Genomic DNA, 55,416 nt, shown 5'->3' with positions numbered 1-55,416 from the left:
GCTCGGCGCGCTGGTCGAACGGCTGCGCGGCGAGCCCTGGGGCGAGGTGCTGCGGCGCGAGGTCCTGGCGCCGCTCGGCATGGACCGCACCACCGTGCTGCCCGGGCACCCGCACGCCGGAGGCTTCGCCGTCCACCCGTGGGCCGACGTCATGCTGCCGGAGCCGCTCACCGACACCGGGCTGATGGGACCGGCCGGCCAACTCTGGTCCACCGTCGCCGACCTCGCCCGCTGGGCGGCCTTCCTCGCCGCCGGGGACGACAAGGTGCTCGCCGCCGACACGCTCGCCGAGATGCGCCGGCCCGCCACCGGCCCCGAGGACGCGAACTGGACCGCCGCCTACGGCCTCGGCCTGCAACTGCGCCGCCACGAGGGCCGGGTGCTGTACGGCCACACCGGCTCGCTGCCCGGCTTCACCGCCGGACTGTGGGTCAGCGAGCAGGACGGGCTGGCCGCGGTCGCCCTCTCCAACGCCACCAGCGGCGCCAACACCCCGCTGCTGGCAGCCGAGTTGATCGCCCTGACCGCCGAGCACGAACCCCGGCTGCCCGAGCCCTGGCGCCCGCTGCCCGAGGTCGACGAGGAGCTGCTGGCACTCACCGGCCCCTGGTACTGGGGCACTTCGGCGCAGGCCCTGCGGCTGCGCGCCGACCGCGCCCTGGAACTGACCCCACTCTCCGGCGGCGCCCGCAGCTCCCGCTTCCGCGCCGAGCCGGACGGCACCTGGACCGGGCTGGACAACTACTACGCGGGCGAGACCCTGCGGGTGGTCCGGGCCGCCGACGGCACGGTCAGCCACCTGGACCTCGGTTCCTTCGTCCTCACCCGCGAACCGTACGGCCCGGCGGCCGCCGTCCCGGGCGGCGTCGACCCGGACGGCTGGCAGGCGTTCTAGGGCCAACCCTCCGGCCCGTTCGAGGGCTAACCCTCCGGCCCGTTCGAGGGCTAACCCTCCGGCCCGTTCGAGGGCGTGAGAAGCAGCCCGGGGGCGCGTGGGCTCCCGGGTTGTCCGCCCTCTTGTCCACCCTCCGTGGGCGAGCGCCCGGTGCCCGGCAGATGACCGGGAGGCAACGGGTGGTCCCATTCAGCAGTTGCACATCTGCGCTCCGCCGCGCCGCAACATAAACGCCAACCGGCTCGGAGAGACATACGGAGACCGGTTCGCGTGCATGCTCAACGCCCGCGGGCCGGGCCGGTGCCCTGGCGATCCTGGGCACCGCCGATCGTGCTGCCCTGGAGGGTCCGCCATGACCACCGTCCCCACGTACGCTCCGACCGCAGTCGCCCCCACCCACGATGTCCCGACCGTTCCCGCCCCCCGCCAGCAGCAGACCCCGGCCGCCGGGTACACCGTCTCGCTCGCCCGCGACGGCGACGACGTGCGCGCCGCCCAGCGGCTGCGCCACCAGGTGTTCGCCACCGAGCTCGGCGCCGTCCTGCGCAGCCCGGTCGCCGGTCTGGACGTCGACCCCTTCGACGAGTACTGCGACCACCTCCTGGTCCGCGAGGGCGAGCACGGCGCCGTCGTCGGCACCTACCGGCTGCTGCGTCCCGAAGCCGCCCGACGGGCCGGCCGGCTCTACTCCGACGGCGAGTTCGAGCTCTCCGCCCTCGCCCCCGTCCGCCCGGGCCTGGTCGAACTCGGCCGCTCCTGCATCCACCCCGACCACCGGGGCAACGGCGCCGTCATCAACCTGATGTGGGGCGGCATCGCCCGCTACCTCGCCGACACCGGCAACACCTGGGTCGGCGGCTGCTGCTCGATCGCCCTGGACGACGGCGGCGCCACCGCGGCCCGGGTCTGGGACACCGTCAGCGCCAAGTACCTGGCCCCCGAGCGGTACCGGGTCACCCCGCGCCGCCGCTGGGACGCCACCGGGGTACCGCGCGCCGAGCGGGGCGCGCTGCCCGCCCTGCTCCGCGGCTACCTGCGGCTCGGCGCCTGGGTCTGCGGCGAGCCCGCGTACGACCCGGACTTCGACTGCGTCGACCTGTACGTGCTGCTGTCGCTGGAGCGCACCGACCCGCGCTACCTGCGGCACTTCCTGTCCGGACTGCCCGCCCAACCCCTCGGCGCCACCTCATGAGCGTCTGGCTGCCGACGGCCCCCTGCCGGCCCGAGACCTGCCTGGCCGACCCGGCGCCCGCCGTCTCGCACCCCCGACGGGCGCTGCGGCTGGCGGCCTGCCTGGCGGCCGTGGTGGCGGGCGTGCTGCTCAGCCTGCCGCTCCGCCTCCTCCCGTACGGCACCCGGGAGCAGCTGATCCGGCTCTGGGCGCGCGTCCTGCTGCGCGCCCTCGGGGTCACCGTCCACCTCGGAACGCCCGGCGGCGGGGTCGGCGGCGGGACGCTCGTGGTGGCCAACCACGTGTCCTGGCTGGACATCCCGCTGATCGCGGCGGGCCGCCCGGGCCGCTCGCTGGCCAAGACCGAGGTCCGGCACTGGCCGGTGGTCGGGCCGCTGATCGCCTGGGGCGGCACCGTGTTCCTGGACCGCGACCGGCTGCGCGCGCTGCCGGGCACCGTGGCGGCGGTGGCCGAGGTGCTGCGCGCCGGCCACCCGGTGATCGTCTTCCCGGAGGGGTCGACCTGGTGCGGGCGGGAGAGCGGCCGGTTCCGGCCCGCGCTGTTCCAGGCCGCGGTGGAGGCGGGTGCCTTCGTCCAGCCGGTGACGATCCGTTACCGACTGTCGGACGGTCGCCCGACGAGTGTGCCCGCCTTCGTCGGCGACGACGGGCTGCTCACCTCGCTCGCCCGGGTGGTCGCGGTGCGCGGGCTGGTCGCCGAGGTGACGTTCCTGCCACCGATTCCGCCGCCCGCGCCGCAGGCCACCCGGGCGGGGGCGCGGCGGGAACTGGCCCGCACGGCGCAGGCGGCGGTCGAGGGCATCCGCTGACGCGCTGTCACCGGGCTCACCGGGCAAACAAGGCGCACCGGGTCAGGCCGGCCGGGCCTCGGCCAGCGGCTCGGGCTCCTGGCTCGACTCCGGGTCCTGGCTCACCTCCGGATGCGCGTTCGTCTCAGGGAGCTCGGTGCCGCCGAGCCCGACCGGGCGGGCCCGGCCCAGCAGGACGGCGACCACGACGGCGGTGACGGCGAGCGCGGCCGCACCGCAGCGCGTCGCGAGGTGGATGCCGTCGATGAAGGCGCCGTCGACCGCCTCCCGGACCGGGCCGGGCAGCACGGCGGCCGCACCGCCACCGCCGTGCCCCGCCCCGGCGGGCGCGTCCGCGATCGGGCCGACGGCGCCCGGTGACACGCCGAGCCGGTGCAGGGCGGCGGTCAGGGTGCCGGTCATCCGGTTCGTCAGCACGGCGCCGAGGACCGCGATCCCGAGAACACCGCCCAGTTCGCGCAGGGTGTTGATGGTCGCCGAGGCCATCCCGGTCTGCGCCGGGGCGACCCGCTGGAGCACCGCGATCGACATCGGGGTGAAGGTCATCCCCATCCCGAGGCCCATCGCGAACAGGGTCCACAGGTATTCGACGTAGTGGGCGTGCTCGCCGTAGAGGGACAGCCCGCCGAGGCCCGCCGCGCACAGGGCGAGGCCGAGCACCAACGGAAGCCGGGGGCCGTACCGCGAGGTCAGCCGGCCGGAGAGCGGGGCGGCGATGACGATCATCCCGGTCATCGGCAGCCCGCCGTAGCCGGCGTCGGACGGGGACCAGCCGAGCGGGCCCTGCATCAGCAGCGGCAGGAAGAACAGCGCGCCGAAGATCCCGAAGCTGACCATGAAGCCACTGAGCAGCGCGCCCCCGAGGGCGCCGTCGCGGAACAGCCTCAGCTCCAGCATCGGTTCGGCGAGGCGCAGTTCGAGCACCAGGAAGGCGGCCAGCAGCGCGATCGCCGCGACGCCGCAGAGCAGCACCCGGGTGTCCGTCCAGCCGCGGGACGGCCCCTCGATCAGCGTGTAGACCAGCAGGCCGAGACCCGCGGCGGAGAGGGTGAGGCCGCCGAGGTCGATCCGCCGGGCGCGCGGCGGGATGTCCGGGAGGACGCGGGCGGCGAGCACCAGGCCGGCCACGCCGATCGGCACGTTGATCCAGAACACGCTGGCCCAGCCGAGATGTTCGACCATCGGCCCGCCGACCACCGGGCCGATGGACAGCCCCAGCGCGGAGACCCCGGACCACAGGCCGATGGCCTTGGCGCGCTCGCGCTCGTCGGTGAAGACGTGGCGCAGCAGGGCGAGGCTGCCCGGGGTGAGCAGTGCGGCCCCGACGCCCTGGAGCATCCGGGCGCCGACCAGCAGGCCGATCGTGCCGGCGAGCGCGGCCAGCGCGGAGCCGACCGTGAACAGCGCGAGGCCGAGCCGGAACATCCGGGTGCGGCCGTGGCGGTCGCCGAGCGCACCACCGGTCAGCACGAGCGCGGCGTAGACGAGGCTGTAGCCCTCGGCGACCCATTGGAGGCCGCTGATCCCGGTGTCCAGGTCCTGCCCGATGCGGGGCAGGGCGTTGTTGACGATGACGTTGTCCAGCATGGACATGAACATGGTGACGCAGAGAGTCAGTAGCGCGAGCCGTTTGCGCCGGGCGCTCGACTCCTGCATGGGGAACCCTCCCGATCCGTGGCCCCTAACAGCGTTAGGGAGTGATGCGGCACGCGCAGAGTGCCCCTAACGGTGTTAGATTGCAAGCGGGATCCGCGAGACCACGGGAGGCGTCCGCACAGCCATGCCGGAGAACGACGACACGACACCTCCGCTGACCAGGGAGGCACTGACCCAGGCCGCGCTGCGGGTCCTGGAACGGGACGGCCTCGCCGGGCTGTCGATGCGCAAGGTCGCCGCCGAGGTCGGCGTCAAGGCGGCCTCGCTGTACTGGCACGTCCGCAACAAACAGGAACTGCTGGACCTGCTCACCGACGCGGTGATGGCCTCGGCCGAACCCCCGCCGCGCGAGGGCGGCTGGCGCGAGCAGTTCCACGCCTACTGCTCGCGCTACCGCCGGCTGCTGCTCGACAACCGCGACGCCGCCAAGGTCGTCTCGGGCCGTCTCGCCCCCGGGCCCCACCTGCTCGCCGTGATGGAGGACCAACTCGACCGCCTCCGCGCGGCCGGCTTCTCCGACGCCGACGCCGCCATGGCCACCTACCTGCTGGGCGCCTTCGTCCAGGGATTCGTCCTCCAGGAGCAGTCGCCGATCTCGGCCGCCGAAGTCCTCGGCACCAGCCGCCGGGACATCGCCGACGCCGCCGGCGACCGCTTCCGCTCCCTGCCGGCGGACACCTTCCCCAACCTCGTCGCCCTGGCCGGCGACCTCACCGAACCCGACATGGACGCCCGCTTCGAGTTCTGCGTGCAGCGCATCCTCGACGGGCTCGCGGCCCTGCTGCCGGTCGACCGGCGGTGACCCGACCCGTGGCACGTACGACGGCCGGCCGCCTTCCGCGTCGGGCGGGCCGAGTCCGGGGGCTCCGATAATCTGCGGCCCGGCCTCCGAGCACCGGCTAGGGTCGTCGTGACCGGCCCTGGTCCCACCGGGCGATCCGACCGCACGTCCACGGAGGAGTTCCGCGATGCCCGAGCTGTACCCCCACTACGAGCCGTACGCCCAAGGCCTGCTGGACGTCGGCGACGGGCAGCGGATCCACTGGAACGCCTCCGGCAACCCGGCGGGCAAACCCGCCGCTGTCGTGCACGGCGGGCCCGGGTCCGGCCACCGGCCGGGCGCCCGCCGGTACTTCGACCCCGAGCGGTACCAGGTGGTCCAGTTCGACCAGCGCGGCTGCGGGCAGAGCCTGCCGCACGCCGCCGACCCGACGACCGGGCTGGAGCACAACACCACCGACCGGCTGATCGCGGACATGGAGCGGCTGCGCGAACACCTCGGCATCGAGAAGTGGCTGCTGTACGGCGGCTCCTGGGGCTCCACGCTGATCCTCGCCTACGCCCAGGCCCACCCCGAGCGGGTCTCCGGGATCGTGATCTGCGGGGTCACCACGACCCGCCCCGAGGAGACCGACTGGCTCTACCGGGGCGTCGCCCGCTTCCTGCCCGGCCCGTGGGAGGAGTTCCGGGACTTCCTGCCGGCCGCCGACCGGGACGGCGACCTGGTGGCCGCCTACAGCCGACTGCTCAACAGCCCGGACGAGACCGTCCGGCGGGCCGCCGCGAACGCCTGGGCCCGCTGGGAGGACGCCGTCATCGCGCACGAGGTGCTGGGCAAGCCGAACGCGTACAGCGACCGCCCCGCCGACGCGCTGATGGCGTTCACCCGGATCACCGCGCACTACTTCGCGCACCGCGCCTTCCTGGCGGACGACCAACTGCTGCGCGATGCCGGGCGACTGGCCGGCATCCCGGGCGAACTGATCCACGGCCGGCTGGACCTCGGCTCGCCACTCGACACCGCATGGCGGCTGGCCCGGGCCTGGCCGGAGGCCCGACTGACCGTCATCGACGAGTCCGGGCACACCGGGAGCCCGACGATGACGGAGGCGGTCCTCGCGGCGATCGAGCGGTTCGCCTGAGCGACGCGTCCGCGAGGTGCGCCCGCGAGGTGCGCCCGCGCGGTGTGTCTGAGCGGTGTGTCTGAGCGGTGTGTCTGAGCGGTTCGCCTGAGGGACCGGCTCCGGGGGCGGACGGCCGATTCGCACGAACGGCCTACGCCTACGATACGAGGCATGATCGTCTATGCCCCAGCCGCCCTGTTCTTCCTGTTGTTCGGAATAGGGGTACTACGGGACCGCCGCCAGTTCAGCAACGCCGTCCTGCTCGGCATCTCCGTCTCCCTGCTGGCCCTCGCCCTGCTCGCCGAACTCCGCAAGGCGCCCACGCTGGTGGCGGAGCTCGTGGCGGTCGCGATCATCCTGCTGCCGGCCGTGGGCACGATGGCCCTGGTCTGGTTCCTGATCTCCAACGGCCTGACCATGATCCGAAAGGAGGGCAGACGGCCCGCCAACCTGCTGTCGCTGCTCGCCGGACTGGGCATTCTCGCCGTCATCGCGCTGCTGTTCGTCGCCCTGGCCACCCGCTCGCGCCAACTCGGCATCCTCGCGGGCACCGCCGTCCTGGTGGTCGGTTACATCTCCTTCCTGTTCGTCTGCTTCGTCGGCTACGCGTTCCTGTACGGCCGCCACCGGCCCCGCCGGGACGTGGACTTCGTGGTCGTCCTCGGCTCCGGGTTGATCGGCGGCGAGCGCGTCCCGCCGCTGCTCGCCAGCCGGCTCGACCGGGGCCGGGAGGTGTACGACCGGCAGGCCGCCCGCGGCAACCCGCCGATGCTGATCACCTCGGGCGGCCAGGGCCCCGACGAGAAGCTGCCGGAGTCCCACGCGATGGCCGACTACCTGACCGGGCGCGGCTTCCCGGCCGAACACATCGAGCGCGAGGACCGCTCGCGCACCACCGAGGAGAACCTGCTCTTCAGCAAGGCCATCATGGAGCAGGCCAAGCCCGACTACCGCTGCGTCGTGGTCACCAACAACTTCCACGCCTTCCGGGCGGCGCTCACCGCCCGCCGGACCGGCGTCAACGGGCACGTGTTCGGCTCCCCGACCGCCGCCTACTACTGGCCGAGCGCAACGATCCGCGAGTTCACCGCCGTGTTCCTCTCGCACAAGCTGATCAACTTCGGGATCTGCGGCCTCCTCGCGCTCTGCGGCCTGCTCGCGGCCCTCTGACCCCCGCCGGCCCCGGCACTTCGAGCACGCCCCGGTCGCCACTGCGGCCGGGGTCCGCTCGTTCACGGTCAGAGTTCCCCGGCAGGGCCGCACCAAGGCCCGCGCCAAGGCCGCTGCTTGGGCCGCCGGTCAGGCCGCCGGGCGGGGCGCCAGGATCGCGCAGGTGGTGGTGGCGTGCGCGTAGAGCTTGCCGTTCTCCACCCCTACCACCCTGGCCTCGGCCGTCGCCATCGTCCGCCCGAGGTGCAGCACCAGGCCCTCGCAACGCAGCAGCCCCGAGTCGGCGAACAGCGGGCGCAGCATGTGGACGTTCAACTGCGTGGTGGTGTAACCGATCCCGGCGGGCAGCCAGCTCAGCACGGCACAGCCGAGCGCCGAGTCGGCCGGCACGGCGCTCCGCAGTACCGGGCCATGGCGGTCCGAGCCATGGCGGGACGGTGGACCGCGGGTGACCGCCACATGGCACCTGGGCGTGGCGCGCGCCACGCTGCTCGGCAGCCGCCCCCACTCCTCCCCCACCCAGGAGCTCCCATGCCCCTCCGCCCTGCCGTCGCCGCGCTGCTGACGGCGGCTGCCCTCACGATCGGCACCGCCACGCCCACCCCGGCGGTGGCCGACACCGCGAGCGGGACCTTCCAGCAGGTCGCCGGGTTCGGCGCCAACCCGGGCAACCTCGCGATGTACTCCTACACCCCCGCCGGACTGCCTGCCGGCGCGCCGCTGGTGGTCGCGCTGCACGGCTGCCTGCAGAGCGCCAACGACTACTACCGCAACTCCGGTTGGACCACCTTCGCCGACCGGTACGGCTTCGCGGTGGTCTTCCCCCAGACCAGCAGTGCCAACAACAGCCTCTCCTGCTTCAGCTGGTTCGACGCGGCCAAGGACGCCCGGGGCGCCGGCGAGGCGGAGTCGGTGGTCGAGATGGTCGCCAAGGCCAAGGCCCTGTACGGCTCGGACGGCCACCGGGTGTTCGTCACCGGGCTGTCGGCCGGCGGCGGGATGGCGGCCGACCTGCTGGCCGACTACCCGGACGTGTTCGCCGGCGGGGCGATCGACTCCGGCCTCCCGGCCCACTGCGCCACCACCCAGGGCGCCGCCTCCGGCTGCCAGAACGCCGATCAGGGGCTCACTCCGGCGCAGTGGGGCGACAAGGTCCGGGCCGCGTACCCGGGTTACGCCGGACCCTGGCCCCGGGTGGCGATCTGGCAGGGCAGCGCGGACACCGTGGTCGAGCCGGTGAACGCGACGGAGCTGCGCGACCAGTGGACGAACGTCCAGGGCGTCGGCCAGCGCCCGACCGGTACCCGGACCCTGCCGGGCGGCACCACCGAGGAGGACTACGCCGACGCAGGCGGGCAGCCCGTCGTGGCGCTGTTCACCGTCTCCGGGATGGGCCACGGGCTGGCGGTCAACCCCGGCACCGGGACCGACCAGTGCGGGGCCACCGGCAGCTACTTCCTCAACACGATCTGCTCCAGCTACTACACCGCGCTGTTCTGGGGCCTGGACAGCGGGACCGGGCCCACCACCCCCGGTCTGCCCGCCCCGGCCGGACTGACCGCGGCCCCGGTCGACCAGGGCTCGATCGCGCTCTCCTGGCAGGCCGTCAGCGGCGCCACCTCGTACCGGGTCTACCGGGACGGCGCCCTGGCCGGCAGCCCGACCGGCGCGACCTTCACCGACACCGGGCTCGCCTCCGGCACCGCGTACGGCTACACCGTGGCGGCGGTCGACACGACGGGCACGGTGGGCGCCCGGTCGGCAGCGGTGACGGCGACCACCGGCGGCAGCACTCCGCAGTGCTTCACCGACAGCAACTACAACCAGGTCCGGGCCGGTCGGGCCACCCAGAGCGGCGGCCTGACCTACGCCTTCGGCTCGGGCCAGGGCATGGGGCTCTGGAACACCTTCGTGACCCACACCCTGAAGCAGACCGGACCGGGCTACTTCGTGCTCGCCGACGGCCAGTGCTGAGCCGACGGAGGCCCACCTACGGTTCATTCGTCCTCCTCTCCTGAGCGCAGCCCCGCGAACAGGTCGGTCTCGGGCCACTCGCCCGCACCCGGCACCAGGCTCCGGGCGAGGTGGTAGTCCTCGGTCGGCCAGACCTCGCGCTCGATGTCCCTCGGGTGGGCCATGAACGCGACGCCGGGCTCGACCTGGGTGGCGTGCGCCAGCATCGCCGCGTCCCGTACGGCGAACTGTTCGGCGCACGCCACCCGGGTGGTGGCGGCGAGGGCGGGCCGGGTGTCCGGCCAGTCCGCGAGCAGCTCGCCCATGCCCGAGGCGACGCCCCGCTCCGTCATCGCGTCGTGCAGGGTCTGGAACCAGGCCCGGGAGAGCGCCAGGTGGTAGTAGAGCTTCGCCACCGGCCAGGGCTCCCCCGCCTCGGGGTGGCGGTCCGGGTCGGCCGCGGCCTCGACGGCCTCGACCGTGACCTGGTGGGTCATCACATGGTCCGGGTGCGGGTACCCGCCGGTCTCGTCGTAGGTGACCACCACCTGCGGGCGGAACTGCCGGATCAGGGCGACCAGCGGCGCCGCGGCGACCGCCACCGGCTGGGCGGCGAAGCAGCCCTCCGGCAACGGCTCCTCCGGACCCGGCATGCCGGAGTCGACGAAGCCGAGGAACTGCTGGCGCACGCCCAGGATGTCCCGGGCCGCTGCCATCTCCTCGCGCCGGATCCGGGTGAGGTCCGCCCGCACCTCGGGCCGGTCCAGCGCCGGGTTGAGTACCGAGCCGCGCTCGCCGCCGGTGCAGGTGGCGACCAGGACGTCCACCCCTTCGGCCGCGTACCGGGCCAGCGTGGCCGCGCCCTTGCTGGATTCGTCGTCGGGGTGGGCGTGGACGCTGAGCAGGCGGAGTCCGCCGGGGTGCTGGGTGACCATGGTTCCTCCGTGGATGGTGGTCGGTTGATGACCGATCGGTGATGGCTGCTGGTCAGACGGGCTTACGGGAGCCCGGGTAGAGCAGGGCCGGTGCGATGGCGAGCGCGGACAGGGCGAGCACCCACCAGAACGTCTCCCCGAAGGCCGCGCCGGCCGAGCCGCCTGCACCGATCGTGGTGTCCAGCAGGGCGAGCACCGGCCCCAGCGCGAGCACCGCGCCCATCTTGAGCAGGCCCGACGGCAGCGGCTCCGCCAGGCCCGCCCCGGCCGCCGCCCCAGCCGCCCGAGCCGTCGTCACTCTGCGCTTTCCGGTGACCGATGTGGTCATGCGCCCTCCGCCTGGTCGCCCCTTCGGCGGCCGCTCCGACCGCCCGGAAGAAACTTAGGACGAACCCAGAGATTAGGTCAAGCCTATTTTCTGTGACCGACCCAGCGAACTGCGCTACGCTGCCCCCATGACGGAAACCGGGGCTACTCCGAACCTGCGCGAGCTCAACAAGCGCCGCACCCGCGAGGCGATCTCGCACGCCGCGACCGGGCTCTTCATCGAGCAGGGCTTCGACCGCACCACCATCGCCGAGGTCGCGGCCGCCGCCGGGGTCGCCAAGATGACCGTCACCAACCACTTCCCGCGCAAGGAGGACCTCCTCCTCGACCTGCACGAGGAGATCGTCGGCAGACTCGCCCGGGCGGTCACCGGGCGCGCGGCCGGCGAATCCGCCCTCACCGCGCTCCGCCGTGACTGCCTGGCCGGCCTCGACCGGCACGACCCGCGGCTCGGGTTCTCCGGCCAGGCCTTCGCCCGCACCATCGCCGACAGCCCCGCCCTGGTCGCCCGGCTGCGCGAACTGCACGAGCAGAGCGAGACCGCCCTCGCCGAGGCCCTCGCCGAGGCCGGCGCCGAGGCCGGCGCAGAGGCCCGCGCATCGGTCGCCACCTCGACCGGCTCCGAGGCCGACCTGCCCGCCGACCTGGCCACCGACCTGCCGCTCGACCTACCGTCCCGCCCGCCGCTCGACCCGCCGGTCGACTTCGAGAGCCGGGTGGCCGCCGGGCTGCTCGCCGCCGTCGACCGTGCGGTGTTCACCGAGGTGTTCCGCCGCCTCCTGGCCGGCGAGGAGACCACCGCCATCACGGCGGTGGTCCGACCCTCGGCCGTCCGGGCCTTCGACCGACTGGAGGGCGCCCTGGGCACCTACGCCGTCCGGACAAGCCCCTGACCTGCGGCGGGAAACACCCCGCCCATGGGCAGCACTTGACGAAAGGTTGACCTGCTCACGGCAGAAGGTTGACGGCCGCCGCCCCTATCGTCGGCCCATGCCCTCACAGCCCATCAGGTCCACCGCCCTGCCGGTCCTGCCCTACCGCAAACCCACCCGTGGCCGGGACTTCTGGGTCCTGGACAACGTCCTCCCCGACCCGGACGCCGTCCGCGAGCGCTGCCTGGCCCGCGGCGACTGGACCGAGGGCTACCCGTACCGTCCCGAGGCCTGGCCCGGCCTGCGCACCATGCCCGGCCTGGAGCCCGACGAGCTGACCCGCGTCGAGGCCCTGGTCCGCAAGGCGACCGGCGCCTCCCGGCTCTGGGTCCAGAGCACCCCGGGCGGTGGCACGCTGAACCACAACTGCGTCCAGGTCGTCGGCGCCGGTGAGTCGGAGTCCCGCCCGCACACCGACTCCCGCGCCCTCTGCCGCTACGCCGCCGTGCTCTACCTCAGCCCGGGCGCGCCGAAGGACGCCGGCACCAGCTTCTACCGCCAGCAGTTCCCCGGCGGACGCCTCGGCGGCAACCTGGTCAACGCGCCGCACAACAACCTGGTCGAGGCGCTCGGCACCCGGCACGTGCCCGCCGACCACTTCACCGAGGACGTCCGTGTCCCCAACCGCTACAACCAGCTGCTGCTCTACCACGCCAACCTCATCCACAGCGCGACGACCTACTACGGCGCCGAGCTGCCGGAGCGGCGGATGACGGCCGTCTTCTTCTGGATGGCCTGACAGGCCGCCGCCGCGGACGGGCCGGGACGGCCTCTTGGCGCCGCCCCGCCCGCGCCGTCGACAGTGGAAGGGACGGACCGCGCCCCTGCGGTCGCACCGGAGATCACCTGCGCCGCCCTGGGCATCAGCCCGGCCGACTGCCTCCTCATCGACGACCACGCGCCCAACGTCGAAGGCGAGCAGGCGCGAGTCGTCGGCGCTGGCGGTGGTGCGGGACGTGCGCGAGTCCCGGGATCCGGTCTCGGTGGAGGAGCTGGAGCGGTTCGAGACGGACGTGCTGGCCGGTTTCGTGTTGGCGCGGGCCTCGGCGGGGCTGACGGACGGCACCATCCGCGCGGGGACGTCGGGCACCTGGGCCGGTTCGGCAAGCTCCACGTCCGCCTGGGCAAGGGCGCCCGCGGCTCGGGGCCGCGCGAGCGGATGGTGCCGCTGATCAACGGCGCGGACCGGACGCTGCAGTGGTTCATCAAGGACGTCCGGGGCCAGTTCGACGACGACCACACCCGCCCGGCGCCCCGCTGCATCGCGGGAAATTCCGGTGCATCGATGAACTGCCAGCCCCTAGCATGCGTGGGTGAACCTTTCCCATCTCGGCGCGCCGATCAGGCCGATGATCCGCGTCCACGGCGGGTTCGCCAACCGGATGTACCGGCTCGACACCGACCAAGGGTCGTTCGCGGTGAAGGAGTTGAACCTCGTCGACCGCCGCTGGACCTACCACGTCGAGGACGTGTTCAGGTTCGAGCGGGCGGCCTTCGCCACCGGCATCCCGATGCCGGAGCCGATCTCGGCCAGCCACCACACGCTCGTCCACCGATGGGTCGAGGGAGAAACGGTGCCCGAAGCACCGGTGTCGGCGGCGTACGCGTTCGATATCGGTGAGATCCTCGCGCGCATCCACGCGCTCGACGTCGCGTGGACCCACGTGTCGATCGAGGATCCGACGGCACGGGACTGGCCCGAGCTCGCCGCGCGGGCGGCGGCGACCGGACAGCCGTGGGCCGACGAACTCGCCTCCCACGTCGAGACGTTCCTCGCGATTGCCCACTTCGTCGACACCTGCGAACGGCCAGGCCCCGTCGTGCTGACCCATCAGGACATCCACCCGTGGAACCTGCTCGCTCGAGAGGGTCGGCCGGTGGTGCTTGACTGGGAGCTCTCGGGGATGCTCGACCTGGCCAGTGAGCTCGGCTCGACCGCGCTGAGCCTCGCGAAGGGACCTGGCTTCGACGACATCAAACCCGCCATCTTCCGCTCGGTCCTCGACGGTTATGTCGCGGGGGGCGGAGCACTGCCGCCGTCAGGTCCAAGCTGGTTCGTGTTCATGATCGGCGGCTGGCTGGGGCACACGAGGTGGAACATCCTCCGGTGCCTCGCCGGCGTCGAGGCGAGCACCGGCCCTGACCTCGCGCTGTCGCACGAGTCCGTACGCAACGGCGTGCGCGGCCTCCCCGACCTGTTCGGCCGACTTCCGGAGCTCGAGGCGCTGCTCGTGTGACAGCGACCCGCGTCTGTGCCTGGTATGCGGCGTAAGGCGCGCTCCCGATCCCGCTCGGGGCCATCGTCGATGACCTGCACCGACGCGGACGCGCGGACACCCATATCGGACCGGCCAGGACACCGGAGGCGCGAACGTCATCGCGGGCGTCTCCTGGCGTGACGCGCTCGGCCCGGTGTCCGGCAGACAGATCGGGATCTCGTAGGCGGCGGCATACTCCCGGGTGCTCGGCTCGAACCCGATCCTTCCCCCTCTCCCCCGGTGACGCGATTCCGCCGCTCCCGGGCGGCCACCGTTGACCGCCCGCCGCTCCCGGCGGTTGGCTCACCCCGAGCCGGCCGCCGGGGAGTTCGACGCGGCCCGGCAGAACCCAGGGGAGGGACCGGATGACCCGCACACGTTCCGTACCACGACTGCTGCGCGCGGCCGGCGCGCTGGCGGCGGCCGCGCTGGCCGCCGCCACGGTCGCGACGCCCGCCCAGGCGGACGCGCCGCGCGGCCGCACCGAGCGGGTGTCCGTCGGGCTCGGCCAGGCGCAGCCCGACGGACACTCGCAGGGCGCCGGTCTGAGCGCCGACGGCCGCTTCGCCGTCCTCACCTCGGAGGCCGCCAACCTGGTGCCCGGCGACACCAACGGCAAGTCCGACGTCTTCGTCCGCGACCTGTGGACCGGCCGGACCGAACGGGTCAACACCGGTCCGAACGGCGCCCAGGCGGCCGACGGCTCCTACGACGCCGCGATCAGCGGCAACGGCCGCTACGTGGCGTTCAGTTCCTACGCCACCAACCTCACCCCCGGCGCGAACCTCGGCTTCGAGGACGTCTACGTCCACGACCGCTGGACCGGGACCACCGAGCTGGTGTCCACCGGCCACGACCCGGCCCGGACGCAGGCGGGCCGGCAGTCCGGCCATCCGTCGCTCAGCTGGGACGGCCGGTACGTCGCCTACCAGTCCAACCGCTCCGACCTGGCCCCCGGCACGGTCACCTGGACGGGTGGCAACATCTACGTCACCGACCGCTGGACCGGCGAGACCCGGGTGGCCAGCATCGGCGCGGACGGCACCGAGGCGAACGCCTCCTCCGCCTCGCCGGTGATCAGCGCCGACGGCGGCTCGGTCGGCTTCATCTCCAAGGCCACCAACATCATCGGCAGCGACAAGCCGGGCGCCCTCGCCGCCAAGGCAGCCGCCGAGCTCGACGGCGTCTCCGACGAGGAGTTCGTCCGCGACTCCTTCCGGCACGACGAACAGCCGTCGATCCTCAAACCCCGCTTCTACCCCTTCTACGTCCGCGACCTGCGCGCCGGGGAGACCGTCCTGGCCAGCACCGACGGAGCCGGTGGCTACCGCGGGGCGGCCTCCCCCGCGCTCAGCGCCGACGGCCGGTACGCCGTCTACTCCGCCCTGGTCTCGCACGGCGACGGCCCCTGGGCGCACCACTTCGAGGTCTACGTCCGCGATCTGGCGGCGGGCACCGAGACCCTGGTCAGCGTCGGGCTCCCCGGGACCACGACCACCGGCGACTCCTACGACGGGCAGATCACCGCCGACGCCCGCTGGGTCTACTTCAGCTCCACCGCCGAGAACCTGGTGCCCGGGGACACCAACAACGCCCAGGACGTCTTCCGGCGCGACCTGTGGACCGGCCGCACCGAGCGGGTCAGCGTGGCGCCGGACGGCTCGCAGACCGCGGGCAGCTCGGACCGGCCGTTCGTCGACGCCCTCGGCACCTCGGTGCTGTTCACCTCCGCGGACGGCACCCTCGTCCCCGGCGACACCAACCACGTCACCGACGTCTTCCTCCGCCACCTGCCGCTACTCTGACCCACGGCCGGCCTGACCCGCGCCCCGGCCGGCTTGACCCGCCCCACACACCCCGCGCCGCGCCCGGTCGGGCCCGCCCCGCACACCCCGCGCCGCGCCCGGTCGGGCCCGCCCCGCACACCCCGGGGCGGGCCCGGCCACGTTCAGCGGGCCGGCATCAAGTACCCCAACTGCGAGACCGCCGGCCACAGTTCGTCCGCGAGCCGGGCCGCACCGGCCACCGCGCCGACGAACACCTCGGGCGCACTCGCCGCGGCCACCAGCCCGCCCTTGGCCACCCCCGCCAGCCCGGCGACCAGCCCCGCCCCGGCCGCCGCCCAGACGCCCAGCGCGAGCAGCGCGCCCACGCCCAGCCCGGCCAGGAACAGCTCGCCCTCCCGGGTGAACAGCCGCCGGTCGCGCTGCACCGCGGTCGCCAGTTCGGGGAGCAGCGCCGGCCCGAGCGACCGGGCGCGCAGCCGGGCCGCGATCAGGTTGAGCATCGCCTCGCGGATCTTGTCGGGCAGTTGCACCGACTTCAGCGACACCCGGTGGATGTGGTACAGGACCAGCCCGTCGTAGCCGGGGCGCCCGTTCGCGGGCCGCGGGTGGTCCCGGAGGTCCACCCGGTTCGTGGGCCAGTAGCAGATCCAGTCGACGTAGGTGTCCCCGTTCACCTCGGTGACGTTGAGCGGCATCGGCAGCACCATCAGCCCCGCGCCGAGCCGCCAGTCGGTGCCCGCGCAGACCACCGTGTCGGGCAGTTGCCGGACGGCGGTCTGCTGCATGACAGCCAGCCGGTTCCCGATCATCCGTCCGCACGGGTCCCGCAACACCGAGATCTTGCCCTGGAGTTCGCGGTAGGTGTCGAGGGCGCCGTCCTCGGTGCCGACCTCCAGGGCCTCCAGCCGCAGCTCCGGGACGTGGTTCTGGATGCCGAGCATGTCGGGCTTGAGTGCCCCGCCGGGGGTGAGCTCGCGGATCGCCTTGACCAGCTTGACCGCCGGGGTGCTCTTGTCCTTGAGCATCCGGGTGATCGCTTCGACCTTCGCCACCGGGAAGGTGTTGCGCAGGTCCTCCGAGAGCACCTGGAGCACCATGCGCAGCACCGGATCCGGCGGCTGCGGGGTGAGCCTGGCGTACGGCAGAGCGTCCTGCGGGTTCAGCTGGTCCCGGCGGGGCGTGCCCCACCACTCGCCGAGCCGGTCGAGCTGGAAGGTCACCCAGGTCGCGCCGGGGCGGGCCTCGAAGTCCGACCCGAAGTGATGGCGGACCCACAGCTCCGCGGCCAGGTACTCGAAGACCGTCGGCGGCTCCTCGCGCGGGCGGCCCAGCAGCCGGCAGGCGTCCTCGTCGCGCAGGAAGCTCACGCCATGTCCTTGAACGGGCTGCTGACGGCGATGTCGGTGCCGGAGGTCGGGGTGTACTCGTTCCACTCGGCGATCAGGGTGCCCCGTCGGCCCGGGCGGCGGACGGGGAACGGCGTCAGGGTGCCGTCGTGCCGGTGGGTGAGGCCGGCCAGCAGCAGGTGCCGGCCGTCGTCCGGTACCCGCACCACCCGGGCGGTCTCCTGGATCCGGCGGTCGTCGTACTCGTCGACGACCACGACGGTGTCCGCCTCGAAGCCCGCACTGGACGCCACCGGCACCAGGACCGGCGCTCCCCCGGCGGCCGGTTCGACCACGGCGGCGCAGGTGGTCACCGCCTCGTCCTCCAGCAGTAGCGCGCTGCTGCCCGGGTTGGCCGGCGGGATGCCCGGGTAGTTCCGGTCGTCGTAGGCGGCGATCTCCCGGGCGATCGTCAGGTACGGATGGTCGGCGGGCAGCGGGGCGCCGTGGAAGCCACCCTCGGCGAAGCGCACCCAGGCCTCTTCCCAGCCCTTGCGCACGGTGAGCACCACCCGGGCGCTGCCCGCGCGCAGGAAGGCCTGCCGGTTGGCGTCGGAGTGGGTGATCCGGCTGACGAAGGCCCAGGCGGCGGGCGCGTCCCAGAAGTACGAGTAGAGGAAGGTGACGACGTTCTCCCACTCGATGGCCTGGTTGATGAAGGCCACCTCCGCCTCGTGCCCGAGCACCACCGCCCAGGCCGCGGCGCCCACCCCGACCCCGCCGGTGTCGTCGCCGGGAAAGCCGGCACCGTGGCGCAGCCGGCCGGGGTCCGCGGCGACGGAGGCCCTGAACGCATCCACCACCTCCTGCGGCATCACGTGGTAGTCCACGCCGAGCAGGAAGCGCAGCACGCCCTTCATGACCTCGTCGCTCTCCTCGCGCCGGAGCGTGAGGGTGTCCACGCCGTTCAGCCGGTCCCGCAGGGCGGCGGCGCGGGCGGCGAGGTCCTGCTGTTCGGCGTAGTACTTGGTCTGGGCGGCGTTGAACAGGGCCGACCAGACGCCGTTCTGCCACTGCCGCCGGGCCTCGTCGGTGGGTTCGACGACGGCGGTGAGGCTGAGCCAGGTCTGCCGGTTGTTGACCAGGTGGAGGCTCACCACGGACGGCCCGCCCGCGTGCCGCAGCAGCCCGCCGTTGGCCGGGTCGGCGAGATCGACCGGGCCGTGGGAGCCGAACGGCTCGTTCCACTCGGGGATGGTGCTGCCGAGCACCTTGAGGTTGTAGTGGTAGTCGCCGGTGCGGCTCTCGGAGGCGAACTGGAACCAGAGGTTCTTGATCCAGTACCCGTCCGGGATGGTGAGCGGCGGCGCGTCGTAGATGCCCGCGCCGTCGTTGTTCGGCGCGGTGGCGGAGACGTGGACGTCCGGGTGCGGGCCGGGGGCGAGCGACACCACGGCGCCGTACCGCTCGGCGAGCACCAGGTAGTGCGGCTGGCTCTCGCCGGCGCGGATCTCCTCGGTGATGTCCGAGTGCGGGACGTCGAACTGGAAGGGGCCCAGCTTCGACTCCAGCGCGTCGAGTTCGGCGTACGCCTCGCGCAGCGCACCGGCCGGTTCGGGGATCGCCAGGTCGTAGGTGAGGCGCAGCCCGGAGCGGTACAGCCGGACCCGCCACTTGCGCATCATGCTGAAGTAGTCGATCCGGATCGGGTCGGTGGGGCTGGCGTTCTTCAGCGTGCGGGTGGTGGTCTCCGAGGAGCCGGTCACGGTGGTCGTCGTGATGGTGACCTTGTGCTCCTGCTTGGTGCGCGAGGACGCCTTCTGGGTGACGGTGGTCGCGTGCTTGCGGCTGTCGGTGGCGGACTGGGAGTCGGAGCTCTGGCTGGTCATGCCGGAGGTGGCGGAGCCGGAGATCAGCGGGATCCCGCCGGAGACGGTGCCGGTGACGTTGAACTGGTTGCTGTGCTGGAGCTGGTTGGTGGTGGACTGGGCGAGTTCGGTGTTGTCGGTGACGCCGGTCTCGCTGACGTTCTCCAGCGAGTCGGTGACGATCGAGCTGAACTCCTTGGTGGTGACGGACCACTCCTTCTGGGAGACGGCGGTCTCCTCCAGCGGCGCGAGCGGGATGGTGGCGACGAGTTCGCCCCGCTCGATGCCGGCCGGGGCCATCTCCAGGCGCTCCAGGTTCATCATGCCGATCGGCGTGACCGCCGCGTTGCGGTCGTAGGCGGCGTTCGCGGCGGCGGCCCGGACGGCCAGCGCCAGGCCCTGCTCGGTGCCCGTGGCGCGGCGCACCCGCTCCAGCGCCTCGCCGAAGGCGCGCAGCGCGGTCCCGTCGACGGCCGCGAGGGCGGCGGTGCGCAGCGGACGCTCGGCGGGGTCGGCAGCCGTGGCGGCGAGCAGTTCCCAGGGCAGATCGACTGCCAACTGCTCGCGGACGGCGGCCACTTCGCCGGATCGCAGGTCGAGCCCGCGCAGGTAGGCGTGCCGGGCGAAGGCGGGGCCGTACTGCGGGGTGTCCACCCGCAGCGGGACGAGGGTGGCCTTCGGGATGCCGCGGGCCGAGTGGTCGAGCACCGGCGGCTGGCCGTCCGACCACGGCGGGGTCGGCGGTGCGGGCGGCGTCGCTGGCGCGGGCTGAACGGGTGACGCGGGCTGAGCGGCTGGCGTCGGCGCTGTCGGCTGTGCGGGTGTCCCCGGGACTTGGTCTGGCATGGCGGTCCCCTCCGTCCGTCTGCTGCCCCGGGCCCTACCCGGGGCCGCTCCGGGGACGCGCCGTGACCGAACGGCTCGCGGGGCGCGCCGGGTTGTGCGGAGGTGCGGCACGGCTGCCGGGCCCGCCCGAGCGCCCTCGCCGCGGCGGACACGCCCGCTCGACGCCGCCGGGTTGACCGCCTGCCCCCGGGGCCTCAGAGCGTGAGTGCCCGCGCCGACGCCCCGATCGGCGCCGGGAGTTCGGTGTCGCCGCGCAGGTAGCGGTCCACCGCCGCGGCCGCCGCCCGCCCCTCGGCGATCGCCCACACGATCAGCGACTGCCCGCGCCCGGCGTCCCCGGCGACGAAGACGCCCGGCGCGTCGGTGGCGAAGCCGTCATCCCTGGCCAGGGCCCCGTCCGGGCCGGTGGCGAGGCCGAGCTGGGTGATCAGCCCCTGGTCCGGCTCCGGGCCGGTGAAGCCCAGTGCGAGCAGCGCCAGCTCCGCCGGGATGCTCCGCTCGGTGCCGGCCCGGGGGCTGCGGTCGGCCGGTTCGGCCTCGGCGAAGCCGACGGCGGCCAGTCGGCCGTCCGGGCCGGGCTCGAAGCCGACCGTGGTCGCCGCGAACACCCGGGGCCCGGCCTCCGCGGCTCCCGATTCCTCGTGCGAGGTGGTCTCCCGGTACACCTTCGGGTGGACCGGCCAGGGCTGCCCGGGCGCACGGCCGGCGGGCGGGCGCGGGTTGATGTCGAGCTGGGTGACGGACGCCGCGCCCTGGCGCAGCGCCGTCCCCAGGCAGTCCGCCGCGGTGTCCCCGCCGCCGACGATCACCACGTGCCGGCCCTCGGCGGACACCGGCGGGGCCGCGAGGTCGCCCTCGTCCACCCGGTTCGCCCAGGTCAGGTAGTCGATCGCCTGGTGCACCCCGGACAGCCCGCGGCCGGGCACCGGCAGCTCCCGGCAGGCGGCCGCGCCGACCGCCACCACCAGCGCGTCGCACCCGGCCCGCAGTTCCCCGGCCGCGACGTCCCGGCCGACGCACACCCCGGTGCGGAAGGCGGTGCCCTCGGCCCGCATCTGGTCCAGCCGCCGGTCCAGCCGGTGCTTCTCCAGCCTGAACGGCGGGATCCCGTAGCGCAGCAGACCGCCGGGCCGGTCGGCCCGCTCGTAGACCGTGGTGGCGTACCCGGCCCGGGTCAGCTGCTGCGCGGCGGCCAGCCCGGCCGGGCCCGAGCCGACCACCGCCACCCGCCGCCCGTCGGCCCGTTCGGGCGGCTGCGGCAGGTCCCAGCCCTGCTCCCAGGCCCGGTCGGTGATCGCCAGCTCCACGTTCTTGATCGTCACCGCCGCGCCGTCGATCGCCAGCACGCACGCGCTCTCGCAGGGCGCCGGGCAGAGCCGCCCGGTGAACTCGGGGAAGTTGTTGGTCGCCAGCAGCCGGGCGGCCGCGGCCCGCCAGTCGGCATCCGCCACCAGCCGGTTCCACTCCGGTACCAGGTTCCCCAGCGGGCAGGCGCTGTGGCAGAACGGCAGGCCGCAGTCCATGCACCGGCCCGCCTGCCCGCCCACGACCGGCAGCAGTGCCCCCGGCCGGTACACCTCCCGCCAGTCCCCCAGCCGCTCCTGCGCGTCCCGCCGCTCGCGCTCCGCGCGCGCGGTGGTGAGGAAAGCCATCCGGTCTGCCATCGCGGCCTCCGGCAGGGGCGTGCCGACATGGACCCGGCGGCACGCCCGGCGGACACGCCACCGTGTGGCCACCGTACGCCCCCGCCCGACCCGGCGGAAGTCGGCCGGGAGAGGTCCTGGTCAAGCGGGCGGGGGCAGGCCGTGCCCCGAGCCGGACGGCCGGATCCGGGCGGTGCCGCCGACCGAGTCACCCGACCCCGCGCACGCCGGGTTCCTCGGCGCCGGCGTCCAGTTCCTCGCCCTGCCGGAGCCGCGCGCCCGCCGCGCCGACACCGCCCGGACACCCGACCGCCGCTACGCCGGCCCCGGCCGTCCCCGGCCAATCCCTGACCCGCCGGAAACCGTCGTGGGCACGCCAGGGAGAATCAGAGCCATGACCCACACCGTGCTGATCGCCGAGGACGACCGGGCCATCCGCGACTCCCTCAGCCGCGCCCTCCAACTGGAGGGGTACCGGGTGAGCACCGCAGCGGACGGCGCCCAGACCCTGGCCGTCCTCAGCGAGCAGCGCCCGGATCTCCTGGTCCTGGACGTGATGATGCCCGGCCCGGACGGCCTGGAGGTCTGCCGCCGCCTGCGCGCCGACGGCGACCGCACCCCGGTCCTGATGCTCACCGCCCGGGTCGAGGTCCCGGACCGGATCGCCGGCCTCGACGCCGGGGCCGACGACTACCTGGTCAAGCCCTTCGACGTGGACGAGCTGTTCGCCCGCCTGCGCGCCCTGCTGCGCCGCAACCCGCCCGGGCCCGTCGCGGACGTCCTCACCGTGGCCGACCTGCGGGTCGAACCGCACGCCCGCCGGGCCTGGCGGGCCGGCCGGGAGCTGGAACTGTCCCGCACCGAGTTCGACCTGCTGGAGCTGCTGGCCCGGCACGCGGGCGCGGTGCTCGACCAGGCCACGGTCTACGAGCAGATCTGGGGCTACGACTTCGGCCCGGGCTCGAAGAACCTCGCGGTGTTCATCGGCTACCTGCGCCGCAAGCTGGACCGGCCCGGCCTCACGCCGCTGATCCACACCGTCCGCGGCGTCGGCTACACGCTGCGCGAGTCGTGACCGGCCCGGGCCGGCTGTGGCTGCTGCGGCGGCCGCGGCTGCTGTGGCCGCGCCCGGGTCTGCGCACCACCGTCTCGCTGGCCTTCGCCGCGATGGCCGCCCTGGTCGCGGTACTGATCGGCGCGCTCGGCTACCACTCCGCCGCCCGGCTGATCCGGGACGACGAGGCCGCCGACTTCACCGCGGCCGTCCAGGCGGTGCACCAGCAGGTCGGCCGGGAGAACCTGTTCCCCGGCGACTTCAACGGCACGGGCGGCCTGAGCGAGGAACTGCTGCGCCCGATCCGGGTCACCTCGCAGGCCCTCGGCCCCGATGGGGAGTTGCTGCCCGGTACCGTCCGGATCGACCTCCGGCCGACCCCGGACGACCGCGCCCTCGCCCGCTCCGACGCTCCCGGGCAGACCTCGACCGGGCTGCGGCACGTGCGCGGCGACACCTACCGGGTGGCGGTGATCGCGCTCGGCGGCGGCCGCGGTGCGGTCCAGATCGCCCAGCAGCTCGGCCCCACCGAGCACCTGCTGGCGACGCTCCGACTCCGGACGGCGGCCTCGGTGGCGGCGGTCGCGGTGCTCGCGGGCGGGGCCGGCTGGCTGCTCGCCCGGCGGATCACCGGCCGACTGGTCCGGCTCACCGACGCGGCCGAACTGGTCGCCGCCAGCGGGCGGTTGGACGTCCCGGTGCCGGCCGCCGGGACGGACGAGGTCGGCCGGCTCGGCCGGGCCTTCGACCGGATGCTGGGCCGGCTCGCCACGGCCAAGGAGAACCAGCGCCGGCTCGTCCAGGACGCCGGGCACGAGCTGCGCACCCCGCTGACCAGCCTGCGCACCAACCTGTCGGTGCTGCCCAGCCTGGACCGCCTGCCGCCCGCCGAACAGACCGCGCTGATGGCCGATCTGGCCGAGGAGGCCAGGGAGTTGACGCTGCTGGTGGAGGAGCTGGTGTCCCTCGCCGCGGAGCGGAAGGCGGACGAGCAGCCGACCGAGCTGGTGCTGGCCGAGCTGGTCCGCGAGGCCGCCGCGCAGGCCCGGCGGCGCAGCGGCCGGGAGATCACCGTGGACGCCGACGACACCGTGGTCAGCGCCCGCCCGGACGCACTCGCCCGGGCGGTGGGCAACCTGCTGGACAACGCCGCCAAGTTCGACCCGGCCGGGACGGCCCCGATCGAGGTGGTGGTGCGCGGCCGCCGGGTCGAGGTGCGCGACTGCGGGCCGGGGATCGACGAGGCCGACCTCGCCCGGGTCTTCGACCGCTTCTACCGGGCCACCGCCGCGCGCAGCCTGCCCGGTTCGGGGCTTGGTCTGGCCATCGTGTACGAGGTCGCCCGCTCGCACGGCGGCTCGGCCTTCGCCGCCAACCGGGACGGCGGCGGCGCGGTGATCGGCTTCACCCTCGGTTCCTGACCCGCGACGCCGACGGGCCCCGGTGCGCCCGGCACCGGGACCCGCTGTCACCTCGGTCGGCGTCACACCCGTCGGCGTCACACCCGTAGGCGTCACACCGCCGCGAGCAGCCCCCGTCCGAGCCAGTCGGCGTTGTCCTTCACGCCCGGCAGGACGAAGAAGTAGCCGCCGCCGGTCGGCGAGATGTAGTCGACCAGCGGCTCGTCGATGAGCCGGGTCTGGGTGGCCTCGAACTGCCGCACCACGTCCTGCTGGTAGCAGCAGAACACCAGGCCCATGTCCAGGTTGCCGGCCTTGTCGACACCCCGGTCGTAGTTGAAGCCGCGACGCAGGATGCGCGAGCTGTCGGTGTCGGCGGTGCGCGGGTTGGCGAGCCGGATGTGCGCCTTGAGCGGGATCGCCTTGCCGTCCGGGTCCTTGCCGTAGTCCGGCGCGTCGGTCTCCTGGTGGCCGTCCAGCGGGGCGCCGGTGTCGCGGCGGCGGCCGAACATCTTCTCCTGCTCGGCGAGGGTGACGCGGTCCCAGAACTCGATCAGCATCCGGATGATCCGGATCACCTGGTAGCTGCCGCCGGTGGCCCAGGCGGGCTCGCCGATCCCGTCGGTGACCCAGATCAGCCGGTCCATCTCGCGGGCGGAGGTGGTGTCCGGGTTGACGATGCCGTCCTTGAAGCCGAGCAGGTTGCGCTGGGCGCCGTCCGGGCGGGACTGGTTCTGGAAGCCGTCGATCCGCCAGAGGATCTGCATCGCACCGCGGGTGTGCCGGGTGAGGTCGCGCAGCGCGTGCAGCACGGTGTCCTGCCGGTCGGCGCATATCTGCAGCGAGAGGTCGCCGTGGAGTTCGGCGGCCTGCAGGTTGTCGTTGGGGAAGGTCTTCATCGGGGCCAGCTTGGTCGGCTTGGCCTTGGCCAGCCCGTACCGGTCGTCGAACAGCGAGGCGCCGACGCCGACCGTGACGGTCAGGTTGTCGGTGGGCACGGTGGGGCCGAGGATGCCGCTGTCGGCGGGCGGGGCGCCGACGCCGAGGTCGGGCGGGGTGCCGCCGGCGGTGAGGAAGCGGATGCGCTCGGTCAGGGTCCTGAGGAGATCCTCCAGCGCCTTGCGGTCCTGGGCGATCACCTGGCAGGAGATGAAGGCCGCGTAGCCCGGGGCCGGGGTGGTGACGCCGGCCTGGTGGTCGCCGTGGAACGGGACGGCCCCGCTCTTCGCCTGGTGGCTGTCCCCCGCGGCGGCCGGATCGGCGGCCAGGGTGAAGGCCCCGCCGGCGATCACGGCGGCACCGGCGCCGGCGCCGAGCGCGGCCCGGACGAAGCTGCGCCGGGCCGGGCCGGCCGGGCAGCCGCCCTCGGCGGCGGCCGGGGCGGGCACCGCGGCGTGCGGGAACGGGCAGGAGCCTCCGGTGGCAGCGGTGTGGTCGGTCATCAGGCGGCCTTCCGGATCTCGAGCAGGGCGGGGATGGGGGCGAGGTCTTCGAGCAGTTCGCCGGTGGCGCCGTCGAGCTGGCGGCGGGCATCGGCGGGGAGCTGCTCCAGCGGGGTCCAGCCCGCGGGCCCGTGGGCGGCGGCGACCAGGTCGCCGACCCGCTTCATCCCGGCGTTGACCCGGGTGAGCAGCTGCGGATCACGCTCGTCGAGCAGCGGCTGCAGGACGGTCAGCAGTTCCTGGGTGCCGACCAGGTTGGCCTGGGTGGTGGCCAGGTTGGTGCCGCTGCCCTGGTCGGTGTCGCCGGTCAGCTCGAACTGGAGGGTGTTCTCCAGGATCTCGTGGGCGCGCAGCGGGAGGTCGCCGGGGTCGAAGTCCTGGCCGGGGAAGTCCTGCCCCAGCTTGGCGACGTCGGCGGTCAGCTGGTCGGCGACGGGCGTCAGGTCGGCGGCGGACTGGCCGTGCCAGAGGCCGTACTCCAGGCGCAGGAAGCCGGTGAAGTCCTTGTCCTGGATCTTGTCGGCGAGACCGTCGGGGCGGCCGTCGATCCTGCCGTCGAGGTCGGCGAAGGTGCCGTAGGCGGCGCCGAGCGAGGCGTACTGGAGGTGGGCGGTGAGCCAGTCGGCCCTGGCGGTGGCGAGGTCGCCGCCGTGGACGTCGGCCTGGAGCTTCTGGGTCTGGGTCAGCAGGGTCGCCAGGCCCTTGTTGACGTAGTCCTTGTAGGTGTCGAGCGGGCCCTTGAGGTCGTCCTCGGCGACCGGCTTGACGGCCTTGACCTCGCCGCCGCCGGTGACGTGCACGGAGGCCGAGGTGACGGACTTGCCGCCGGTGGGCACGCAGCGCCAGGCGTAGTCGCCGGAGCCTATGGTCGCGGTCAGCGCGCGGGTGGTGCCGGGGGCCAGGCCCTCGATCTCGCCGTAGACGGCGCCGCTGGCCGGGTTGACCAGGTAGACCTCGGAGACCTTGTCGCCGGTGTTGTGCATCTGGAACACCTGCTGGCCGGGCACCGGGGTGGTGAAGCCCTTGCCGCACTCCTGCTCGGAGACGGAGACGGTGGCGGTGCTGTCCTGCTTGCCGCCGCTGACCGCGATCACGGCCCCGGCCACCACGACCGGCACCGCGACCAGCGCGGTCGGCAGGACCCAGCGCGGCCGCCCGGAGCGGACCGGCTCGGCCTGCCCACCCGTCTCGGCCGGCTCCGCCGTCGCCGCCGTCCCCGCCGTCGCCGTCCCGGCGGCCGGAGCGGCCTTGCCGCCGCGGACGCCCTCGACGAACAGCGTCATCACGATGCACAGGTAGACGAGGTAGCCGACGACCTGCAGGACCGTCATGGTGACGGTCAGGTTGAGGGTGCCCTGCACCAGCGTGGCGTACCAGGAGGAGGCGTCCAGATGGGCGCTCAGGTCGAAGGCGTACGAGCCGGCGCCGCCGACCAGTCCGGACTCCTGCAGGTCGCGCAGGCCGTAGCCGAGCACACCCGCCGCGACCACGATCAGGCCGGCACCGGTGATGGTGAAGAACCGGGTGAGGTTCATCTTCAGCGCGCGCCGGTACAGGCCCCAGCAGAGTCCGGCCGAGAGCACCAGCCCGACGGCCGCGCCGATCAGCGGCCCGGTGGACTCCCCGGCGGTGCGCACGTTGGTCCACAGGAAGAGGGAGGTCTCCAGGCCTTCGCGGCCGACGGCGAGGAAGCTGGTGAGCACCAGCGCCCCGGCGCCCATCGCCAGCGAGGCCTGGACCTTCTCCTTCAGCTCGGCGGAGAGGGTGCGCGCCGAGCGCCGCATCCAGAACACCATCGCGGTGACGAAGCCGACCGCGATCAGGCTCAGCACCCCGCCGAACGCCTCCTGGGCGTGGCCGGAGAGGTTGGCGGCGGTGAAGGTGAGCACCGCGCCGAAGCTCAGGCTGAGCGCGATGGCCGCCGCGACGCCGGTCCACACCTGCGGCAACCGGGCCTTCTGGCCGAACCGGACGAGCGTGGCGACCAGGATCGACACGATCAGTCCGGCTTCCAGGCCTTCACGTAGCCCGATCAGAAAGCTGGGAAACGCCTCATCCCACATGCAGCGGGCTCCTCCCCCGGTCACCCCGGGTCGTACCTGTTCTCTGCGGCCCGCCGCGGGTGACGGCGCAGCGGCACAGCCGAACGCCCCGGACACGGTGGCCCAGGGCGCTTCGGCTTAGCTTAGGCAAACCTTAGAGCCGCCGTGGTCAACTGCACCCCCCGTTCAGGTAAGGGTTCGGTATGAGGGTTGCCAAGCGGCCCACCGACCCGGCGGGCCTCCGCCGCGAGGCATGAACTACCCCCACCACTGCTCGGGCGCCGCCCCCGGCTCCGCCGCCACCGCCACCGGTTCGGCGGCGGGCGTCACCAGCAGCTCGCCGTCGTCCGTCTCGGCGACCCGGTAGCCGCACTCGCGCAGCACGACGGCGGCCGCGCCGCTGACCGCCTCTCGCGCTCCCCGGGAGGGCGGCCCGTCCGCCCCCTCCCCCGGTGCCCAGCCGACCGCCACCCCCTCCCGGCGACGGCCGATCCGCAGCCGGGACGGGCCCGGTGCGGTGTCGAACCCGGCGCGGGCGAGGGTCGCGGTGACGTCCTCGAAGAGTTCAGGGTGATCCACCATTGGCGCAGCGTAGGGCCGGGGTCGCGCGACCTCCGGACACGGCGCGCGCCGAAACGATTCAGCGGCACCCGGCCGCAGCACCACCGCCCGTCCGGGCGGCCGAACGGACGTCAGAACCCCCCGTCCGGCTCGACACGAGCGGCCGGACGGGCCGATGGACGTGCACAGTCGGCCCCCTGCCGACAGCATGACAGAGTAAGCGCTCCATCACCCTGAGCAACGGGTCCAGCGGGTCACCGCCTCCGCGTGCCGGTCCAGCCGGCGGGCCCGTATCGAGAGGTCCCATGATCACAACACTTCGCCGGCCGGCGTTTCCGCCGGCGGGCCTCCAGCACGGCACGCCGAAAACGCCGGGGAGCCCGTCGTGAGAACCGACCAGCAGTCGCAGCCGGGACCGGTGACCAACACACGCGCCAAGCCCGCGAACAAGGCCGAGGCCCTGGCCGACTGGGCCGACGGCCGCCTCGGCATCTATTCCCTGGCCAAGGCCAACCTGCGCAAGATCTTCCCGGACCACTGGTCCTTCATGCTGGGCGAGATCGCGCTCTACACCTTCGTCATCATCATCCTGACCGGCGTCTGGCTGACCCTGTTCTTCAATCCGAGCATGGGCGAGGTCGTCTACGACGGCTCGTACGTCCCCCTCAAGGGCATCCAGATGTCGCAGGCCTACGCCTCCACGATCAACATCAGCTTCGAGGTCCGCGGCGGCCTGCTGATGCGCCAGATCCACCACTGGGCGGCGATCGTCTTCATCGCCGCGATGCTCACGCACATGATGCGCGTCTTCTTCACCGGCGCGTTCCGCAAGCCCCGCGAGATCAACTGGATCTTCGGCGCGCTGCTGCTCTTCCTCGGCATGTTCGACGGTTTCATGGGCTACTCGCTGCCGGACGACCTGCTCTCCGGCACCGGCATCCGGTTCATGGAGGGCGCGGTGCTGGCTGTGCCGATCGTCGGCACGTACCTGCAATTCTTCATCTTCGGCGGGGAGTTCCCCGGCACGGACATCATTCCGCGCCTGTTCACCGTGCACATCCTGCTGATCCCGGGGATCATGCTGGGCCTGCTCGCGGCCCACCTGATCCTGGTCTTCTACCACAAGCACACCCACTTCGCGGGGCCCGGCCGGACCAACGAGAACGTGGTCGGCATGCCGCTGCTGCCGGTCTACACGGCCAAGGCAGGCGGCTTCTTCTTCCTGGTCTTCGGCGTGGTCGCGTTCATGTCGGCGATCGCCACCGTCAACCCGATCTGGCTGTACGGCCCCTACCGGCCCGACCAGGTGTCCACCGACGCCCAGCCGGACTGGTACATGGGCTTCTCCGAGGGACTGATCCGCGTGATGCCCGGCTGGGAGATCAGCGTCTGGGGCGGTCACACCCTGAACCTCGGGGTGTTCATCCCGCTGATGGTCTTCCCGACCGTGCTGCTGGTCATCTGGTGCTACCCGTTCCTGGAGGCCTGGGTCACCGGCGACCGCGGCGAGCACCACATCGCCCAGCGCCCGCGCAACGCGCCGGTGCGCACGGCCTTCGGCGCGGCCTGGATCAGCCTCTACCTGATCCTGCTGGCCGGCGGCGGCAACGACCTGCTCGCCACCCACTTCCACCTGTCGATCAACGCGATCACCTACGCGGTGCGCACCGGCTTCTTCGCCGTGCCGGTGATCGTCTTCGTGATCACCAAGCGGTGGTGCCTGGGCCTGCAGCGGCGCGACAAGGAGAAGGTGCTGCACGGCCGGGAGACCGGCGTCATCAACCGGCTCCAGCACGGCGAGTACGTCGAGGTGCACGCCCCGCTCCCGCCGGGCCGGATGTACACCCTCACGGCGCACGACCAACCGCAACCGGTGGAACTCGCGCCCGAGGTGGACGAGAACGGGGTGGCCCGCAAGGCCGGACTGTTCACGCGGGCCCGGGCCAAGCTGTCCCGCGGCTTCTACGGCGAGGGCAGCCAGATCGCCAAGCCCACCGCCGAGGAGCACCAGGAGATCAGCAGCGGCCACGGCCACCACTGACCCCTGCGGACACCGCGAGGGCCCGCTGCGCCGCCACCGGCGCGGCGGGCCCTCGCGGCTGCGCCCAACGCCGCGGGCTGATCCGACAAGATCGGCCTGTCCGGCCCTAGCCCCGCAGGGCCGCCGGGACGACGGCGAACAGCGCCGCCGCCAGCGTGACGGACAGGCACAGCGCGGCCCAACGGGTGCAGATCCGGCGGCACTCGCTGCGGTAGCGGGCAGCCAACCGGCGGCAACGTTCGACGGCGCGGTCGACCACCTCCTCCGCGTAGCGCAGCCGGTCGGCGGCGTAGGCCTGTTCGAGGCTCTCCCGCTCGGCGGCGGGCAACCACGGGAACTGCTCGGCGAAGGCCCGAGCGTCCCGTTCGGCCGCCGCCACCTCGGCCTCCCAGGCCAGATAGCCCTCCAGTCGGGCGATCTCCACCCGGGTGTTCACCCGGCCGCCGCCGGCGGCCCTGCCCTGCCGAGGGGTCCGCGCTCTCGGCGGACGCTGTCTGCCACCCATGACCACTCCTCAATGTCCTGTCGAGGTGTGCGGTCGGGACGCCCGTGTCGAGCCGTCCCACCGAACCGGCGCGCGGGAGATCGCTCCGCGACCAGGTCACTACTATCAGTGACCAACCAGGGGCGCGGGGCGACTCGCCGAGCCTCCCGGCGACTCATCACAACCCCGCCCGCCGGACACGCTCCGCGCACGGACCTGTACCATCGGTCGTCATTGCGACGTTGCTCCCCGGCCCGTCCGGGGCACGAACCTGGAGGTCGGCCATGCCCGATGCCGGTCGGTTCAGCGAGTTGGGCGAGCAGGGCTCGCGCGCGGTCATGGAGGCGGCCGCCGCCTTGGAGCGCGAAATCGCCGCCGGGCTCGCCGACGCCAAGACGGCCGGAGCGCGGGTGACCGGCGAACACCGGGTCGACCAGGAGGAGTTCGACAAGCTGGTGCAGCGGGTCTCCGAGAACACCCACCAGCTGATCGACGCGGTGAGCGCCCGGGTGCTCGGCAGCACCACCGGCGACGCCGCCGAGCAGACCCAGAAGCTCACCGCCGACGCGCACGACATCGTCAACCTGCTGCTCAGCCTCGGCAGCCTCGCCCCCGGCGTCGCCAACCAGGGGCTGGCCAACGCCTTCGGGCCGCAGCGCACCGCCGCCCAGGAGCCCGACGGCCGGCAGGAGGGGTGACGCCGCCACGGCTCACCGGCGACGCCCCGCTGGTCGAGCGGGTGCTGGCCCGCTACCGGGAGCGGACGGTGGCCGCCCTGCTGGGCCACATCCCGCAGCAGAGCCCGCCGTACCTGTACGAACTGGCCGCCGACTACCCGGCCCGGCCCTGCAAGGGGCTGCGCGCCGCGCTCTGCCTGGCCACCTGCGCGGCCTTCGGCGGCGATCCGGTGCGCGCGCTCAACCCGGCCGTCACGGTCGAACTGTTCCACAACGCCTTCCTGATCCACGACGACATCCAGGACGGCAGCGAACTGCGCCGGGGCGAGCCGACCCTGCCGGCCCGCTACGGCGCCGAGGTGGCGCTGAACGTCGGCAACGCCACCAACCTGCTCGCCCTCCAGCGGCTGATGGCCAACCGCCGGGAGCTGGGCGGCGAGCTGGCCTGGCGGCTGTTCGAGGAGACCGAGCTGATGTGCCGCCAGTCGCTGGAGGGGCAGGCGCTGGAGATCGCCTGGATCCGCGACAACGCCTGCGGCCTGACCCCCGGCGACTACTACCGGATGTGCCTCAAGAAGACGTCCTGGTACACCTTCCTCTACCCGTGCCGCACCGGGCTGCTGGTCGCCGAGGGCGCCGACGCCGAGGTCACCCGGCTGGACCGGTTCGGCTGGTACCTGGGCGCGGCGTTCCAGATCCAGGACGACGTGCTCAACCTGGTCGGCGCCGAGGAGGAGTACGGCAAGGAGATCGCCGGGGACCTCTGGGAGGGCAAGCGCACGCTGCTCCTGATCCACCTGATCGAGCGCTGCACGCCCGCCGAACGCGCCCGCGTGCTCGGATACTTGAGCGCGACCCGGGCGCAGCGAGGCCCCGGCGGCGCCGAGGAGGTGCGCTGGCTGCTCGACCGGATGGCGGCGTACGACTGCGTGGAGAGCGCACGACAGGCGGCGGCCGGGCTGGTGGCGGCCGCCGAGCGGGAGATCGACCAGGTACTCGGGGCGGAGCCGGTCGGGGGCGAAGGCCGGGGCCAGGAGGCCGACGAGGCACGGGAGTTCCTGTTCGCGCTGCCCGGCTTCGTGGTCGAGCGGGGGCGCTGACGCCCGGCGGGTACGCCCGAAGAATACTGCGTGCCACGCACTCTTGCGCGGCACGCAGGTTTCCGGGAAGAGTGGTGGCCGTGACGACGAGTCAGACCGGGCTGCGGGAACGGAAGAAGGCCGCGACGCGAGCGGCACTGAGCTGGGCCGCGTTGCGCCTGGCGGTGGAACGGGGACTGGAGAACGTCCGGGTGGAGGACATCGCGGCCGCGGCCGGGGTGTCGCCGCGCACGTACAACAACTACTTCTCCAGCAAGGCCGAGGCCATCGTCTCCCGGCACTGCGACCGCATCCGCCTCGTCAGCGAGGCGCTGCGCGACCGGCCGGCGGCCGAACCGCTCTGGGAAGCGCTCACCCTCGCCACCCTCACGCCCTTCGAGGGTGCGGCGGAGCAGCCGGACCCGCAGTGGACCACCGCGGTGCAGCTGTTGCTGCGCGAACCGGCGCTCCAGGCCGAGACGGCCCGCGCCGGCGCGGCCGCCGAGGCCGCCCTCGCGGCGGCGGTGGCCGCCCGGACCGGGACCGACCCGGACGGGCTCTACCCGGGGCTGGTCGCCACCGCCGTCCTGGCCGCGCTCAAGGCGGCCGGCGACCAGTGGCTGCGCGCCGACCCGCCGGTACCGCTGCGACCGCTCCTGGCGGAGGCGCTGCGGCAGCTGGCGGCCGGGCTGCCCGACCCGTCGTCTTCGTGAACTCACCATCGCACAGGGGGATTTGCCATGACCAACGATGTCATCATCACCGGCGCCGGCCCGAACGGGCTGATGCTGGCCTGCGAACTCGCGCTGGCCGGAGTCCGGCCGGTGGTGCTGGACCGGCTGGCCGAACGCTCCGCGGAGCAGAAGGCCAACGGGCTGGTCGGCCAGGTGATCCGGCTGCTGGACCACCGCGGCCTGTACCAGCGGCTCAGTGGCGCCCCGGGCGCGCCGGATCCGGTACCCCGCTTCGTGTTCGGCGCCTTCCCGCTCGACCTCCGGCAGCTCGACGGCAACCCGCTGCACGCCCTGCCCGTTCCGCAGCACCGGATCGAGGCGGCGCTGGAGGAGCGGGCCCGCGAACTCGGCGTCACCGTACGCCGCGGCTTCGAGGTCACCGGCCTGACCCAGGACGACACCGGGGTGACCGTCGACGTCGACGGCCCGAGCGGGGCGGAGCAGTTGCGCGCCCGCTACCTGGTCGGCGCCGACGGCGGCCGCAGCACCGTCCGCAAGCTGGCCGGGATCGGCTTCCCCGGGGTCACCTCGCCCGACCCGGTCGCGCGGATCGCCCACGTGCTCCCGCCCGCTGAGCTGCGCGTCCTCGACACCGGCGAGGTGCTGCTGCCCGGCTGTCCCACGCCCTTCCTCCCGTACACCCACACCCGCACCGACCACGGCGTCTTCCTTCTCGCCCCGATGGGCCCGGAGCTCGTCATGATGGCCACGCTGGAGTGGAGCGGACCGCCCGTCGACGAGTCCGTGCCGCCCACCGTGGACGAACTGCGCGCCAGCGTCCGGCGGGTGACCGGCGCCGACCTGGCGCTCGCCCCGGCGAGCACGCCCGGTGCGCACACCCCGCGCCGCCAGGTCGGCCACAACACCCGGCTCGCCGAGCGTTACCGCGAGGGCCGGGTCCTGCTGGTCGGCGACGCCGCGCACGTGCACGCCGCCACCGGCGGCCCGGGCCTCAACCTGGGCCTGCAGGACGCCGCCAACCTCGGCTGGAAGCTGGCCGCCGAACTCCAGGGCTGGGCGCCGCCCGGCCTGCTGGACAGCTACCACCGCGAGCGGTACCCGATCGGCGAACGGGTCTTCATGCACTCGCAGGCCCAGATGGCCCTGATGTCCCCGGGCCCGGCCGTCACCGCCCTGCGCGCCCTGTTCGGCGAGCTGCTGTCCCACCAGGACAACCTCGGCCGGATCGCCGCCCTCATGGCGGGCAGCGACGTCCGGTACGACACCGACTGCCCGCACCCGCTCGCCGGCGGCTTCGTGCCGGACCTCCCGCTCACCACCGCCGCCGGGCCCACCCGGCTCGCCGAAGCCGCCCGCAGCGGCCGCGCCCTGCTGCTCGACCTCTCGGAGGGCCCGACGCAGCTCGCCGAGCTCGCGGCCGGCTGGAAGGACCGGGTCGACGTCCTCGCGGCCGGCTGCCCGCAGCCGCCCGCCGGCGCGCTGCTGCTGCGCCCGGACGGCTACGTCGCCTGGGCCGCCGCGCCCGGCGAGGCGGACCCGGACGGCCTGCTGCACGCGCTGCGCGCCTGGTTCGGCGAACCCGCATCCGCCCGCCTCTGAACACCCGCCCCCGGACGGCGTCCGCCAACTGACGTCGGATCACCATCGGTCGGGGCCCGCCGGCTCGGCGAGGAGCGCGCTCCGGAGGCGTCCGAAGGACGGCCGGACGGCGCTCGCCCGGGCCGAGCCGGCGGCCCCGGTCGGGGCGGCAGGCGTGGAGGAGGGAGAATGGACGGCATGTCCCGACGTCGCCCCACGCCCCGCCCCACCGCCGCGCCCCGGCTGCTGCCCTCCTCCCCCTGCCCGTGCGGCCTGCCCACCGCCTACGGCGACTGCTGCGGGCGGCTGCACCGCGGCCAGGGGGCAGCCGGCACCGCGGAGGCCCTGATGCGCTCGCGGTTCAGCGCCTTCGTCGCCCAGGACGAGGCGTACCTGCTGCGCACCTGGCACCCGGACACCCGGCCCGCCGAGGTGGACTTCGACCCGGCGCTGCGCTGGACCGGCCTGGAGGTGGTCGCCACCACCGAGGGCGGCGCCTTCCACGCGGAGGGCACGGTCGCCTTCCGGGCGCACTGGACCGAGGGTCGCGAGGAGGGCGTGCTCACCGAGCACAGCCGGTTCGTCCGGTACGAGGGCGCTTGGGTGTACCTCGATGCCCTCTCGCTCGGCTGACCCCGAGGGTCTCCTACAGGTAGTCGTCCAGGCGACCGAAGGAGAAGCCCTGCGCCGTGACGTCGTTGACCACCTTGCGGAGCAGCTCCGGCATCGAGGCCTTCCAGATGCCGGTGCCCCGGAAGTGGGTCAGGATGATGTCGCCCGGGTGGAGCTTCTGGTCCCCGTAGCGCCACTCCATGTGGTCCGGGAAGGCCTCCTCGTTCCACAACGGCACCGCCTCGACGCCGCAGGACGCCGCCGCGCGCAGCGTGTCGTCGTTGTACTCGCCGTACGGGGGCCGGAAGAGCCGGGGGCGGACGCCGATCTCCTTCTCCAACTGGTCCTGCTGGCGGCAGATCTCGTCGTGCTGGGTGTCGTAGTCGAGGACCTTCAGGTTGCGGTGGTTGATGGTGTGGTTGTTGATCTCGACGCCCTGGTCGTGCAGGTCGCGGAAGTAGCCGTAGTTCGAGCGGGCCAGGTAGTCGGAGACGTAGGTGCTGAGCGGGATGCCGAGTTCGGCGGCCATCCGGGAGAACTCGGGGTCCTTCTCGTCGCCGTCGTCGACGGTCAGGAAGACCACCTTCGCGTCGGTCGGCACCCGGTACACCACCGGCGGCCTCCCGTCCTTGAGCTTCACGCCCTGGGACTGGGTCAGCACCGGCCTGGTCGCCGGGCGCGGCGGGGTCTTCAGCGGCGGGCGTTCCAACCCCCAACGGCGCGCGGTCTCCGCCGACGCCAGGGCGGCCGCCTCCTGGCGGGCCACCGCCTCGGTGCGGCCCTCCTCCTCGGTGCGGGCCAGGCCCGGCAGCGCCTGGGCCGCGGCGGGCGCGGCGTTCACCTTGTTGGGGACGGCATCCGGCCGGGCGGAGCCGGCCGGCCCGGCGCAGCCGGCGGCGACGGCGGAGAGGCAGACGGTGGTCAGCAGGCCGGTCCGCACACCCGCGCCCAGGCCGGCCCCGGTCTGCTGACGCCCCCTCAAACCACCATTAATGCGACGATTTGATGATCTGTTCATACCCGCACTGCTCCCCTGCAGCGCACCTCCGCCAATCCCCTCATCACCCGCGCGGTGCAACGACGCGCCGGGTGCCTTGCCCGTCCTTTGCCGAGCCGACGCCCGAACCGACGGCTGACCGGGCACGGCCACGAAAACCCGATTGCGGCCAGAGCGCACGACCACCGATCATGCGCGCATGACCATCACCGCGCCCCGCACCTCCGATCACTGGTCCGTCACCACGGCCGACGTGACCACACCCGAGGCCCTGGCGCTGCTGCGCGACTACTACTACGACGTGGCCAACCGCTACTGCCGCCTGTACCTCGGCCGCGAGGGCACCCCCGAGGAACTGGAGTCGGGCCTGGCCGACACCCCCAGCGACGACCTCGCCGAGCCGGACGGCCTGTTCCTGATCGGCTGCTACGACGGCGCGGCCCAGTCCTGCGCCGGCCTGCGGCGGCACGACGCCGACACCGTCGAGCTGACCCGGGTCTTCGTCCGCCCCGGCCTGCGCGGCACCGGCGGCGGCTCCCGGCTGCTCGCCGCCGTCGACGAGGCCGCCCGCTCGCTCGGCGCCCACCGGATCGTCCTCGACACCCGCCTCGACCTGGTCGAGGCCCGCGCGCTCTACACCCGCCACGGCTACCGCGAGATCCCGGCCTACAGCAGCGGCCCGTACGCCCAGATCTGGTACGGCAAGGAGCTCGGCCGCTAGGGCCTGTCGACGTCGCCGCGCAGGCGGGGGTTCGAAGACCGGCCCTCGGGCCTGTCGGCGCGCTAACCCGCCTGTGCCAGCGCGGCGGTGAGTTCCGCGGCCGAGGGTGGGTTGGAGCCGGGGCGGGAGACGGTCAGCGCGGCGGCCGTCACGGCCTGGGTCAGGCAGTCGGGGAGGCCGGCGCCGGCCGCGCGGGCGGACAGGAAGGCAGCCGTGAAGGAGTCCCCGGCACCGACGGTGTCGGCCACCGGCACCCGGACCGCCTCGGCCCGCGCCCGTACGCCCTCGGCGGTGAGCGCGAACGCGCCGTCGGCGCCCAGGGTGACCGCGACCACGGCCGGCCCGAGGGCGAGCCAGCGGTGCGCGACCGCCTCCGCACTCTCGCCGGGGTAGAGCCAGGCCAGGTCCTCGTCGCTGGCCTTGACCACGTCGCTCAGCGCCACGCAGCGCTCGACGCGCCGCACGGCCTGCGCCCGCTCGCCCATCAGCGCGGGGCGCACGTTCGGGTCGTAGCTGACCGGCGCCCGGCCGCGCCAGCGCTCGACCAGGTCGAGCACCGCCGCCGCGCCCGGGTCGGTGACGGCCGCGATCGAGCCGAGGTGGATCGCGGCCGGCGCCGCGCGCAGCTCGGTCGGCGGCAGTGTCCAGCCGATGTCGAAGGTGTACCGCGCCCGACCCTGCCCGTCGAGTCGCACCACGGCCGAGGGCGTCCGCTCGACCTCGGCGGCCCGGACCACCACCCCCGCCGACTCCAGGTGCGCCCGGATCAGTCGGCCGTTGGCGTCGTCCCCGAGCTGGGTGAGCAGGGTGGCCGGCCGACCCAGCCGGGCCAGGCCGTACGCGACGTTCGCGGGGCTGCCACCGGGGTGGACCGTGTCCGGGGCGCCATCCGTGCGGACGATGTCGGCGACGCACTCGCCGATCACCAGAACGTGCGAATCGGGGCTGGTCACGGCGGCTCCTGGCATCCGGTACGCGGGCGTCGTCTCGGCCGCCAGCCTACGGGGTGCACGCGGGCATGAGGGACGGCCGCCGGACCTGGCCAGGTTCTCCGACGGCCGTGGCCTCGTCCGTCAGGGGGCGAAGCACTTCGAACGTTAGTCAGCGCCCGTCGGCCCCGCCAGCAGTGTGGTCCGTCCGGGGGATGGCCGGGTGTCGGCGCCGTTGCCGGAGACGCCGCCCGGCCGCCGCCCCCGGTCCACTAGCATCCCTGCCCGGTGCGTCACGCACGTGCCGCCGCCGGGCCCCGCTCCTCGGCCCGGCTCCCGAAGCACGACGCCCCAAGCACGACGCCCGACGCACGACGCCCGACGCACGACGTCCCAAGCCCGACACCCCAAGCCCGACTCCCGAAGTGCGGTGATCACCCTGCTCAGGCCCCGTGCCGGACTCGCCCTCGCGCTCGCGCTCAGCACGGCGCTGCTGTCCGCCAGCGCCCCGGTCGCGACCGCCGCGGCAGGCCTCGGCGATCCGGTCTTCCCCTCGCTCGGCAACACCGGGTACGACGCGCTCGCCTACGACCTGTCCTTCGACTACCGGCCCGACACCCGCACGGTCGACGCGACCGCGGTGATCACCGCCCGGCTGTCCCGCACGCTGGCGCGCCTGGAGCTGGACGCGCTCGGCCTGACCGTGCGCGCCGTCCGGGTCGACGGGCGCCCGGCGGAGTTCGCCGCCCACGACGAGAAACTGAGCATCACCCCGACCCGGCCGCTGCACCGCGGCACCACCACACGACTGACGGTCGAGTACACCGCCGACCCGCGCGCCAGGCTCCCGCACACCGGCTGGGTGCCGACCCCGAACGGCTTCGCGGTGGCCGGCCAGCCGGACGCCGCGCACACCGTCTTCCCGTGCAACGACCACCCGAGCGACAAGGCCCGCTTCACCATCGCCGTCACCGCGCCCGATGCTCTCCAGGGCGTCGCCAACGGGGAGTTGGCGCAGACCGAGCGGCTCGACGACGGCCGGACCACCCGGCGCTACGTCTCCCGCGAGCCGATGGCCACCGAACTCGTGCAGGTCTCGGTCGGCGACTACATCGTGCGCGAGCGCACCGGCCCGCACGGCCTGCCGCTGCGCGACGTCGTCCCGACCGCCCGGGCCGCCGAGCTCGAACCCGCCCTGGCACTCACCGCCGACCAGCTGACCTGGGCCGAACAGCACCTCGGGCCGTTCCCCTTCGAGACCTACGGCCTCCTGCCCGCCGACACCGACGACCCGGACGCCTTCGCCTTCACCGGCCTGGAGACCCAGACCCTCACCCTCTACAAGCCGAACTTCCTCCGCCAACCCGAGCCCGCGATCGGCTCGCACATGATGCACGAGCTGGTGCACTCCTGGTTCGGCGACAGCGTCTCCCCCGCAACCTGGGCGGACCTGTGGCTCAACGAGGGACACGCCGACTTCTACGCCCTGACGTACCGCTACGAGCGCGGCTGGCCGGACGCCCAGGGCTCCACCACCCTGGTCGACCGGATGCGCTCCGTCTACGGCCTCGGCGACCAGTGGCGGCACGACGCCGGGCCGGTCGCCGCCCCCACCGCGGCCACGCTCTTCGACGGCCAGCGCTACACCGGTGGCGCGCTGGTGCTGTTCGCACTGCGCGAGCGGGTCGGCGCCGACACCTTCGACCGGATCGAGCGGACCTTCCTGCGCGAACACCGCCACGGCACCGCCAGCACCCAGGACTACCTGCGCACCGCCTCCGAGGTCTCCGGCCAGGATCTCAGCGGCTTCCTCACTGACTGGCTGTACGGGCTGCGCACCCCGCCGATGCCGGGTCACCCGGACTGGACGGTCACCCCGGTGGGCTCCACCCCGGCGGCGGCCGCGCGCGGCGTCCCCGCCGAGCCGCCGCACGGCTCCGGGACGCTCTGACCCGCTCGCCGGTCCGGGCCGGTCCCCGGCGCACCGCCCGTCCGGGCCTTCCTCGTACGCCCCGGGCGCGCCGCACCGTGCGCCCGGACGCCCCATGAGCGCCTCTGGCCGGGCGGGCCCGAGGGCGCCATCGTGGTGCGCACGGCCCGCCCGCCGCCCGGCCGAGTCCCGGCCGGCTCGCGGGCCGTCCAACGTCTCCGTGCCGGTCCGTCGGAATTCCCGCGTCCGGCACGCAACCCGGAGCACCGTCCAACGCGTTCAGCTGCCGTGAGAAGGACACCACGACCGCGGCCGACCAGGCCGACACGGCTGACGAGAACGGCGCGGACACCATGGCGGGGACGGCGGGATGAACGACGGTACACCGGACTTCGAGGAGTTCGTCTCCGCCTGCGGCCCGAAGATGCTGCGCGTGGCCTGGCTGCTGACCGGCGACCCGCACCAGGCCGAGGACCTGCTGCAGACCGCGCTCGCCAAGGTCTGGCCCAAATGGGAGCGGATCTCCATCGACCGGCCCGAGGCCTACCTGCGCAAGACGCTGGTGAACTGCCACGTCTCCTGGTGGCGTCGCCGCTGGACCGGGGAAGTGCCGCACGGCGAGCTGCCGGAGCCGCCGGCGGCGAACGCGGACCCGTACGAGGGGGTGGTGCTCGGGCAGGTGGTCGCCCAGGCCGTCCGTGCGTTGCCACCGCGCCAACGGGCCGTCGTGGTGTTGCGCTTCTTCGAGGACCTCAGCGTCGAGGAGACCGCCGAGGTACTGCGCTGCAGCACCGGCACGGTCAAGAGCCAGACGCACCGCGCGATCGCCGCGCTGCGCGGCCACTTGCCGGCCCGGGAACTGATGCTGGACGGGGGACACCGTGATCGGTACTGACCTGCTGGACCCCGACGACCCGGGGCCGGACGGCGTCGAGGGCGAGCAGGAGCTGCGGATCCTGCTCCACGAGGCCGTACCGGTACTGGCCGAGCCCGAGGACCGGATGGCCCAGATCCGCGCCCGCGCCGCCCGCACCCGGCGACGGCGGCGGGCGGGCGGGCTCGGGGCCGGCCTGACCGCCGGGCTGGTGGCCGCGGCGCTGGCCGCCGCGCCCGCGATCGCCCCCGGGCCGGAGCGGGCGGCGGCGGGGGGCACGGCGCCGGCCGCGACGGCGCCCGAGCCGACGGCCGCCGGTGGACCGTCCGTCGAAGCCGAGACGCACAGCACACCGATCCGCTTCTCGAGGTTCCCGATCGTGATGGTCGAGGTGCCGAACGGCTGGTACAGCCAGAGTGCCGTCTCTTCCGACTCCCGGGTGGCCTTCGGCTACCTGGCCACCGGGCCGATCGAGCCGACGCCCTCCTGCCCGCCGACGGCCGGCTCCTGCCCGCCCGCCGACCGGCTGCCCGTCGACGGAGCAGTTCTCACCCTCCGGGTGGGCGACGACCCGGGCATCATCCAGAAGCTCACCAACACGCAGGCCGGCCTCGCCAACACGCCACTCGACAAGGACTGCTCCCTGCGCGGCGGCAACAGCGAACTCGTGGGCCACCGGATCGTCATCCAGTCCGGCGCACCGCTGATGATCCAGCTGACGGCCTGCCTGAGGGGTCCCTCCGGCCGGACGCTCCAGCAGGTGCAGGGCGTGCTCGACTCGATCCGGAGCAACCCCGGGGGCACCAGCTCGCCGAGTCCCGGCCGAGGCTGATCCGCCCGTCCGGCCGGGCGGCGACCGCGCTGCGGGCCTCGGCGGTGGGCCGTGCCCGGGCCCGCAGCGGGCGGGTCAGTACCGCAGGACGGCCGCGATGTGACCGCGGGCGGTGAGTTCGCCGGTGGGGACGAACTGCACCTTGGCACCGGTGTCGAGGGCGCGCTCGACGATCTCGTCGACCATGTCCTCGCGGACGTCCGGCTCACCGGCCGCCGCCGGGACGAGGTGGTTATCGGTCACCCGGACGGGCTGCCAGTAGTCCTCCTCCACCGCGACCAGCGCGGCACGGCCCTCGGCGACGGACTGCCAGACCTCGTCGATGCCGGCGGCCAGGCCCTTGACGCCCTGGGCCTGGTCGAGGCGCTCGTGCAGCTCGGTGACGGCCTTGCTGCCCTGCTCGGCGACGGTGGCCCGGACGGCCTCGGCCACCGCGGCGGCCGACGCGTGGCCGAGGCCGCCCCGCGAGACCTGGGCGGCGGCCCGCTTGGCCACGGTGCCGACCTCGTCGAGCAGGGAGATCGCGGCGGCCTCGCCGAGCACGTAGAGCGGGCGGCCGTCGGCCTCCAGCACGGCGGCCAGCGCGGTGTCGGCCGAGCGCAGGAAGCGGCGGGTCTCCTCGTCGCGGAACGTGCTCGGCACGTCCCCGATCCGCTCCTTGCGCTCGACGTCCCAGTCCGGCGGGACCTGGTCGAGCGGGAAGCCGGCGGCCGTGTGCTCGACCAGGCGCGGCCCGCTGCCGCTGAACAGGGCGACCCGGTCGGCGGCGACGGTCAGCACCCAGTAGGGCGCACCGGCGGTGTAGGCGGAGACCAGGTTGCGGGTCAGGAAGGTCTCGGACAGCACGACCCGGGCGGGCACCGGGCGCGGCAGGTACCACACCTGGTGCTCGCCGGGGGCCGCGTAGATCACCAGGCCGTCCTCGGCGTGCACGAGGTCGACCTCGGTGAGCGCGCGGTCCAGCTGCTCGACGACGTCCAGCCGGTCGGCCCGGCTGACCGCCTCGTCGGCGTGCAGCCGGCTCTTCGCCTCGGCGACGAGGTTGCGCAGGCGGACCGGGTCCTGGGTGTTGTCGGGCTCGCTGCGGTGGGTGGGCAGCAGAACGGAGACGGCCGGGTAGCGCCGGGGGCGGCGCAGCTCGGCGAGGACGGCTGGCGTGAGCTCGGCTGCGTACATCGGGTGCCCTTCGTGTCGCGGTGGGTGGGTCGGGGGGCGATGAGTCCGACTGCGCGGCGATTCGACCGATTTGCCGGACTCATTCCCGTCCCCTCCCCATCCCACCGCCCTCCTACGCCTCCCGCCACGGGAGAGGGAATCGGCCGGCGCCGCCGTAACCCGCCCGGCGCATCGTCGTTGGACCCGCCATGAAGAAGCGCAGCATGCTCGCCGTCGCCTCGCTCGCCGTGGGTGTCGTGGCCTCGCTCACCGCGCCGAGTGCGCACGCCAGTGCCGTCGGGGGCCAGGACGGGGCGTCCGGGGCGGTGACGAGTGCGCCGGACGCGTTGCCGGGGCAGGTCGGGGACGCGGGCGGCGTGGTCGGCGAGGCAACGGGTTTCACGACGGGGGCGGCGGACGGGCTGGTCGGGATCACCCCGGCGTAGGTCGGGGCGGCTTCGGGACAGCGGGGCTTCGGGACAGCGAGGCGTCAGGACAGCGAGGCGCCGAGGTCCTGGGTCCAGTAGGCGCCGCCGGGGCCGGTGGCCAGGCCGATGCCGACGTCCTTGAAGCCGCAGTCCAGCATGTTGGACTGGTGGATGCCGCCGTCCATCCAGCGGGTGAACACCGTGGCGGGGGCGGTCGGGCCCCGGTCGAGGTTCTCGCCCCACTGGGACCAGCGGTAGCCGGCAGCGGTGAACCGGGCGTCGGTGCGGACGCCGTCGGGGTTGACGTGGTCGAAGAAGCCGCGGGCGACCATGTCGTCGGCGTGCTTCTGGGCGGCGGCGTGCAGCCGGGGGTCGATCCGCAGGGGGGCGCAGCCCGCCTTGGCGCGTTCGGCGTTGACGAGGTCCACGAGCTGGCGTTCGGGGCTGGGCGGTGGCGGGGCGCTGGGCCGGGTCGCGGTGGGTGACGGGGTCGGCGTCGGCGTCCCGGTGGGGGTCTCGGTGGGCGTGGCCGCGAGGGTGACCGGGGCGGCGGCCGGGGTCGCGACGGCCGTCGGGGTGTCGGGCGCGGCGGACGGGGTGGTGGGTTCGGGGGCCGCCTCCCGCGGGGATTCGGCGGGGTGCGACCAGACCAGGGCGAGGGTGGTGACGGCCACCACCGCCGCCGTGCCGCTCGCCAGGACGGCCTTGCGCGCCGCTGTCCCGGCCCAGCCGCCGTGGGTGCCGGCGGCGGTCGGGGTGGCGGTGGCGACGGTGGCCGCGGTGTGCTGGAAGTGCAGCAGCGCGGGCGAGCCGAGTGGGATCGGCACCAGGGCGAGGCCGGCCAGCAGCCCTTCGGCGGGGAAGAGGTCGCGGCCGAGGCGGTCGCAGGTGGCGCAGCCGCGGATGTGGCGGGCGATGCGCTTGCGCCACACCGAGTTGGGGGTGCCGTCGAAGCCGGCCGTGGCGTCGGCGAGTTCGGGGCAGCGGGGGTAGGCGCCGAGGGCGCGGACGACGACCCGGCCGGCTTCGAGTTGCTTCTTCATCCGCTGGACGCGGACGGCGGCGTGCTGTGGGGTCAGGTCGAGTGCTTCGGCGAGTTCGGCGCGGGTGAGTTCGCCGCCGGCCTCCAGCCACCAGAGGGCGAGGAGTTCGCGGTCGTCGGGGTCGAGCCAGCGGGTGGCCTCGGCGACTTCCCGGCGCTGGCCGGAGAGGCCGAGGCGCAGGATGGTGAGGTCGGTGAAATCGGCCCTGGGGTCGGCGAGTTCCCAGGTCTCGTCGAGGCCGCCGACGGTCGGCTGCTGCAGGCCGACGGTGTGGCGGCGGCGGACCTGGTTCATGGTGATGGCCACCAGCCAGGAGCGGAAGGACTCCGGTTCGCGGAGCCCGTCGAGGCCGTCCAAGGCGCGGATCATGGTCTCCTGGGCGACGTCGTCGACGTCGGCGTGGCCGTCCAGGGCGCGTCCGGCGACGTTGTAGACGAGCGGCAGCCAGGCGGCGACCAGCGCCTCCTGGGCCTGCCGGTCGCCCGCCTGGGCCGCGCGTACCAGGGTGGTCCCGGTCCCGTTCTGCACGTCAGCGTTCATGGTCCGCACTCCGTCTTGCCGTGTTCCGTCCTCCGCTGCCTCCTCGGAGACCTGCAGGGAGTGATCAGATAACAACAATTTGCGCGGAATCGGAAAACGGGCCCTGCCGAGGGGCCGGTCAGGCCGGAGCGGCGAAGACCTGGGTCCACCAGGGGCCGCCGGAGCCGCTCCGCACGCCCACCCCGAGCTGCTTGAACGCGCAGTTCAGGATGTTCGCGCGGTGGCCGGGGCTGTTCATCCAGGAGTCCATCACGGCGGCCGGGTCCTTCTGGCCGCGGGCGATGTTCTCGCCCCAGGTGCTCCAGCGGTAGCCGGCCGCCTCGATGCGGTGGTCGGCGTGGTAGCCGTCGGGGCTGGCGTGGTCGAAGTAGTTGCGGTCCGCCATGTCGTCGCTGTGCGACTGGGCCGCGCTCGCCAACCGGGGTTCGGCGGTGACCGGGCCGCAGCCGGCCTTGGCGCGTTCGACGTTGACCAGGTCGACGACCTGCTGGGCGTAACCGGAAGCCGCGCCGCCGCCGGCCGGGGCGGGCGCCGAGGTGCTCGCAGGGGCGGGGGCGGCGGTGCGCTGCGCGGTGGAGGGGGTGCCGGCGGACTTGGCGGGGGCGGACGTGGTGGCCGTCGCGGTCGGGCTCGGCTTCGCGGTGGCCGTCGGGGTCGCGCTGGCGGTCGGCGAGGTGGTCGGCGAGGCCGAGGCGGTGGTCGGGGCGGCACTGGTCGGGGCCGCCGCCGGGTCGGTGGCGGCCAGGTCGACCGGCGGCAGGGCGACGGTGGGGGCCGCTGCCCCGGCTCCGGGGACCTGGATGCCGTCGTGGGTGCCGGCCTCGGCGGCTATCAGGGTGTCCGCGGCCAGCGCCTGGCCGGCGGCGTCCCGGTCGGTCGGCTTGCCGGCGTAGGCCGCGTAGCCGGCCCCGGCCAGGGCGGCGAGCAGGCCGGTGCCGGCCACCGCGGCGACGACGGCGGAGACCGGGCCGAGCGGGCCGCGCCTTCGGGCCCGTCGGCCCCGGCCTCCGTGGCGTTCCGCGTGCCGCTGGGCGGCCCGGCGCGCGGCGCGGCCGCCCGTCCGGCCGGGGGCTCCGCTCCGTGCGCCGCTCTCGGCACCGCTCGCCGGGAGGATGGTCGTCCTGTCGTCGCTGTTCACGTGGCCACGCTTTCTGTCCGGGTCGGCGGGTCGGGTGCCGACACCTGGGAGACCTCCCGGCGGCGCGCCGATAACAGAAAGTCCGAACGAATGTCCGGAGGCGTGGTCACAGGACCGGCTCAGGGGCCTCCCGGATCCGGCTCAGGGGGCGTCGGGGGCCATGTCGTACGTGACGAACATGGTCCGGGTGGCGACCTGGTCGTACTTGCTTCGGGCACGGTGGTTGTCGTCGGACGTGATCCAGCGGACGGTGTTCCAGCCGCGTTCGGCGGCGATCGTCCGCAGCCTGGCCAGCAGCAGGTCCACCGCGCCGCCGCCACGCACCTCGGGCGCGACGAACAGGTCGTCGAGGAAGCCGCCGACGGCGCCGTGCAGCGGGCGGGCGAAGGGGCGGTAATGGGCGAGGCCGACCGGCGTCCCGTCGCCGTCACGGACCAGCAGGCCCTCCAGTTCGTGGTCCGGGTCGGTGAGCCAGGACCAGACCAGTTCGGCCTTCTCCGCCGGCATCGGCACCCGGTAGAACTCGCAGTAGCCGCGGAAGAGTTCGCGCCAGGCGGGGTAGTCGGTGCGCTCCGGTGCGCCGACGCTCCAGCGGGTCGTGGTGGTCAACTCGGTCTCCCTCGGTCGGGCGGGTCCCGGGGTCGCCGGGCCGCGGTGTGGCGCCAGCATGACGGGCCGTCGGCCCCGCGCCGATCTCCACCACGGCCAAGACCGGCCGTCCACGCACTCCACTCCGGCGCGGTGCGGGCCGCTCGCGGACCGGCCTGCGCGCGCCGGGCCACCCGCGGGATCGGGCCGGACTCCCGGACGGCACGGGTCCGGCCGGAACTGGTCGTCGAGATCGCCTCCGACGGCTCCAGCTCGGCCTCCGCCACCCGGCCGGGCGAGCGGCAGGACCGGCCCGGCCGGGTGGCGGGGGCCGGCACCGGCACCGCCGTACGGGAGATCGCCGCCACCGAGGGGCTGTGAGTCGCGGGTTGGCGGAGTAACGTCAATTTCAAACCTCCCGCGCGGCGGGGCTGCTCCGGACCCCAACCGAATCGGCCATTCTGGGCGATCCCGGCATCGCACCCTCCGTGGACGCAGAGGTGACGGTTAGGTTGGCAATGACAACGAGAGGCGGCCGCCGGACGCCCGGCGCCGCACTGGCGAGAGGTGCTCGACCATGCAGGTGAGCGTCGACCGGGACCGCTGCTGCAGCTCCGGCATGTGCGTCATGAACGCCCCGGACATCTTTGAACAGGACGACCAGGACAGCCTGGTGAGGCTCCGTCAGACCGAATTCGAGCCCGCGCAGTTCGCCGTGCTGAGACTCGCCGCCGATCTCTGCCCGGGCGGCGCGATCAGCGTCACCGAGGAGGACGCCGTCGAGGCGGCGCCCGCCAAGGACGCCGGCTGAGACGCCCGACCGGCTCCCGACGACTACTGACCGTTCCCGACCGCCGCCGCGCGGACCGTCAGCCCCGGCACCACCAACCCACCCAACCGAGGACATCGCGACGCAAGGAGACCCCACCTTGACGAGCACACCCACCACCCAGGCCGTGCCGATGCCGGCCCCACGCGCCGTCGGCTGCCCGTTCAGCCCGCCGCCCGCCTACACCGAGGCCGCCGCGACGGCGGCGCTCACCCGCGCCAGCCTGCCCGACGGCGAGTCCTGCTGGCTGGCCACCGGCTACGCCGAGGTCCGCGCCATCCTGTCCGACCGCCGGTTCAGCGCCGACGCCCGCCACCCGGCCTTCCCGATGCTGGTGGCCAACCGCCGGGAGCTCATCATCGAGAACCCGAGCTTCATCCGGCTCGACGACCCCGAGCACGCCCGGCAGCGCCGGATGGTCACCGGCGATTTCCTGGTCAAGCGGGTCGAGGCGATGCGCCCCGACATCCAGCAGATCGTCGACGAGGCACTCGACCGGATGACCGACGGCAGGACCGAGGCCGACCTGGTCGCCGAGTTCGCGCTGCCGGTCCCCTCGCTGGTGATCTGCCTGCTGCTCGGCGTCCCGTACGAGGACCGGGACCGCTTCCAGGGGCTGAGCCGGACCCTGCTCAGCAAGCACGGCTCGGCCGAGGAGGTCCGGGCCGCCTTCGACGAGCTGAGCGAGTACCTCGGTGGCCTCGTGGCCGACAAGCGGGAGCAGCCGGGCGACGACATACTCAGCCGCCTCGCCGTCCGGGACGACCTCACGCCCGACGACATCGCCTCGACCGGCGTCCTGCTGCTGGTCGCCGGGCACGAGACGACCGCGAACATGATCTCGCTCTCCACCGCCCTGCTGCTCGAACAGCCCGAGCAGATCGCCCTGCTGGCCGACCCGGCGACCCTGCCCGGCGCCGTCGAGGAGCTGCTGCGCCACCTGACCATCGTGGACACCGGGCTGCCGCGGGTGGCGCTGGAGGACGTCGAGCTGGGCGGCACCGTGATCAAGGCTGGGGAGGGCGTGATCGCGCTGCTCTCCACCGCCAACCAGGACGAGAACCTGTTCGGCGGTGCCGACCGGCGGCCGGCCGACGAACTCGACCTCGGCCGGGACGCCCGGCGGCACATGGCCTTCGGCTTCGGCGTGCACCAGTGCCTCGGTCAGCCGCTGGCCCGGGCCGAGCTCCAGATCGCCCTGGCCACGCTGTTCCGGCGGCTGCCCGGCCTGCGGCTGGCGGCCACACCGGACAAGCTGGAGTTCCGCTCGGAGACGCTCATCTACGGAATGCGGTCACTGCCCGTCACCTGGTGACGGCGCCCGGTCGACGAACGGGCGGGGCCGGCCGGCGGACCGGTGGTCCGGCTGGCCCTGACGCCGGGGCGGGGGCAGGCTGGAAGGGCGAGGGACAGACCCGGCCCTGCCGCGCCCCTGGCCCGGGCGCGCTCGGACCGGCCGAGGAGACGGAGTCCGCGATGACCGACATGAGCGAACGGTCCGAGGTGAGCGCCGACCGCGACGAGGACGTCCGCGCCGCGGATCCCGAAGAAGGCATCACCTCGATGCAGAACCTGCACGCGCAGGACACCTCCCAGGCGGAGGGTGCGCCCACCCTGGAGGAGTCCGGTCCGGATCGCTGAGCATCTGTGAGCAGCCGGCCGCCCGGTGGCACCGGGCGGCCTTCGCGACCGCAGGTGTCGTCGCCCGGGTGGCGGCTCACCGGCGGGGGAGGATAGGCGCATGACCGAACACGATCACAACGGCAGGCAGGCCCAACCGCCCGTCGACCCGCGCACGTCGTGGGCGACCTGGACCACGCAGTCGATCATCAGCGGACCCGGCGGGGTGACCACCACCGAGGTCGGCCCCATCTCCGGCGACCTCACCGTGCACACCACCTGGGTCGACGGCGAGACCCGGCTGACGGTCCAGTACACCGGCGCGCTGGACTGGTACACGGTGGCCGGCAGCCCCGTGCCGGCGGCCGACGAGACCACCGCGCGAGCGATCCACCAGGCGATGGTGAACGGCGTCAAGGCCGGCCGCGGCGCGGCCGCCCCGGCGCCACCGGGGGCCTAGGGTTTGTCCGGGGGTCCGGCCGAGCCCGGCAGGACCCCCGGCACGTCCTGTTCACTCCCCCGGGACGACCTCGCCCTTCACCACCGGCGCCGCGGCGGCCCAGTAGGCGCGGTCGGCCGGGGGACGCGAGCGCAGGTCCGTCCGGACCTCGCCGGCCAGCCGGCGGGTGTCGCGCCGGTTGACGGTGGCCCCGATGCCGGCGCCGACCAGGAGCGGGGTCAGCGACGGCAGCCGGCGCAGCGAACTGCGGGTGAGCCGGCGGCGGACCTGCTGGCGCACCTCCGCACCGAGCGCCAGCGCGGCGAACCCGGCCGGCCGGGTCAGCAGTCCCGCGTCGATCCCCCGGTGGTTGGCCCAAGCTCCCAGGTAGGCCCCGGCACGCTGGGTGATGCTGCCCGGGGCCCGGGCGCCGTAGACCTCGTGCAGCTCGGCGATCAGCTTGATCTCCACGGCCGCCACGGCGAGCGTCTCGGCCGCGATCTCCACCGGCATCGCGGGTGGCACCGGCATCATCGCCGCCGCCCCCACGCCCGCGCCCAGCGCGCCGGAGGCCCGGACCGCGCCGGTGACCAGCAGGTCGGCCAGCGCCTCGGGGTCGGTCGCGCCGGGGTGCTGGGCGCGCAGCGTGGCGAGGTCGCGCACCGGGATCCGGGGCGCGGTCTGCACCAGCTGCTCGGTCAGGGCCCGGCCGCCGAACGCGGCGCCCCGGGCGGCGGCCCGGCCGCCGGTGCCGAGCAGGCGGGCCACGTTCCCCACCAGGGCCCGGCCCCGGCCGCGCTCGGCGCGGTACTCGGCGACCTGCCAGTCCCCGACGGACTGCTCGGCCTCCTCGACCAGTTCGGCGAGCTCGCCGGCCAGGCCGACGTCGGGGGCGGGGGCCGGGGTGGGATCGGGGGCGCGTCTGGAATGTCCGGGTTTACGGAAGACTGCCATGGATATCCGGTACCCCCTCGGCCCCGGCGGTACGCGCTAGTCGGTGATCTCCACCCCGCGCCAGAACGCCACCCGGTCGCGGATCTCCTCGGCCTCCGGCTTCGGGTCGGCGTAGAACCAGGCCGCGTCGGGGTTGGTCTGCCCGTCCACGTCCAGCGTGTAGTAGCCGGCGGTGCCCTTCCAGCTGCACACGGTGGTGGTCCCGGACGGGCGCAGGAACTCGGTCCGGACCGAATCGGCCGGAAAGTAGTGGTTGCCCTCGACGACGACGGTCTCGTCGCTCTCGGCGATGACGGTGCCCTGCCAGCGTGCTGTGGTCATGCCCGCGATTCTGCCCCAGGGACGGGCGGTGGCCGGGCGGTTCCCGGAAATCGGGCGGGCGGAGCGGAGATCGGGCCGGGCGGAGCGGCGATCCGGCGGCCGGAGCGGGCGATCGGGCCGGGCGGCAGCCGGGCGGTCAGGGCAGCGGCTCGGCGTGGACGGGCAGGTGCGGGGACTGGTGGCCGCCGCTGGCGAGCATCCGGACCTCGCCGGCGTCGCTGATCTCGGCCCGGACGATGCCGCTGGCGTCCTCGTACACGGGGTGTCCACCGGGGCCGGTCGCGCTGGTGCGGGTGACCACGACCACGTCCTGCGGGGCCTGGGTGCCGGGTGTGCCGGGGAAGGTGAGCATGTAACGGTTGGCTGGGTTCATCTCCGTCTCCTGATCCCGGTCTCGTGGCCCGGCGCCGGCCCGACCGACGGGCCCGTCCTGCGGCGGGAGTGCCTACACGGTGGCCTCGGCGGCCCGGGCGGGCGCGCCGCGGACCTCGAGTTCGGCGAGCAGCCGGGCGGTCGCCTCGGCGACCACGTCCACGGCCCGCTCGAAGGCCTCCCGGTTGTGCGCCGCCGGGGCACGGAAGCCGGACACCTTCCGGACGTACTGCAGCGCGGCGGCGCGGAAGTCGTCGTCGTCGGCGTCGGGCGTCACCGGCGGTCGCAGCGTCTTGATGTTGCGGCACATGCACCCAGTCTCGCGCGTGGACGCCGCGCTGGCGACCCCCACCCGTCACACGGACCTCACGGCGGCGTCATGCGGCCGGATTAGGATGCCGGACGAACGAATCCCCCGTCCCGCCGCCGCCTCCCCGTGCGCGGGCGTCACCCCGGAGTCACCCCCTTGCCTCTCGCGCTGCTCGCGCTGGCCGTCACCGCGTTCGCCATCGGCACCACCGAATTCGCCGCCATGGGGCTGCTCCCCCAGGTCGCCGACGACCTGCGGGTCTCCATCCCGCAGGCGGGCTGGCTGATCTCGGCGTACGCGCTGGGCGTGGTCGTCGGCGCCCCACTGCTGACCGCGCTGGCCGCCCGGCGTCCGCGCAAGACGGTGCTGGTGGCGCTCGCCGGGCTGTTCGCCACCGGAAACCTGCTGTGCGCGCTCGCGCCGGACTTCTGGACGCTGGCCGCCGCCCGGCTGGTCACCGGGCTTCCGCACGGCGCGTTCTTCGGGGCCGGTGCGGTGGCCGCGGCCGAGCTCGTCGCCCCGAACCGGCGGGCCCGGGCGGTGGCCGTGATGTTCTCCGGCCTGACCGTCGCCAACATCGTCGGCGTACCGGCCGCCACCCTGCTCGGCCAACACCTGGGCTGGCGGGCGACCATGCTGGTGGTCGTCCTGATCGCCGCCGCCGGGACGCTCGCCATCGCGCGGCTGGTGCCGCCGCTGCCCTCCCCCGGGCAGTCCGGGCTCCGGCACGAGCTGCGGGCCTTCCGCAACGGGCAGCTGTGGCTGGCCCTGGCCACCGTGGTGTTCGGCTGCGGCGGCTTCTTCGCCTGCTACAGCTACATCGCGCCGCTGCTCACCGAGGTCTCCGGGTACGCGACCGGCTCGGTGACGCTGGTGCTGGCGCTGTTCGGGGTCGGGATGACGATCGGCAACGTGCTCGGCGGGTTCGCGGCCGACCGGGCGCTGCGCCCGACGGTCTGCGCGGCCTTCGTGCTGCTGGCCGCCACCCTGGCGCTGTTCGCCGTGACCGCGCACGCCCGCTGGTCGGCCGCCGTCACGGTGGTGCTGATCGGGCTGTTCGGATTCGCGATCGTGCCGGCGGTGCAGACGCTGGTCCTGCAGAAGGCGCGCAGCGCGCCGACGCTGGCCTCGGCGACAGTGCAGGGCGCGTTCAACCTGGCCAACGCGCAGGGGGCCTACTTCGGCGGGCTGGCGCTGGACGCCCGGCTCGGCTGGACCGCACCGACCCTGGTGGGCGCCGGCCTGGCCGGCTCGGGCGCGCTGATCGCGGTGCTCGCCTGGGCCGCCGACCGGCACCGGCCGGCCCCCGTCGCACCGGAGCCGGCCGCGGCCGTGACGCCTCTCGGCGTCGGGGGTCAGTACGTCTAAGGCCTGTCGAGGGGCTCGATCTCGCGGTGGGCGGCGGCCAGCAGCAGGTAGCCCTCGCCGTTGGCCTTGATGCCGGCCTTCTCGTCCTCGGTCAGCTCGCGGCGGACCTTGGCCGGGACGCCCGCGACCAGCGAGCCGGGCGGCACCCGCATCCCCTGCGGCACCACCGCGCCGGCCGCGACCAGCGACCCGGCGCCGATCCGGGCGCCGTTCAGCACAGTGGCGTTCATCCCGACCAGGGCGTCGTCCTCGACCACGCAGCCGTGCAGCACCGCGTTGTGCCCGACCGAGATCCGCTGGCCGACCACCAGCGGGAAGCCCGGGTCGGCGTGCAGGGTGCAGTTGTCCTGGATGTTGCTGTCCGGGCCGACGGTGATGGACTCGGCGTCGCCGCGCAGCACCGCCCCGTACCAGACGCCCGCGCCCCGGCCGATCGTCACGTCCCCGACCACGACGGCGTTCGGTGCGAGGAAGGCGCTCGGGTCGACGGCGGGCACCCTGCCCCCGACTGCGGCGATCAGCGGCTCTGCCATGTCTCGTCCTCCTGGTGACGGTTCCCCGTGACGGTGGGCCGTTACGGGTCGCCGGTCAGCGTAGGGGGTGGCCGTCCGCAGCCGGACCCTGGCCCTGCGAGGCGCAGCAGTCGGCCGCCGAGTGGGGCGCGGATGAACGTCCCCAGGTCCGCCGTGGTGGAGATGCCCGCGCCGGAGGGGCCGGCCATGGGGCAGCACGGTGGCCCCGAAGGTCCGGGGCGGGGGCGCGGCGGGCCGGGGAGGGTCAGGAGGCCGGGGCCTTGGTGCGCAGGATCTCGATGAACGCGCGCAGCCAGGCCGGGTGGTCGGGCCAGGCGCGGGCCGAGACGACGACGCCGTCCACCACCGCCTCGCCGTCGACGAACTCGGCCCCCGCCGCCTTCACGTCCGGCTCCAGCGCCGGGTAGGCGGAGCTGCGGCGGCCGGACAGCACCCCGGCCGCGGCGGTGATCAGCGGGCCATGGCAGATCTGCGCGACCGGCTTGTCACCGGCGAAGAAGTGCTGGACGATCCGCTGCACGTCGGCGTTGTTGCGCAGGTACTCGGGGGCGCGACCGCCGGGGATGACCAGCGCGACGTAGTCGGCCGGGTCGACGTCGGCGAAGGCGAGGTCGGCGGGCCAGGTGTAACCGGGCTTCTCGGTGTAGGTGTCGTAGCCGTCGACGAAGTCGTGGACGACGAACTGGAGGCGCTTCTTGGTCGGGGCGGCGATGTCGACCTGGTAGCCCTCCTCGCGCAGGCGTTGGTAGGGGTAGAACACCTCCAGCGACTCGGCGGCGTCCCCGGTGACGAGCAGGATCTTCGATGTCATCGCCGACATCCCTCCACATGGTCGAGCGTCCGACATGGCGCGGGCCCGGTCCGGTGGCCACCGGCGGCGCGGGTCCGGTCCAACCTCCCGCACCGGCCGGGCCGTTGGCAACAGGGCGCACCGGCCGGGCTGCGACGTGTGACCCTCGCTGCGCGCCCGCCGCCGTCCGTGTGCGCCGGGTCACCGCCCGGCTGCGGGCGGCGGCGGCGCGCGTCCTAGACTCCTGCTGCCGCCACGACCGCACTCCCGGAGGAGCCCATGCCGGACCGCACCACCTACCTCGTCCTGCCCGGCTACCAGAACTCGGGCCCCGAGCACTGGCAGACCCGCTGGGAGAGCGCCGAACCGGACGCGTTCCGCCGGGTGCAGCAGGCCGACTGGGACCACCCCGACCAGCCGGACTGGGTGGCCCGGGTGGACGCGGCGGTGGCCGAGGCCGCCGCCGACGGGTCGGTGGTGCTGGTCGCCCACAGCCTCGGCTGCATCACGGTGGCCCACTGGGTGGCCACCGCGCCCGCCGAGCGGACCGCCGCGGTGCGCGGCGCGTTGCTGGTCGCCCCCGCCGACATCGACACCGCCGAGGTCCCGGAGCTGGCCGGCTTCCGCCCGGTGGCCCTGGCTCCCTTCCCGTTCCCGACCGTGGTCGTCGCCAGCACCGACGACCCGTGGGCCGCCCCCGAGCGGTCCCGGCTGTTCGCCGGGGCCTGGGGCGCCCGGTACGTCGAACCGGGCGCGCACGGACACCTCAACTCGGACTCCGGGCTGGGCGACTGGCCGGAGGGCCGCAAGCTGCTCGCTGAGCTGTGACACATCGGACGGGGGGACGATGAGGAACCGGATGCCGAAGGCCAGGCGCGTCCTGGTCCGGCTGCTGCTGGCGGCCGGGGTGACCGCCGTGCTGCTCTACACCGAGGGGCAGTGGGAGAGCCGTTCGGGCGGGCTGATGCTGGTCGCCGACCTGCTGAACCAGCCCGAGCTGCTGCTCGGTGCAGCGCTGGCCGCGCTGATCGCCGCCGCCTGGCTGGGCGACCGGCGCACCGCCGTACGGACGGCCACCCGCGCGGTCACGGTGACCGCCGGCGTGGTGTTCCTGCTCGGCGTGCTGGCCGCGCACAAGGTCGCGGCGGCCGAGACCCGCCGCCGGGAGACCGCCCCGGCTCAGCCCGAGCGGGCCCTGGTCGTGGTGCACCGCTCGTACGGCGTCGGACCGAAGAGCGGCGACGACTGGCAGGTGCTGCTGGAGGCCGGTGCGGGCTGGACCGCGCGGCGCTGGTCACTGGCCCAGATCGGCCGGGCTCCGGACGACGCCCGGCTGGTGGAGGCGAGTTGGACGGGCCGGGACCAGATCACCGTGGTCACCGACTCCTATCGGCGCGTCTTCAACCTCGACCAGGACAGCGGCGAGCCGGTCGAGGCGCGCTAGGTGTTCTGTCCCGTGAGGTTGGGGATGCGGCTTGCGGGTGGTTGGCCTGCGAGTGCGGTGTGTCCGCGGTGGTGATTGTAGGTGTGGAGCCAGGCG

The 55,416-nt window shown here is 74.1% G+C and carries 55 protein-coding genes (1 of these 55 only partly in view); 32 read left to right on the top strand and 23 right to left on the bottom strand.

Annotated elements, in window-relative coordinates; all coding sequences use genetic code 11:
• The 3 genes from P3T27_RS28520 to P3T27_RS28510 all read left to right on the top strand — a co-directional run.
• Window positions 1–895, top strand: partial view of a serine hydrolase domain-containing protein gene (locus P3T27_RS28520; RefSeq protein ID WP_280683560.1) — the 3' portion only. Its footprint begins 485 nt before the window's first position; the window shows 895 of its 1,380 coding nt (coding positions 486–1,380); the start codon falls outside the window, past its left edge; the stop codon is at window positions 893–895.
• Window positions 896–1,247: 352 nt separating this feature from the next.
• Window positions 1,248–2,087 (top strand): GNAT family N-acyltransferase, encoded by an 840-nt coding sequence (locus tag P3T27_RS28515; protein ID WP_280683558.1) that lies wholly within the window; start codon window positions 1,248–1,250, stop codon window positions 2,085–2,087.
• Complete coding sequence (locus P3T27_RS28510; RefSeq protein WP_280683556.1) at window positions 2,084–2,896, top strand: lysophospholipid acyltransferase family protein; 813 nt, start codon at window positions 2,084–2,086, stop codon at window positions 2,894–2,896. Before P3T27_RS28515 ends, P3T27_RS28510 begins: the two co-directional genes overlap by 4 nt.
• A gap of 42 nt (window positions 2,897–2,938) precedes the next feature.
• Here P3T27_RS28510 and P3T27_RS28505 read toward each other — a convergent pair whose 3' ends face one another.
• Window positions 2,939–4,552, bottom strand: a complete 1,614-nt coding sequence (locus P3T27_RS28505; protein ID WP_280683554.1) for an MFS transporter — start codon at window positions 4,550–4,552, stop codon at window positions 2,939–2,941.
• Window positions 4,553–4,676: 124 nt separating this feature from the next.
• Between P3T27_RS28505 and P3T27_RS28500 the strand changes: the two genes are divergently transcribed.
• The 3 genes from P3T27_RS28500 (at window position 4,677) to P3T27_RS28490 (ending at window position 7,626) form a co-directional block, all read left to right on the top strand.
• Complete coding sequence (locus P3T27_RS28500; protein ID WP_280683552.1) at window positions 4,677–5,354, top strand: TetR/AcrR family transcriptional regulator; 678 nt, start codon at window positions 4,677–4,679, stop codon at window positions 5,352–5,354.
• Window positions 5,355–5,520: 166 nt separating this feature from the next.
• Complete coding sequence (gene pip, locus P3T27_RS28495; protein ID WP_280683550.1) at window positions 5,521–6,474, top strand: prolyl aminopeptidase; 954 nt, start codon at window positions 5,521–5,523, stop codon at window positions 6,472–6,474.
• Window positions 6,475–6,627: 153 nt separating this feature from the next.
• A complete protein-coding gene (locus P3T27_RS28490) occupies window positions 6,628–7,626 on the top strand; it encodes a YdcF family protein (RefSeq protein WP_280683548.1) in 999 nt (332 codons plus the stop codon).
• 129 nt (window positions 7,627–7,755) lie between these two features.
• Here P3T27_RS28490 and P3T27_RS28485 read toward each other — a convergent pair whose 3' ends face one another.
• Window positions 7,756–8,016: a PaaI family thioesterase gene (locus P3T27_RS28485; RefSeq protein WP_348534142.1), complete on the bottom strand. Its 261-nt coding sequence runs from the start codon at window positions 8,014–8,016 to the stop codon at window positions 7,756–7,758.
• A gap of 141 nt (window positions 8,017–8,157) precedes the next feature.
• Here P3T27_RS28485 and P3T27_RS28480 point away from each other — a divergent pair, with 141 nt between their 5' ends.
• The gene (locus P3T27_RS28480) at window positions 8,158–9,600 is read left to right on the top strand and encodes a PHB depolymerase family esterase (protein ID WP_280683544.1); all 1,443 of its coding nucleotides are present in this window, start codon (window positions 8,158–8,160) and stop codon (window positions 9,598–9,600) included.
• 23 nt (window positions 9,601–9,623) lie between these two features.
• Here P3T27_RS28480 and mca read toward each other — a convergent pair whose 3' ends face one another.
• Together mca and P3T27_RS28470 are read right to left on the bottom strand one after the other, a co-directional pair.
• Window positions 9,624–10,514, bottom strand: coding sequence for a mycothiol conjugate amidase Mca (gene mca / locus P3T27_RS28475; protein WP_280683542.1), 891 nt, complete (start codon window positions 10,512–10,514; stop codon window positions 9,624–9,626).
• Window positions 10,515–10,566: 52 nt separating this feature from the next.
• Window positions 10,567–10,842, bottom strand: a complete 276-nt coding sequence (locus tag P3T27_RS28470) for a hypothetical protein (protein ID WP_280683540.1) — start codon at window positions 10,840–10,842, stop codon at window positions 10,567–10,569.
• Window positions 10,843–10,969: 127 nt separating this feature from the next.
• On the opposite strand from P3T27_RS28470, the gene P3T27_RS28465 reads away from it, so the two are divergent.
• The 4 genes from P3T27_RS28465 to P3T27_RS28450 all read left to right on the top strand — a co-directional run bounded on the left by P3T27_RS28465 (window position 10,970) and on the right by P3T27_RS28450 (window position 15,836).
• A complete protein-coding gene (locus P3T27_RS28465; RefSeq protein WP_280683538.1) occupies window positions 10,970–11,734 on the top strand; it encodes a TetR/AcrR family transcriptional regulator in 765 nt (254 codons plus the stop codon).
• A gap of 97 nt (window positions 11,735–11,831) precedes the next feature.
• Complete coding sequence (locus tag P3T27_RS28460; protein ID WP_280683536.1) at window positions 11,832–12,512, top strand: DUF6445 family protein; 681 nt, start codon at window positions 11,832–11,834, stop codon at window positions 12,510–12,512.
• Between the two features lie 574 nt (window positions 12,513–13,086).
• Complete coding sequence (locus P3T27_RS28455; RefSeq protein ID WP_280683534.1) at window positions 13,087–14,010, top strand: aminoglycoside phosphotransferase family protein; 924 nt, start codon at window positions 13,087–13,089, stop codon at window positions 14,008–14,010.
• A gap of 386 nt (window positions 14,011–14,396) precedes the next feature.
• Entirely contained in the window at window positions 14,397–15,836 is a 1,440-nt protein-coding gene (locus P3T27_RS28450; RefSeq protein ID WP_280683532.1) for a hypothetical protein, read from the top strand.
• A 143-nt stretch (window positions 15,837–15,979) separates the two neighbouring features.
• On the opposite strand, the gene P3T27_RS28445 is transcribed toward P3T27_RS28450, so the two are convergent.
• From P3T27_RS28445 to P3T27_RS28435, 3 genes are all read right to left on the bottom strand, one after another.
• Entirely contained in the window at window positions 15,980–17,185 is a 1,206-nt protein-coding gene (locus P3T27_RS28445; protein WP_280683530.1) for a hypothetical protein, read from the bottom strand.
• Window positions 17,182–19,719, bottom strand: coding sequence for a hypothetical protein (locus P3T27_RS28440; RefSeq protein WP_280683528.1), 2,538 nt, complete (start codon window positions 19,717–19,719; stop codon window positions 17,182–17,184). The genes P3T27_RS28445 and P3T27_RS28440 overlap by 4 nt, the downstream gene beginning before the upstream one ends.
• A gap of 332 nt (window positions 19,720–20,051) precedes the next feature.
• On the bottom strand, window positions 20,052–21,521 hold the full coding sequence (locus P3T27_RS28435; RefSeq protein ID WP_280683526.1) for a glutamate synthase subunit beta: 1,470 nt from the start codon (window positions 21,519–21,521) through the stop codon (window positions 20,052–20,054).
• Window positions 21,522–21,894: 373 nt separating this feature from the next.
• Here P3T27_RS28435 and P3T27_RS28430 point away from each other — a divergent pair, with 373 nt between their 5' ends.
• Window positions 21,895–22,575 carry a response regulator transcription factor gene (locus tag P3T27_RS28430; RefSeq protein ID WP_280683524.1) on the top strand — a complete coding sequence of 227 codons (681 nt, stop codon included), beginning with the start codon at window positions 21,895–21,897 and terminating at the stop codon, window positions 22,573–22,575.
• Entirely contained in the window at window positions 22,572–23,975 is a 1,404-nt protein-coding gene (locus P3T27_RS28425) for a HAMP domain-containing sensor histidine kinase (protein ID WP_280683522.1), read from the top strand. Before P3T27_RS28430 ends, P3T27_RS28425 begins: the two co-directional genes overlap by 4 nt.
• Window positions 23,976–24,067: 92 nt before the next feature.
• On the opposite strand, the gene efeB is transcribed toward P3T27_RS28425, so the two are convergent.
• From efeB to P3T27_RS28410, 3 genes are all read right to left on the bottom strand, one after another.
• Window positions 24,068–25,396, bottom strand: a complete 1,329-nt coding sequence (gene efeB, locus P3T27_RS28420; RefSeq protein ID WP_280683520.1) for an iron uptake transporter deferrochelatase/peroxidase subunit — start codon at window positions 25,394–25,396, stop codon at window positions 24,068–24,070.
• On the bottom strand, window positions 25,396–27,459 hold the full coding sequence (efeU, locus tag P3T27_RS28415; protein ID WP_280683518.1) for an iron uptake transporter permease EfeU: 2,064 nt from the start codon (window positions 27,457–27,459) through the stop codon (window positions 25,396–25,398). The genes efeB and efeU overlap by 1 nt, the downstream gene beginning before the upstream one ends.
• 237 nt (window positions 27,460–27,696) lie before the next feature.
• Window positions 27,697–28,020, bottom strand: coding sequence for a hypothetical protein (locus tag P3T27_RS28410; protein WP_280683516.1), 324 nt, complete (start codon window positions 28,018–28,020; stop codon window positions 27,697–27,699).
• Window positions 28,021–28,417: 397 nt separating this feature from the next.
• Between P3T27_RS28410 and P3T27_RS28405 the strand changes: the two genes are divergently transcribed.
• The gene (locus P3T27_RS28405) at window positions 28,418–30,040 is read left to right on the top strand and encodes a cytochrome bc complex cytochrome b subunit (protein WP_280683514.1); all 1,623 of its coding nucleotides are present in this window, start codon (window positions 28,418–28,420) and stop codon (window positions 30,038–30,040) included.
• A gap of 106 nt (window positions 30,041–30,146) precedes the next feature.
• On the opposite strand, the gene P3T27_RS28400 is transcribed toward P3T27_RS28405, so the two are convergent.
• The gene (locus P3T27_RS28400; RefSeq protein ID WP_280683512.1) at window positions 30,147–30,545 is read right to left on the bottom strand and encodes a cytochrome C oxidase subunit I; all 399 of its coding nucleotides are present in this window, start codon (window positions 30,543–30,545) and stop codon (window positions 30,147–30,149) included.
• Between the two features lie 263 nt (window positions 30,546–30,808).
• Between P3T27_RS28400 and P3T27_RS28395 the strand changes: the two genes are divergently transcribed.
• The 5 genes from P3T27_RS28395 to P3T27_RS28375 all read left to right on the top strand — a co-directional run bounded on the left by P3T27_RS28395 (window position 30,809) and on the right by P3T27_RS28375 (window position 35,186).
• Window positions 30,809–31,222, top strand: a complete 414-nt coding sequence (locus P3T27_RS28395; RefSeq protein WP_280683510.1) for a hypothetical protein — start codon at window positions 30,809–30,811, stop codon at window positions 31,220–31,222.
• A complete protein-coding gene (locus tag P3T27_RS28390) occupies window positions 31,219–32,301 on the top strand; it encodes a polyprenyl synthetase family protein (RefSeq protein ID WP_280683508.1) in 1,083 nt (360 codons plus the stop codon). Before P3T27_RS28395 ends, P3T27_RS28390 begins: the two co-directional genes overlap by 4 nt.
• An 80-nt stretch (window positions 32,302–32,381) precedes the next feature.
• Complete coding sequence (locus P3T27_RS28385) at window positions 32,382–32,993, top strand: TetR family transcriptional regulator (protein WP_280683506.1); 612 nt, start codon at window positions 32,382–32,384, stop codon at window positions 32,991–32,993.
• A gap of 27 nt (window positions 32,994–33,020) precedes the next feature.
• Window positions 33,021–34,574 carry an FAD-dependent monooxygenase gene (locus tag P3T27_RS28380; protein ID WP_280683504.1) on the top strand — a complete coding sequence of 518 codons (1,554 nt, stop codon included), beginning with the start codon at window positions 33,021–33,023 and terminating at the stop codon, window positions 34,572–34,574.
• Between the two features lie 177 nt (window positions 34,575–34,751).
• On the top strand, window positions 34,752–35,186 hold the full coding sequence (locus P3T27_RS28375) for a YchJ family metal-binding protein (RefSeq protein WP_280683502.1): 435 nt from the start codon (window positions 34,752–34,754) through the stop codon (window positions 35,184–35,186).
• Window positions 35,187–35,199: 13 nt separating this feature from the next.
• On the opposite strand, the gene P3T27_RS28370 is transcribed toward P3T27_RS28375, so the two are convergent.
• The gene (locus P3T27_RS28370) at window positions 35,200–36,147 is read right to left on the bottom strand and encodes a polysaccharide deacetylase family protein (RefSeq protein ID WP_280683500.1); all 948 of its coding nucleotides are present in this window, start codon (window positions 36,145–36,147) and stop codon (window positions 35,200–35,202) included.
• A 214-nt stretch (window positions 36,148–36,361) separates the two neighbouring features.
• Between P3T27_RS28370 and P3T27_RS28365 the strand changes: the two genes are divergently transcribed.
• Window positions 36,362–36,883, top strand: a complete 522-nt coding sequence (locus P3T27_RS28365; RefSeq protein WP_280683498.1) for a GNAT family N-acetyltransferase — start codon at window positions 36,362–36,364, stop codon at window positions 36,881–36,883.
• 62 nt (window positions 36,884–36,945) lie between these two features.
• Here P3T27_RS28365 and P3T27_RS28360 read toward each other — a convergent pair whose 3' ends face one another.
• On the bottom strand, window positions 36,946–37,836 hold the full coding sequence (locus P3T27_RS28360; RefSeq protein WP_280683496.1) for a carbohydrate kinase: 891 nt from the start codon (window positions 37,834–37,836) through the stop codon (window positions 36,946–36,948).
• Between the two features lie 406 nt (window positions 37,837–38,242).
• Between P3T27_RS28360 and P3T27_RS28355 the strand changes: the two genes are divergently transcribed.
• From P3T27_RS28355 to P3T27_RS28345, 3 genes are all read left to right on the top strand, one after another.
• A complete protein-coding gene (locus P3T27_RS28355; RefSeq protein ID WP_280683489.1) occupies window positions 38,243–39,763 on the top strand; it encodes a M1 family metallopeptidase in 1,521 nt (506 codons plus the stop codon).
• A 349-nt stretch (window positions 39,764–40,112) separates the two neighbouring features.
• Entirely contained in the window at window positions 40,113–40,637 is a 525-nt protein-coding gene (locus P3T27_RS28350; RefSeq protein WP_280683487.1) for a SigE family RNA polymerase sigma factor, read from the top strand.
• Window positions 40,624–41,448, top strand: a complete 825-nt coding sequence (locus P3T27_RS28345) for a hypothetical protein (RefSeq protein ID WP_280683485.1) — start codon at window positions 40,624–40,626, stop codon at window positions 41,446–41,448. Before P3T27_RS28350 ends, P3T27_RS28345 begins: the two co-directional genes overlap by 14 nt.
• Before the next feature lie 75 nt (window positions 41,449–41,523).
• Here P3T27_RS28345 and P3T27_RS28340 read toward each other — a convergent pair whose 3' ends face one another.
• Window positions 41,524–42,624, bottom strand: a complete 1,101-nt coding sequence (locus P3T27_RS28340; RefSeq protein WP_280683483.1) for a chemotaxis protein — start codon at window positions 42,622–42,624, stop codon at window positions 41,524–41,526.
• Between the two features lie 188 nt (window positions 42,625–42,812).
• Here P3T27_RS28340 and P3T27_RS28335 point away from each other — a divergent pair, with 188 nt between their 5' ends.
• Complete coding sequence (locus P3T27_RS28335) at window positions 42,813–43,049, top strand: hypothetical protein (protein WP_280683481.1); 237 nt, start codon at window positions 42,813–42,815, stop codon at window positions 43,047–43,049.
• 44 nt (window positions 43,050–43,093) lie between these two features.
• Here the strand turns inward: P3T27_RS28335 and P3T27_RS28330 are convergent, their stop codons facing one another.
• From P3T27_RS28330 to P3T27_RS28320, 3 genes are all read right to left on the bottom strand, one after another.
• Window positions 43,094–44,614 (bottom strand): sigma-70 family RNA polymerase sigma factor, encoded by a 1,521-nt coding sequence (locus P3T27_RS28330; protein ID WP_280683479.1) that lies wholly within the window; start codon window positions 44,612–44,614, stop codon window positions 43,094–43,096.
• Between the two features lie 118 nt (window positions 44,615–44,732).
• Window positions 44,733–45,752 (bottom strand): CAP domain-containing protein, encoded by a 1,020-nt coding sequence (locus tag P3T27_RS28325; RefSeq protein ID WP_280683477.1) that lies wholly within the window; start codon window positions 45,750–45,752, stop codon window positions 44,733–44,735.
• A gap of 141 nt (window positions 45,753–45,893) precedes the next feature.
• Window positions 45,894–46,361 carry a GNAT family N-acetyltransferase gene (locus P3T27_RS28320; protein WP_280683475.1) on the bottom strand — a complete coding sequence of 156 codons (468 nt, stop codon included), beginning with the start codon at window positions 46,359–46,361 and terminating at the stop codon, window positions 45,894–45,896.
• A 132-nt stretch (window positions 46,362–46,493) separates the two neighbouring features.
• Here P3T27_RS28320 and P3T27_RS28315 point away from each other — a divergent pair, with 132 nt between their 5' ends.
• The 5 genes from P3T27_RS28315 (at window position 46,494) to P3T27_RS28295 (ending at window position 49,249) form a co-directional block, all read left to right on the top strand.
• On the top strand, window positions 46,494–46,721 hold the full coding sequence (locus P3T27_RS28315) for a hypothetical protein (RefSeq protein WP_280683473.1): 228 nt from the start codon (window positions 46,494–46,496) through the stop codon (window positions 46,719–46,721).
• A gap of 196 nt (window positions 46,722–46,917) precedes the next feature.
• Complete coding sequence (locus tag P3T27_RS28310) at window positions 46,918–47,151, top strand: ferredoxin (RefSeq protein WP_280683471.1); 234 nt, start codon at window positions 46,918–46,920, stop codon at window positions 47,149–47,151.
• A 151-nt stretch (window positions 47,152–47,302) separates the two neighbouring features.
• Window positions 47,303–48,484, top strand: coding sequence for a cytochrome P450 (locus tag P3T27_RS28305; RefSeq protein WP_280683680.1), 1,182 nt, complete (start codon window positions 47,303–47,305; stop codon window positions 48,482–48,484).
• 161 nt (window positions 48,485–48,645) lie between these two features.
• A complete protein-coding gene (locus P3T27_RS28300) occupies window positions 48,646–48,810 on the top strand; it encodes a hypothetical protein (RefSeq protein ID WP_280683469.1) in 165 nt (54 codons plus the stop codon).
• A 100-nt stretch (window positions 48,811–48,910) separates the two neighbouring features.
• The gene (locus tag P3T27_RS28295; protein WP_280683467.1) at window positions 48,911–49,249 is read left to right on the top strand and encodes a hypothetical protein; all 339 of its coding nucleotides are present in this window, start codon (window positions 48,911–48,913) and stop codon (window positions 49,247–49,249) included.
• 51 nt (window positions 49,250–49,300) lie between these two features.
• Here P3T27_RS28295 and P3T27_RS28290 read toward each other — a convergent pair whose 3' ends face one another.
• The 4 genes from P3T27_RS28290 to P3T27_RS28275 all read right to left on the bottom strand — a co-directional run bounded on the left by P3T27_RS28290 (window position 49,301) and on the right by P3T27_RS28275 (window position 51,185).
• Entirely contained in the window at window positions 49,301–50,182 is an 882-nt protein-coding gene (locus tag P3T27_RS28290; RefSeq protein WP_280683465.1) for a hypothetical protein, read from the bottom strand.
• A gap of 36 nt (window positions 50,183–50,218) precedes the next feature.
• Entirely contained in the window at window positions 50,219–50,503 is a 285-nt protein-coding gene (locus tag P3T27_RS28285) for a DUF427 domain-containing protein (RefSeq protein ID WP_280683463.1), read from the bottom strand.
• A gap of 136 nt (window positions 50,504–50,639) precedes the next feature.
• A complete protein-coding gene (locus P3T27_RS28280; RefSeq protein WP_280683678.1) occupies window positions 50,640–50,855 on the bottom strand; it encodes a DUF6296 family protein in 216 nt (71 codons plus the stop codon).
• Between the two features lie 93 nt (window positions 50,856–50,948).
• On the bottom strand, window positions 50,949–51,185 hold the full coding sequence (locus P3T27_RS28275) for a DUF2277 domain-containing protein (RefSeq protein ID WP_280683461.1): 237 nt from the start codon (window positions 51,183–51,185) through the stop codon (window positions 50,949–50,951).
• A 156-nt stretch (window positions 51,186–51,341) separates the two neighbouring features.
• Here P3T27_RS28275 and P3T27_RS28270 point away from each other — a divergent pair, with 156 nt between their 5' ends.
• Window positions 51,342–52,553, top strand: a complete 1,212-nt coding sequence (locus P3T27_RS28270; protein ID WP_280683459.1) for an MFS transporter — start codon at window positions 51,342–51,344, stop codon at window positions 52,551–52,553.
• On the opposite strand, the gene P3T27_RS28265 is transcribed toward P3T27_RS28270, so the two are convergent.
• Window positions 52,550–53,086 carry a gamma carbonic anhydrase family protein gene (locus tag P3T27_RS28265; protein ID WP_280683457.1) on the bottom strand — a complete coding sequence of 179 codons (537 nt, stop codon included), beginning with the start codon at window positions 53,084–53,086 and terminating at the stop codon, window positions 52,550–52,552. The two genes, P3T27_RS28270 and P3T27_RS28265, sit on opposite strands and share 4 nt — an antisense overlap.
• Window positions 53,087–53,330: 244 nt before the next feature.
• Window positions 53,331–53,897 carry a DJ-1/PfpI family protein gene (locus P3T27_RS28260; protein WP_280683455.1) on the bottom strand — a complete coding sequence of 189 codons (567 nt, stop codon included), beginning with the start codon at window positions 53,895–53,897 and terminating at the stop codon, window positions 53,331–53,333.
• A gap of 258 nt (window positions 53,898–54,155) precedes the next feature.
• On the opposite strand from P3T27_RS28260, the gene P3T27_RS28255 reads away from it, so the two are divergent.
• Together P3T27_RS28255 and P3T27_RS28250 are read left to right on the top strand one after the other, a co-directional pair.
• On the top strand, window positions 54,156–54,704 hold the full coding sequence (locus P3T27_RS28255; RefSeq protein ID WP_280683453.1) for an alpha/beta hydrolase: 549 nt from the start codon (window positions 54,156–54,158) through the stop codon (window positions 54,702–54,704).
• 31 nt (window positions 54,705–54,735) lie between these two features.
• The gene (locus P3T27_RS28250) at window positions 54,736–55,320 is read left to right on the top strand and encodes a hypothetical protein (RefSeq protein WP_280683452.1); all 585 of its coding nucleotides are present in this window, start codon (window positions 54,736–54,738) and stop codon (window positions 55,318–55,320) included.
• The last annotated feature ends 96 nt before the right edge of the window (window positions 55,321–55,416 follow it).

Origin of the sequence: Kitasatospora sp. MAA19, assembly GCF_029894125.1 — a bacterium.
GTDB lineage: Bacteria > Actinomycetota > Actinomycetes > Streptomycetales > Streptomycetaceae > Kitasatospora.
The sequence above is the reverse complement of the archived record's forward strand: the minus strand, read 5'-3'. Positions and strand labels throughout refer to the sequence as shown.

Bases quoted from the DNA above. Each gene is read 5' to 3' on its own strand.
- P3T27_RS28450 (WP_280683532.1), top strand. From the start codon at position 14,397: ATGACCCGCACACGTTCCGTACCACGACTGCTGCGCGCGGCCGGCGCG.
- P3T27_RS28430 (WP_280683524.1), top strand. From the start codon at position 21,895: ATGACCCACACCGTGCTGATCGCCGAGGACGACCGGGCCATCCGCGAC.
- P3T27_RS28335 (WP_280683481.1), top strand. From the start codon at position 42,813: ATGAAGAAGCGCAGCATGCTCGCCGTCGCCTCGCTCGCCGTGGGTGTC.
- P3T27_RS28350 (WP_280683487.1), top strand. From the start codon at position 40,113: ATGAACGACGGTACACCGGACTTCGAGGAGTTCGTCTCCGCCTGCGGC.
- P3T27_RS28340 (WP_280683483.1), bottom strand. From the start codon at position 42,624: ATGTACGCAGCCGAGCTCACGCCAGCCGTCCTCGCCGAGCTGCGCCGC.
- P3T27_RS28515 (WP_280683558.1), top strand. From the start codon at position 1,248: ATGACCACCGTCCCCACGTACGCTCCGACCGCAGTCGCCCCCACCCAC.
- P3T27_RS28260 (WP_280683455.1), bottom strand. From the start codon at position 53,897: ATGACATCGAAGATCCTGCTCGTCACCGGGGACGCCGCCGAGTCGCTG.
- pip (WP_280683550.1), top strand. From the start codon at position 5,521: ATGCCCGAGCTGTACCCCCACTACGAGCCGTACGCCCAAGGCCTGCTG.
- P3T27_RS28510 (WP_280683556.1), top strand. From the start codon at position 2,084: ATGAGCGTCTGGCTGCCGACGGCCCCCTGCCGGCCCGAGACCTGCCTG.
- P3T27_RS28435 (WP_280683526.1), bottom strand. From the start codon at position 21,521: ATGGCAGACCGGATGGCTTTCCTCACCACCGCGCGCGCGGAGCGCGAG.
- P3T27_RS28275 (WP_280683461.1), bottom strand. From the start codon at position 51,185: ATGTGCCGCAACATCAAGACGCTGCGACCGCCGGTGACGCCCGACGCC.
- mca (WP_280683542.1), bottom strand. From the start codon at position 10,514: ATGGTCACCCAGCACCCCGGCGGACTCCGCCTGCTCAGCGTCCACGCC.
- efeB (WP_280683520.1), bottom strand. From the start codon at position 25,396: ATGACCGACCACACCGCTGCCACCGGAGGCTCCTGCCCGTTCCCGCAC.
- P3T27_RS28265 (WP_280683457.1), bottom strand. From the start codon at position 53,086: ATGGCAGAGCCGCTGATCGCCGCAGTCGGGGGCAGGGTGCCCGCCGTC.
- P3T27_RS28330 (WP_280683479.1), bottom strand. From the start codon at position 44,614: ATGAACGCTGACGTGCAGAACGGGACCGGGACCACCCTGGTACGCGCG.
- P3T27_RS28395 (WP_280683510.1), top strand. From the start codon at position 30,809: ATGCCCGATGCCGGTCGGTTCAGCGAGTTGGGCGAGCAGGGCTCGCGC.
- P3T27_RS28295 (WP_280683467.1), top strand. From the start codon at position 48,911: ATGACCGAACACGATCACAACGGCAGGCAGGCCCAACCGCCCGTCGAC.
- P3T27_RS28480 (WP_280683544.1), top strand. From the start codon at position 8,158: ATGCCCCTCCGCCCTGCCGTCGCCGCGCTGCTGACGGCGGCTGCCCTC.
- P3T27_RS28505 (WP_280683554.1), bottom strand. From the start codon at position 4,552: ATGCAGGAGTCGAGCGCCCGGCGCAAACGGCTCGCGCTACTGACTCTC.
- P3T27_RS28365 (WP_280683498.1), top strand. From the start codon at position 36,362: ATGACCATCACCGCGCCCCGCACCTCCGATCACTGGTCCGTCACCACG.
- efeU (WP_280683518.1), bottom strand. From the start codon at position 27,459: ATGTGGGATGAGGCGTTTCCCAGCTTTCTGATCGGGCTACGTGAAGGC.
- P3T27_RS28380 (WP_280683504.1), top strand. From the start codon at position 33,021: ATGACCAACGATGTCATCATCACCGGCGCCGGCCCGAACGGGCTGATG.
- P3T27_RS28400 (WP_280683512.1), bottom strand. From the start codon at position 30,545: ATGGGTGGCAGACAGCGTCCGCCGAGAGCGCGGACCCCTCGGCAGGGC.
- P3T27_RS28460 (WP_280683536.1), top strand. From the start codon at position 11,832: ATGCCCTCACAGCCCATCAGGTCCACCGCCCTGCCGGTCCTGCCCTAC.
- P3T27_RS28465 (WP_280683538.1), top strand. From the start codon at position 10,970: ATGACGGAAACCGGGGCTACTCCGAACCTGCGCGAGCTCAACAAGCGC.
- P3T27_RS28410 (WP_280683516.1), bottom strand. From the start codon at position 28,020: ATGGTGGATCACCCTGAACTCTTCGAGGACGTCACCGCGACCCTCGCC.
- P3T27_RS28375 (WP_280683502.1), top strand. From the start codon at position 34,752: ATGTCCCGACGTCGCCCCACGCCCCGCCCCACCGCCGCGCCCCGGCTG.
- P3T27_RS28490 (WP_280683548.1), top strand. From the start codon at position 6,628: ATGATCGTCTATGCCCCAGCCGCCCTGTTCTTCCTGTTGTTCGGAATA.
- P3T27_RS28280 (WP_280683678.1), bottom strand. From the start codon at position 50,855: ATGCTCACCTTCCCCGGCACACCCGGCACCCAGGCCCCGCAGGACGTG.
- P3T27_RS28310 (WP_280683471.1), top strand. From the start codon at position 46,918: ATGCAGGTGAGCGTCGACCGGGACCGCTGCTGCAGCTCCGGCATGTGC.
- P3T27_RS28285 (WP_280683463.1), bottom strand. From the start codon at position 50,503: ATGACCACAGCACGCTGGCAGGGCACCGTCATCGCCGAGAGCGACGAG.
- P3T27_RS28300 (WP_280683469.1), top strand. From the start codon at position 48,646: ATGACCGACATGAGCGAACGGTCCGAGGTGAGCGCCGACCGCGACGAG.
- P3T27_RS28305 (WP_280683680.1), top strand. From the start codon at position 47,303: ATGCCGGCCCCACGCGCCGTCGGCTGCCCGTTCAGCCCGCCGCCCGCC.
- P3T27_RS28470 (WP_280683540.1), bottom strand. From the start codon at position 10,842: ATGACCACATCGGTCACCGGAAAGCGCAGAGTGACGACGGCTCGGGCG.
- P3T27_RS28290 (WP_280683465.1), bottom strand. From the start codon at position 50,182: ATGGCAGTCTTCCGTAAACCCGGACATTCCAGACGCGCCCCCGATCCC.
- P3T27_RS28500 (WP_280683552.1), top strand. From the start codon at position 4,677: ATGCCGGAGAACGACGACACGACACCTCCGCTGACCAGGGAGGCACTG.
- P3T27_RS28250 (WP_280683452.1), top strand. From the start codon at position 54,736: ATGCCGAAGGCCAGGCGCGTCCTGGTCCGGCTGCTGCTGGCGGCCGGG.
- P3T27_RS28255 (WP_280683453.1), top strand. From the start codon at position 54,156: ATGCCGGACCGCACCACCTACCTCGTCCTGCCCGGCTACCAGAACTCG.